Source organism: Ktedonobacter sp. SOSP1-52 (assembly GCF_016587395.1).
On record NZ_BNJH01000003.1, the window covers coordinates 692,060 to 749,730 of the forward strand.

Genomic DNA, 57,671 nt, shown 5'->3' on the forward strand with positions numbered 1-57,671 from the left:
TTATGCTCCTTGAGCAGGCGGATGAGTAGGGGGCGCTCGCGGCTGGCGTAGCCGTTCATGGTCGCGAGGATGGTCGCGCCTACGCCCAGGTAGCTGTTGAGTAACTCCTGGTCGTCTCCGATAAGCACATCAAGCACAATGCGCGCAATTTTGCGCAGGAAGGTGGTGTAGATGGCTGCTCCGATGCTGTCGGGAGAGAGGACATGGTTCCAGGTGCGTAGAATGTCCTGTGCGGCGCGCTCATGAGGTGTTCGTGGCTCGATCTGTAAGATGTAGGGTACAATCTCTTCCGCAGGAATAGAGTACCGATCGGCCTGGATGCCTGCCATGTCGCTGGGCGAGAGCTTGCCGCCGCTAGTGAGCAGGTCGCGAATACGCTGGGCGCGATAGCCATTGAGCCACTCATTGCTGATATAGTAAGGATAGTTGTCGTCGATGACGCGGTTGTTTGCCGTGGCGATAAAGTGCTGGTCGGGATTAAAGGTTTGTGGAAGCCCCTCGAAGGGAATGTAGCCTTGCCACTCATATTCGCCAGTCCATCCTGGTGAAGGCAAGAGCGCCTGCTGGTCTCCAGGACGAATAGGGATCGCGCCAGCCATGATATAGCCGATGTTGCCCTGGCGGTCGGCGTAGACAAAGTTTTGCGGCGGTACATCCCAATCGCGCAGGGCATCACGAAACTCATCCCAGTTGCTGGCGCGATTTATCTTTTGTACTGACCAGGCGATATTGCACTGCTCAAGGCCCGTCCAGCGAATGGCGATGGGAAGCTCACTTGCTTCACTCTTGCCTGAGTCGAGAGCCGGAAGATGGGTAATGATGGGGCCGTGACGGGTCACGCGGACATCTTCGACCACGGTGTCCGCGCCCTTGACTTTGATGACCTCGCGGTAGATCTTCGCCTCTTCCCATTTACCCTGGTATTCATACTGGTGCGGGTTACCGGGATTAAATTTCTCGACATAGAGGTCCTGCACGTCAGAGACGGCATTGGTGACGCCCCAGGCGATATCGCGGTTATGCCCGATGACCACTCCGGGCGCGCCGGGGAAGGTGGCGCCCACGACATCGATATCACCGGCGTTGAGGTGGCATTCAAACCAGATGGAGGGCGCGGCCTGCCCCAGGTGTGGGTCGTTACAGAGAATAGGCGAGCCAGTTGTTGTCATGGTGCCATCTACGACCCAGTTATTGCTACCACCCAGCATACCGAAGCCTGCGAGTTCCTTCAGGCGCTCATACTGGTCGAGGAGTCCCGCATTGATGCCCTGGTATGCCACGCCAGGTGGAATGATGAGTGGGTGTGAAGGATCATAGCCTGCTTCGAGCTTGGCCGCACGCTCGACGCCGATTTTCGCGATCAGGCGCGCACGGGTAAGCTCGGTTTCCCAGTTGCCGCTGAGGTTCCAACCAATCATCTTCCCCCATTGGAGTGAGTCGGCCTGGGTCCAGGGGGCGGGCTTGAAGCGTAGGATCGAAAACTCGACAGGCAGGCGATGCTGGTGGTTCTGGATGAAGGTATTGATGCCCAGTACATAGGCATCGAGTATGCGCTTCATATGGGGAGTGAGTTGCTGTACAGACTCGATTGCGGAGCGGTGCATGCCTAGCCGACGGCTAAAGCGGTCGGCTTCAAGCGCGATGGGACCAAAAATCTCAGCCAGGCGTCCCGAGCCGATGCGTCGATTTAGTTCCAACTGCCAGAGCCGCTCCTGGGCATGGATATAGCCCTGAGCGAAATACAGGTCATCCTCATTCTGAGCATAGATATGGGGAACACCGTAGTGATCGGTAATGATCTCAACCTGCTCATGCAGTTCTGAGAGGTGCAGGGTGCCTTGCTTCTGTGGAAGAGAGCGTCGTGAGAGGAGCCTGAAGGTGCCAGCGGCAAAGCCAGAGAGATCACCAGCGGTCTGTAGGGGTTTGCGCCACCAGGGTGCCATGTCGTGCCCTCCTTGTATGTTTAGCAGGTAGGTAGGCGCTACACATAAACCTGCGAAAAGCTTATGTGTAGCGCCTGCACAAATTTTGTATGATGCATAAAAATAGCAGCAGGGTACATATTTGTGCCCTTACTGCTATTCTACCTCATAGGGTGCTTGCCTGTCCTGCTTGAAGAGTAGAACGACGCTACTTGCGTACGCGTCTACTTCTGGAAGTAGACGCGTACGCAAGTAGCGTCACTCCCTAGGCCAGTTCGGTACCCCTGGGGGTATCGCGGACCTCGAAGCCCAGGGCCTTTAACTCATCGCGGAGTTGGTCGGAGCGCTTCCAGTTCTTGGAGGCCCGTGCTTCGTCGCGCTGGCGTACGATCTCCTTGACCTCGTCGCTGATCTCGAGTGGTTTCTTGGGCTCGACAGTATCAAGCCTCAGGCCAAGCACACGATCAAAATCGAGCACGAGATGGCGGCGTTCGGCTGGCTCTATCTTCGCGTTGCGCACGGTCTCACGCGTCAGCACCAAGGCGGTCGGCAGATCGAGATCGTTGTTGATCGCCTCGCGGAAGGCATCGCGAAGGCGCTGGGCCTCCTCTGACCAGTTCGCTGTTTGCTCGGTGATGGGCAGTTCGGCCAGGTCATCGCGCAGGTTGTTCAGCGCGTTCTGCGCGGCCTGAATCGAGTCATCAGTATAGTTAATCTTGGAGCGATAGTGGGCGGTCAGCATGAGGTAGCGGAAGGCCATGGGATCAATGCCCTCCTCTTTGAGCGTGCTGACAAGCAAGACATTGCCCCTGGAGCGCGACATCTTGATGCCATCATCGCCATTCTCGTTGCTGGCCTTCATCTTGCGGTTGCCAATGATGAGAAACTCACCATGAACCCAGTATTTGACCGGCTCTTTGCCGAAGGTACCCTGGCTCTGCGCGATCTCGTCCTCGTGGTGGGGGAACATCAGATCGAGTCCGCCCGTATGGATATCGAACTGCTCGCCCAGGTACCTGGTTGCCATAGCGGAGCACTCGATGTGCCAGCCGGGGAAACCAGAACCCCAGGGGCTATCCCAGTTCATCTGGCGGCCTTCGTCACCCTTCTTCCAGAGGGCGAAATCCTCGGGAGAGCGCTTATCCTCCGCAACCTCCATCTGTTCGCGACCATGGCCGCCGGCGCGCAGGTTCTCTACTGTGTTGCCGGAGAGCTTGCCGTACTCGGGAAACTGCGCCACATCGTAGTAGACATTACCGTCCGCGATATAGGCCAGGCCCTTCTCAACCAGTGCCTGCGTCATCTCCAGCATTTCGCCGATGTGGTCGGTCGCCTTGGGACTGAGGTGAGGTGGCAGGATATTGAGTTCAGCGGCATCACGCATATATTGCTCGGTGTAGTGCTGAGCGATATCATAGGCCGAGCGCCCAGTTGTGCGTGCCTCGTACTCAAGCTTATCCTCACCGCTCTCTACATCATCGTTTTGTAGATGCCCTACATCGGTGATGTTGCGCACCAGGTAGACATCGTAGCCATTGTATTCAAGCATGCGGCGCAGCCAGTCGGTCATCATAAAGGTGCGGAAGTTTCCGACGTGGATATCTTTATAGACGGTAGGGCCGCACGAGTAGATGCCCACGCGGGGTGGGTTGAGTGGCTGAAAGAGTTCACGTTTACGGGTCAGAGTGTTGTATATATACACTGGTTTGTCAGTAATGGTCGACATGAGCTTTATGGTCCTCCTCTTGCGTGTATGGGCGGTATATAGTTTACCAGACGCTTTGTCTCTCTGCTAGCGGGTCCTATAGCAGATTACTATTGCTGGCGAGCATATGCAAATGCGCATAAAAGATTGCGAAAACGGGAAGTGAGAGGAGTAGCTCAGGCGGGGACGTGCGGAGAGAAAGAAAGGCTCTAGAGAGTGTTCTTGCTGGTCAATGCATTACACAGAGAGGCAGCACGTCATTACGTCCACGGAGGGCTGAGCTACAGAATGAAGGGCGGCCTCCGTGAACGCAGCGACAGGCGCAAGAATGAATTTGTTGGCGCTGCTGCGTATATGCGTGCACGATGAAAAACTCCAGGTCGTGATGTTTCTATATGCGTGTAGTATATCATATCGGCACAGGACTGTATAGCATAAAGGGTGGCAGCTAGCGGCCTGTCTGCGCGCGCTGGCGCGCCAGCAGAAAGAACATGAGTGCGATAACCAGCGAGGCGATGCCAGTAATAATATGAGACACGTGATAGTCGAGGAGAAAGAGTACAAACCAGCCCAGCGCAACGATCGACCAGGCAAGGGAACTGATATACCAATTGTTAAGCCAGCGGGCGAGCCAGGACCTGGTACGAGACATGTGACAAATCTCCCTTCGTCGCTAACAAGAGCTGCTGATTTTGAAGCAACGTATGTGCGTATGATACTACAAACTTCATTATAAATGATAGGCACATAAACCGTCATTTGCCAGTGAATTTTGTGTACAGCGTATCTTTGAGGTTCTGGTAAGTAGGATAGTAGACCCTGGCAGTCGCAGGCTGCCAGGGTCTACTATCCTACTTACCAAGGCGAGCGCCGCAGGCGCGAGGGGTTATGTTAAGCCTGGGGATCAACCTCGTTGTCGGAGAGCACATTCAGGCTGGAGGCCTGTCGCTGACGCTGACCCTGAATAAGCTGTGCGATGAAGACCAGGGCTACAACAGCGATGGGCGCTCCACACCAGGCCCCCATGGAGCCAAAGTAGTAGAGCGAGAGAGCTGGCACGAGGAGTAGTGAGATGGCCAGGCCATAGCAATACATGCGGAACTGAGGAAAGATGAGCATAAGGAGCATTGCGAGATAGAGAAAAGCATAGGAAAGGATCGTTAGGAACTCCAGACTCAGGCCAAAAAAGCCCAGTGTGGTATTAGGACTTAGCAGGCTAGAGGTATGCATAGCGATAGCAAATGCATTTTGTCCAACAATGAATAGTAAGATGGGAACCAGGCCAACGCCAATACCAATTACCAGTTTAGGATTAATGCGCTGGCGTGCGTAGGTGAGCAGGTTCAGCATGGGGGAATGCTCCTTTCCTTGTCACTTTACTGGTTCTTGCTATTTCAGTATAAGCGCCACAAAAAGAGGAGGGCTGATCATAGGTACATTTCCTGTTAAGGAGTGTGATAAGCCCTGGCAGCCGCAGGCTGCCAGGGCTTATCACACTCCTTAACAGGGCGAGCGCTATAGGCGCGAGAGCGAGATCAGGCCAGGTGGGTATAGAACTGGCCGTGGAAGCCGTAGGGGATATGATGAGGGACCTCTGCGCGTGCGATCTCTTCAAAGGTATGCGCGTCCAGGACGAGTAAGAATGAATTACCCTTGTGGGCGTTGAGAACGACTGAGAGGATGACTCCATCGTCTTCGGCTCGCGCATCGGGAGTAGGTGTAAAGACAGGTTCGCCAGGATAACAACCGCTCTCCTCCCAGATGTGGGCTGTGCGCTCTTTGAGGTCGACACGTAGCAGGCGATTGGTAAAGACATCTGGCTGCTCTTTATTGATGCTTACTCCATAGGCCACGCCGTAGTCATGGGTATTGTACTGGCGATAGTTGATCGTAGGAAGCTCAAGTGGGTGTGGTGTCAGTACCTCGTAGCTGGCGCTCTCCCCGCGTAGAGGAAGGTGATAACGGCGCAGCTCGCCACTACCATTCTTATCGACTTCAGAGCCAAGCCCAAAGCTACGCAGATGATCGAGGTAGAGCGCGTTGATATTACCCGGATCGGGATAGGCTGAGAGATCGACGAGCACCTCATCACCCTGCTCAAAGGCATTCACATGATGGAAGGTGAAGAATGCCTCAGTATGATAGCGCCCCACAATGCTGCCGTCACGCTTGCTCATCACGATAAATTGTGTTCCCTCCTCGGGTCGCCACGTATAGTTCTCGATGAAGGGCTTACCACTGCTGAGCACCTCCAGCGGATTGACGCGATAGGGAAATTCCGCAATAACCACGTAATTCTCGGTCATGCCAAAGCTATGAATATAGGCCGGTTCCATAACGGGATAGGAGCCGATCTCGTAGCGCCTCTTCGAACCCCTGGGCAAGCCAAAGACACGGAACTGGCTGGGCATAAAGAATTCGGTCATATAGCTAATGGTGGCTTGCTGCGTGAAGTCGTAGTGAGGGTGAGCGCAGCCATGATGGCCCTTGAGATCATCTTCAAAGTAGATGACGCCCAGCGTATCAAGTGTTTCGGGGTTGAAGGCGATGGGGAGCGGCGTCTCGGTCAGGGCAGCAAACTCGCCCGCGATCTTGTTGATGCTGACATTGGCATTGACGGAGGCGGTCATTGAGCCTTTAAAGATTGATTTGCAGGGATCGGTGGCAAACATACTAAAGGTGATGCGCCCCTCCTCTATGGATGTCTTATAGACATCGCTTTGCAAGAACTTATTTGCGTAGGAGACCTTCCCATCCTGAAACGAGAAGCGATGCAGCATAGCGAAGCCGTCGAACCAGTGGCGGAATTGATCTTCCCCCACCTCGAATTTCGCTGGCCCGTTGCGCAAGAGGGTACCGCGGAGCCAAGAGGGGAGGCGTCCCCGAACCGGAAGCTGATCGAGAACGGTCTCTTCATTGAGGGACTGATAACCAAGGCGAAATGTATGTTCCATACGCTGATCAACATCCTTTCTTGTCGCGAGGAGAGCGGCAGCCTGAGAGACATGTAGATGGGTCTCTCTATCTATGCTAATCCCCGGGGCGAAATGAGTGTTTTTGCAGGTATGTGTTCAACTCAGCTTCGAAGGTATAGCGCTGTGGTCGAACCGGGTCGATGCGCACAGAGATGAAGTCATTCTCCTGGTAGGGCGCGGGGGGCTGGTCGAGAGGATGGCTGCGGAAGACATAGGTCTTCTCGGTCAGAGGATCGGTCCACTCCGCGACGATGATCTGGCGCATGCTGGGAGCAGGTGGAGCATCGCTAGCGAGCGTCTCTGGAACATCCGGTGATTCGGGTGCACTGCTCAACTCCTCCGCCTCATTTTGTGCTCTCTGCGGTGCGGTGGGTTGTAGGGGGTAAAGGGCGTGTATGTGTGCCTGAACAAGGGTGCCGTTCTGTGAGAGCCAGTACATCTCCTGGCGCTCGATATACGAGAGCCCAGAGAGGACGAGGATGGCGATAACGATGAGTAAGACGACGACAATAATCAGGATAAATAGCCAGGGCATGAGTAATTGGCCTCTTCTCTTTCTGCAAGATAAATACAGGCGGATAGTTTTTTCAACCATAAATTATAGGTGATAGGCGAGTTTTTTGCACGCGTGCCGGGGAAGCATACGGCGCTGTTGTCCGACACTGCTCAAGCACGCGTTTCCATATAATGTGTTCATTGGGGTGGATGTTGGCCAGAAGGATAGGAGGTATAGGTGCTCATGGATGTTGGGGCTCCGGGCTGGACGGATTGATTAGAGGCGACGGGATAGGTGGTTTGTGCCTGATACTGGTTATACGGATCAGGGTGTGGTGTCTGGCCAGGAGTGGGAGGTACCTGTCCAGGCTGAACGACGATGCGTAATGGCGCGTCAGGGGTCTGTGTGCCGCGCCGAGTGAAGAGGCTAGTGAGTAGCAAGATGATGCCAAGCATGGCCAGGCCACTACCAAGGAACCAGTCGTTTTCATAACGTCCCCGTGGTTTTTGCAGGAAAGTATTGGTCAGGATATTCACTGGCTGATTGCTGCTATCATAGCCGATGATTTCTACCACCTTGTAACCAGTCCCAATGAGCGTGTAATTGGAAGAGTAGGTTGCCGTATCCTTTCCGGTGACGTTGATAGGTTGGGCTGTATCGGAATCGTAACGAAAGGTATAGTAGTGTGCAGAGAGCGCGTTGAGCTTATTGGCATTAGCGATATCGGCCACATTCACGACATAAATTTTGGGGTCATTGCTTAACTGAAGGTATTCAGTGCCTGAGCTGCTACTGTTGGGAGTAGTGGGATCGCTCTGATAAATAGCGTGCTGAAGTGTTCCTTGTTCGCTGGACTGATAGCCCAGGTCGTGAGAACGTGTGCCATAAATCAGGCCACCTATAGCCAGAATGAGTCCAGATAGGATAAGGAGAAGCGAGAACTGCGAGCGACGCATAGAATAAACCTCGTTTCTAAATTGCAAATATAAATGGTCAATTTTAATGCACTTGATGTAGGCCGCTCATATTGTATGCTAATCGAGCATAAAAAAATAGGGTGTAGTTCACAAAATTTTGTGACACTACACCCTATCAACTTGTTTTGAGGGGATTTCTGTGGGTTAGACCAGCGCGGCCTCGTTGGCGCGTACCGAGAAGTAGGACGACTGCTGGTGATGTACGATGATCGCCGCGGTCGACTGCTCGGGTACGAGCTGATGGGCCTCTGTAAGGTTGATGCCGATGCTCTCAGTGACGGGTAGCACTTTGAAGAGCTTCTCATGATCTACCAGGTCGGGGATGGCGGGATAGCCCCAGCTGTAGCGTCGGCCCCGATCCTCTTCCAGTCCCAGTTCATGGCGCACCAGGCGATTGGTGTACTCGGCCAGGCCCTCCGCCATCTCGACGGCGAGACCATGCACGAAGTAGCCCTCCGAATAGTTGCCTGCCTGCTGCAGCTGATCGATATACTCAGAGGCGGCGCGGCCCATGGTCACGACCTGGAGTGGTACAACGTCAACCTTGCCACTCTCTACTGAGGCGAAGTAGTCGGCCAGGCAGAGGCGCTCGCGCTCGCGCTGGCGTGGGAAGCTAAAGCGCGTGAGCTCCCGCCACTGCGAGAGAGGCTTGCCACTCTCAACCTCGCCAGGCTCATAGACGATCAGATCATTGCCGCTGGATTGGCAGGGATAATAGCCGTAGACCACGCGAGGTTGCAGGTAGCGCAGGCGGCGCGCCTCTTGGAGCATGCGCTCCAGGCGTGGCTTGAAGTCCTGCTCAACGAGGCGCTCAAATTCCTCGCCATGCGTCTTGCCGCCCCAGTGCAGGCGGTAGAGTGTCTTGAAGTCCATACATTCAGCGACATCTTCTAATCCGATGCGATCAAGCACGCGTGGCCCCCAGAAGGGCGGTGTGGGCAGGGAGCGCGCTGGCTGAATGCTCGTCGATGGCCTGGTATCCACTTGAGGCTGGCTGTTGGCTGTTTCTCCCTGGCCCCCAGCTTTACGCTGGCGTTCGTTCAGGGCCTCCTGCTGGATTTTCTCCACGAAGGTGGAGCGTTGTTCTGGCACGCTGGTCAGGCGATCCATGATGTCGAGTCCCTCGAAGGCATCGCGGGCGTAGAAGACGCCGGGTGCGTAGGGCAGGGGTGCCGCCTCCGCGTTTTGCTCATCGACGAAGAGGATACGCCGCCCAAATGAGCGGTTGATGGCGGCCCCGCCAATGATGACGGGGAAGCTATGACCGCGCTTATGCAGTTCTTTTACGCACAGTGGCATCTGCTTGGAGGTACTGACCAGGAGCGCCGAGAGACCGATGGCGTCGGCGTTGACCTCGATGGCCTTATCGATAATCGTATTGAGCGGGACCTGCTTGCCCAGGTCGTATACCGTGTAACCGTTGTTGGTCAGAATCGTATTGACCAGGTTCTTGCCGATATCGTGTACATCGCCAAAGACGGTTGCCAGCACGACCTTACCCTTGGTATAGCCTTCCTTTTTCTCCAGGTAGTTCTCCAGGTGTGCCACAGACTTTTTCATAACCTCGGCTGACTGAAGCACGAAGGGAAGAATCAACTCGCCCGCGCCGAAGCGGTCGCCAACATCCTTCATTGCGGGTAGGAGCACCGTATTCAGCACTTCTACGGCCGCCTCGCTGGTTGGAGTATCACTGGCCTCGGTGCGTTCCTGAATGATTGCGTCGATAAGCGGCTCGATACCTTCTTTACGCCGGTGCAGGATCTGCCAGTGAATACGTTCGGCAGTGTTCATACCCTCGGTCGGATCGACCTTGGTCTCGCCCTCGTTCTTCTGTGGGCCGTGCGACTCAAAGTATTCAATAAAGTGTGGCAGGGCTTCAGTGCGATTGAAGATCAGGTCCTCGGCGAGTTGGCGTTGCTCCGTGTCGATCTCGGCGTATGGCTTGATATGGGTCGGATTGACGATAGCCATATCCAGGCCCGCCTTAATCGCGTGATAGAGGAAGACGCTATTGAGCACGGCGCGTGCATGAGGCTTGAGGCCAAAGGAGACGTTACTTACGCCTAGCACGGTCATGACGCCGGGCAGTTCGGATTTGATACGGCGAATGCCCTCCAGGGTGTCGATGCCCGCAGTCTGAAGTTCTTCCTGGCCTGTCGTAATCGTAAAGGTCAGGGGATCAAAGATCAGAGCATTGGGTGAGAGGTCATACTCGTTAACGCAGATGTCATAGATCTTGTGCGCGATCTCGATCTTGCGCTCAATGCTTTTGGCCATGCCCTCTTCATCGATGGTCAACGCTACGAGCGCGGACCCGTGCTCAAGCGCGAGGGGGACCACTTTCTCGATGCGCTGGCGCCCATTCTCCATATTGATAGAGTTGATGATGGCGCGCCCGGGATAGATCTCAAGCGCGGCCTGGATGACATCGGCCTCGGTTGAGTCGATGACCAGGGGAGCTTCGATACCCATTGAGAGCTTCTTGACAGTTTTGTGCATCTGCTCAGGCTCATCGGTGCGCTCCGTCACTGCCACCTGGACGTCGAGAACGTGCGCGCCCCCCTCGACCTGCTCGCGACCAATCCCTAGCAGCGTGTCATAGTCGTCCTTGAGCAAAGCTTGCTTGGCCTTCTTGCTGCCCTGGGCATTGACGCGTTCGCCGATCAGTAGCGGAGCGGGGTCCTGCTGCATCTCAACGGAGCGGATGGCGCTGGAGACGAGCGGGGGCATAATCTGTTTGAAGTCTTTGTGCTCGATATTCTGATCGGCCTGGGGGCGTGGCTTGCGTGTCACTGGTCGGCAAGCGCGTACGATGGCTTGCAGGTGTTCATGACTGCTGCCACAACAGCCGCCGACGATGTTGACGCCAAACTCCTCGATAAACTCGCGCATCGCCTGGGCCATAGGTTCTGGCTCCAGGGGATAGACGGCCTGCCCATTGACGTTGAGCGGGATGCCCGCGTTAGGGATAGTCGAGATTGGCAGACGACAGTTCTCGGAGAGATAGCGCACCGGTTCGCGCATATGCTCTGGACCGGTGGAACAGTTGAGGCCAATGATATCCACGCGCATGGCGGTGAGAGTCGTGGTCACGGCGGCGATATCGGTTCCCAGCAGCATACGCCCACTGGTATCAAGCGAGACCTGGGCCTGGATGGGTACGCGGCGACCTACCTCTTGCATGGCGCGGCGCAGCCCCGTAATCGCGGCCCGTACTTCGAGGATATCCTGGCTGGTCTCGATGAGTAACACATCGACGCCACCCTTGAGCAGGGGAATGGCCTGCTCGTGAAAGATCGCGGCCAGTTGCTGATAGGTAATATTGCTGAGCATGGGGTCGTCTGAGGAGGGGAGCATACCGGTAGGCCCTATGGAACCAGCCACAAAACGTGGCTGGCTGGCGGTGCTATAGCGATCAGCCAGGCGACGAGCGAGACGTGCAGCTTCAAAATTGACCTCGTAGGTAAGATGCCCAATCTGGTACTCATCGAGCTTGAGTCGGCTGGCGGTAAACGAATCGGTCTCGATGACATCGCAGCCAGCTTCAAAGAAGCCAGTGTGAATCTCTTCAATGACCTGGGGTTTGGTCAGGACCAGATATTCATTGCAGCCCTCTGTCTGCTGACCACCATAATCCTCGGCTGTCAGCTGATAGCGCTGGATATTTGAACCCATGGCGCCGTCAAAGATAAGCGGACGACGTGCCAGGGCAGAGAGAAATTGACTCATGGGCAAAACCTGCTTTCAAAGAGATAGGTTAGGTAGGTCACAAATTATTTTTAATGAAGAGCTGATACATCATTGTAGCAGGCAATCATGCAGGTGGGAAACATCATTTTGCCCTCCATTATACCATGCTCAGCTGATGCTGAGTAACGAAAAAGGAAAGGTTTTAGTGTAGAATAAATGTGAGTACGTTTTCTGGCTGAGTAGCGCGTGTTTCGTAAAGAGGAAAAGAGCGACACGGATCTGTCATGTCAGGCGGAGGGTGGTTGGAGAGGCAGGGCACATTGATAGGTTTTACGCTTGTGCAGTGCACAGTCATGCAATGCAGGATCCAGTGGCGGATCAAGACGTAACCCATACTCCTGAGAGGTGCCAGGCGGCTTCGGCTCCCCTTCGCGGAAAGAGCAGGATGCATGAAAACCAGAGAGGCTGCATGTTTTACGCTAGGTGTAGAAGAAGAGTTTCAGCTAGTAGACACGCATACGGGAGAGCTACGATCATGTGCGCCCGCGATTTTAGCGCGCGGCTATGAGCAGTTTGGGGAGCAGATTACCTCAGAGGTCTTGCAGGCGACGTTAGAGCTTACCTCAGATGTATTTCCCACGATTGAGGTGGCGCGTCAGGCGCTGAGTGTCTCAAGGGCGAGATTAGCGAAACTGGTGGCGCAAGAAGGCGTAGCATTAATGAGTGCCGGTACACATCCTAGCTCCTCCTGGAAGGTGCAGAAGCGTAGCGAGGGCGAGCGCTATGATGAGCTTGTCGCTGAATATCAGGATGTGGTGCTCTCGGACCAGATCTTTGGTTTGCATGTACATGTGGGCATTGGCGAGAGCCCACATGATCGTGAGATAGGCATGAAAGTATTCAGCCAAGCACGCACCTGGCTGCCACATTTGCTAGCCTTATCCACCAACGCACCCTTCTGGGAGAGGCGCTATACAGGCCTCAAATCGTACCGCGCCGTCCAGCGACGACGCTTCCCGCGCACCGGTATACCAGATGCCTTCGCCTCCTGGAGCGATTATGAGCGTTATGTGCAGCGCCTGGTCGCGATGGGCGCGATTGATAATGGCAAGAAAATCTGGTGGGATATGCGTCCCCATGTCTTTTTCCCCACGCTGGAGTTCCGCATCTGCGATATGCCCGCGACCTTAGAAGACACCCTGGCGATTGCGGCTCTCTGCCAGGCGCTAGTGGCTAAATTGACCTGGCTGAATGAGCGTGGCCGCGAAGTCCCAGTCTTGTCGAGCCGACTCATAGAAGAGAATGAATGGCGAGCGATGCGTTACGGCCTGGATGCCAGGTGGCTCGATTTTACACAGGGGCGTGATATAAGTATGCGGGCGGCTCTCGCGGAGTTGCTTGATTTTGTGGATGAGGTCGTTGCTGAGTTGGGGAGTCGTAGGGAGATAAACTATCTGCGCGCATTGCTCGAAGATAAGCGTGGAACGGGAGCCGACCAGCAGATTGCCGTCTACGAAGAGAGTGGTGACCTGCGCCGTGTAGTGAGTTTCTTGCGCGAACAGACGATGCAGGGCATTCAGTCTACTGAAGGCTAGCCCTACCTACCTATAAAAACGCATTGGTTCGGCTAGGAGTACCTGTTACATTAAAATTGACGCTGTTTACAGCTGAGAAACGTGTCTCTCTCATGAGGTGGTGATATGTGGAGAAAGAACACGTTTATGAAGAAAGAGGTAGAGCTGCACCGATGCGTTGTTTTTTCTGGAAAAGGAATCAGCATTGTGGTGATGGGCTCTCTCTCCTCGTGTAGGAGAATGAATGGATGAGTGAGTCAGAAAAAGCGGTGCCGTTTTCGCTTGGGATAGAGGAAGAATACCAGCTTGTACGCCAGGAGAATGGAGCGCTCAGCTCAAGCGCGCCGTTTGTGCTGGAAAAGGGAGCGCCGTATTTTCAGGAGCAGATTAAGCCTGAAATGCTGCAATCTACCATAGAGTTTATTTCAAGTGTGCTTCCCAACCTGGAGGCGGCGCGAAAAGAGCTCTATACGGCGCGAGCACTGCTTTACCGGCTAACCAAGGGCGATGGCCTCTCGCTTGTAAGTGCCGGTACCCATCCCAGCGCGGCCTGGCGTGAAGAGCGGCGAACCGAGAAAGAGCGTTATAAAGAGCTTGAGGAAGAGTACCAGGATGTCGGGCGCGCCATTCTGATTTTTGGCCTGCATGTGCATGTTGGCATGCCAGATAAAGAGATGGCGATTCGCATCATGAACCAGGTACGTACCTGGTTGCCGCACATCCTGGCCTTCTCCGCCAATTCTCCCTTCTGGCAGGGACGCTATACAGGCTTAAAATCATATCGTACGGTAGTCTGGAAGCGTTTCCCACGTGGTGGCTTGCCTGACGTGATTCCCTCGCGTGCGCATTTTGATCGCTTTGTCCAGGACCTGGTAGATATGAAGTGTATTGATAATGGCAAGAAGATCTGGTGGGATATCCGCCCACACGCCTTCTTCGATACTCTGGAGTTCCGCATTTGTGATATGCCCGCGACCTTAGAAGATACGCTGGCGATTGCGGCGCTCTGCCAGGCGCTGGTGGCTAAACTTGCGCGCCTCAATGAGCGAGGCGAGGGACCCCCAGCTAGTCCCCGCGATTATATCGAGGAGAACAAGTGGCGTGCCATGCGTTATGGTCTCGATGCCGAGGCTATCGATTTTCAGCGGCATCGTAAGTTGCCGATGCGTGACGCGCTTCGCGAACTGCTTGACTATGTTGACGAAGTCGTTGATGAGCTTGGGAGTCGACGCGAGATCGATTACCTGCGTCAGGTCCTTGATGAACCCCAGGGCAACGGAGCAGACCGGCAGATCGCCGTCTATAAAGAGAGCGGAGGCGATATCGAGGCCGTGCAGCGTTTCCTCATCGAACAGACGATGCGCGACGTGGAGCTAACAGAACTCGACTCCCAGGCGCCATTTATGCGCTTCATGATGCACTCGCGTATCAGTTAGCATGTATAGCACAAAGTGTCATGTAGGGCTGTGTGGAGTAGTAGCTACTACTCCACACAGCCCTTTAATTCTTCTTGATGGCAGAGAGTCTGCTCTGTCCCAGCGTCATAAATCAAGGCCAGGTTGTTAACATGGAGATCCCAGGCAAAGTCGCGTGAACTGAGATAGGGAACGATTTGGGAGAGTTTGCGGGCATCGATATCGCCAAAGCCAATCGTAATATGCGGGAGCCACTGATTGGGGTGATAGAGTTCTGATCCTCCACTAACAATTCCTGAAAGTTGCAAGGCGCGCCAGAGGGCGCAGTGGAACTTACTCAAGCTGTGATTGCGCACGAGGGGGATATAGAGCACGGGGCGCTCCCCAGTAAAGAGAGCCAGTCCAGTGGTACGCACGTAGAAACAAGAATACTGCGCGGCAAAATCATGCAGGAACGCTTTAAGAGCGGGCAGCTGGTAGTCCTGGGCAATATGATACGAGAAATGGGGATAGGGCGTCACATAGACGCCTTGAACGCCGAACTCTCCTCGTAGCTCGGCCCAGAGTTCCTCAATGACCCGGTAATACGTCTCATCAAGTAAAGAAACGATGCCGTGCATGGTCGTATTCCTCTGCAATTGTGGAAAGGTCTTCATGATACGGGACGGGTCTATGTATTACTACATAGCATACTCCTGCTGGCAATATGTAGAACGCGCTATCATTAGAGTGCAAAGCAGCCAATATAAGTATATAACATGCTTTATAAGCAACGGGAGTGTTATAGTGGAGATATCTTAGACATTTCCGCTATAACACTCTCATTGCTTATCCTTGCCTATCCTCTAAAACGCGGTTTCAGCCATGCGATCAATATGCTTACAGAAGCGCTCGATCTCTTCTTCAGTGTTATAATAGTGCAGGGAGGCGCGGACCATCGTGTTCAGGTGGCGGCTCTCCATATCCAGGAGCGTTGAGTTATAATCGGAGATAGAGACGTTGATCTTCTCCGCGGCTAGCTGGCGCTTGATCTCTTCAGGGGTGATCCCCTCAATCGTAAAGGTCACGATGCCACACTGGTTGACGCCCCGATCATGCACAACGACGCCGGGTATCGGGCTAAGTTGGGTGCGGAGCTGGTATGCCAGGGCCTTGAGGCGGCGCCAGATGTTCTCTAGACCCCAGTTGAGCGCATAGTCAACGGCGACCCCCAGACCGATACGACCCGCGACATTCCCCTCCCAGTTCTCGAAACGCCGCGCGTCCGGGCGCATCTCATAGCTATCCTGCGTCGTCCAGGTGGCGGCGTGCAGGTCAAGCATGGGCGGCTCTAGCTGTTCCAGGAAGGCGCGCCGTACATAGAGAAAACCAGTTCCACGCGGCCCACGTAGATACTTGCGTCCCGTGGCCGAGAGCATATCACAGCCAATTTGCTCGACATCGATAGGCATCTGCCCGACGGACTGGCAGGCATCGACGAGAAAAGGAATGTGATGTTGGCGTGCTAGCTTGCCAATAGCCTGTACTGGATTGACAAGGCCGCCATTGGTGGGGACATGCGTCACCGAGATAAGTTTGACGCGCTCATCGAGCATAGACTGAAGCGCCTCTATATCGACCTGCCCATATTTGTCATTAGGGATAGGCTCTACCACGGCTCCTGTCTTACGTGCCACCTGTAAATAGGCGATATAGTTGCTCGCATATTCCGCGATGGAGGTCAGAATACGATCCCCGGCCTGGAAGCGCATGCCATAGAAGGCCATATCCCAGGCGCGGGTTGCATTCTCTATGAGCGCCACCTCGTCGCGCGAACAGTGAAGCAGGGTCGCAATGGCATCATAGGTATGTTCTGATTGCTCCTGGGCGTGATCGGCGGCCTCGTAGCCCCCAATCTGAGCTTCGAGGCGCAGGTGATCCAGCGTGGCTGAGAGAACTGGCTCGGGGAGAAGAGAGGCGCCAGCATTATTGAAGTGCAGCACATTAGCACAGCCTGGCGTCTCCTCCCTGGCGCGTTGTACATCGAAAACGAAAGGCATATCACAGCTTCCTTCTGCTGAAAAGGAAAAGTGGGGAGTGCAGAGGGGCGCCAGCCTCTCTGCGTCCCTTTCCCCTACCGCCGCAGGCGGTATGAATTCTTTCAAACGAAATTGAACAGAGTACTAGAAATAGACGTAGTGCTTTCTTATCTTACCATTCAGGACCGTTCCATGCGAGTAGGCATGAAGAGGAGAATAGTGGTAGCTGTCAGAGAATAGAATGTGGCTTAATGATTAACAAATACATTCCAAAATTTGGCCTGGAGGGCTGCCAGGAGTACTAAAACATGGAAAATTTTGAGATTATAGACAAAATTCTTTACGATTAATATAGTGACTGACGAAAGTTCCTATTGATCTTGCGGTGAGGGGTTGTCAGAGGCAAAGGGTGGGGAAGTCTATGTTTCAGGCTTCACACATAACGATGTCTATTCCCACCTGATTTTAGGAATGGTACGAGGAGGTACGTTAGCGATATGCATACAAAAGAGCGAAAAACAGAGATCAAGACCTATAATCTCTGTATTTTAGGCTTTGGCAACGTCGGTCGAGCTTTAGCGCGGCACCTATTAGCCAAGCGCGAAGATCTGCGGAATGAATATGGTATCGAGTGGCGTGTAACCGGTGTGGCGACCCGTCGTATGGGCTGGATCGCTGATCCTCAGGGGATCGACCTTGAGGCCCTCCTGGCCGGGAATGTGCCACCTACGCAGACAGAGCCGCGTGATGTGCAGGAGTGGCTCCAGGCTGCTCAGGCGGATGTGCTCTTTGAGCTTACCTCGACGAATCCTCAGACGGGCCAGCCCGCGATTGACTACATGCGCACAGCTCTGGAACTGGGGGCCCATGTCGTAACCGCGAATAAGGGACCAGTGGTCCATGCCTATGTGGAACTGGAGGAACTGGCGCAGCGCAAAGGGAAACGTTTCCTCTTTGAAGCCACAGTCATGGCAGGCGCACCCATCTTCTCCCTCTATCAAAACTCGCTTCCAGCGACCAAACTCATGCGTTTTCGCGGCCTGCTTAACGCCACCTCAAATGTCATTATTAACGAGATGGAGCAGGGCAAAAATTTTGCCGAGGCAGTCAAACGAGCGCAGGAATTGGGTATCGCTGAGACCGACCCCAGTCTGGATGTAGACGGCTGGGATGCGACGGTCAAGCTCTGTGCTATTGCTAATGTCTTGATGGACGTTCCGCTCAAGCTCGAAGAGGTCCAGCGTGAGGGCATCCGCGAACTCCAGCCCGCCGAGTTGCAGCGTGCACGTGCCGCAGGCACGCCCTACAAGCAGGTAGCGACGCTTGAACGCGTGGGGCAAGACGTCGTGGCACGCGTCCAAACAGAGCAGGTAGAGGCAGGCGATCCCCTGGCGGCGGTTAGCCCGGCCTCCATGCTAGCCCACATGGAGATGGATATCGTACCAGGAGGTCTGACAGTCACGCTTCATCTGCCCGAAGATGAGACTGCGGGACCCGACGCGACCGCCTATGATGTCATGGCAGACTTCATTCGTGCCGTCTCAGCATAAAGGAAAAAAAGGTGTGATGGATCCTGGCAGCTGCAGCTGCCAGGATCCATCACACCTTTTTTTCCTGAGTAGCTAAACTGGCTCGTCGATGGGAGGCAGGCCGATAAGGGTGTAGTCGCGTGGGTGTTCCACCAGGAAGCGATACTCTACTTTGTACTCGCCACTTGGAGGGAGCGTGAACTGCCAGGTATACAGCGAGAGCTTGGTCTGCTCGGTTGGCGCTGGTTGCACATGAAGTGTCTTAATTTTGACGCGTTCATGTTGAGGAACAGGCAGGTGATCACGCAACACGATCTGGCGTGGGAAGGACGTGAAGTTGGAAATGGTGATACGATAGCCATAGGTCAGGCGGCGCAGGTCATTTTGTAGCAGAACCCCCTTATCGACGGCGCGCTCCGTCAGCTTGCGCTCAACCTTGATGCTGTCGTCGATTCCGAGAAAGATTTTGAAGCGCTCGGAGTGAGCGGTTTGTTTGACCTGGGAGGTACCAACATATTCGCCTTTCAGGAAGATATGAGTTGTACCGGGTAGAATGACGCGCTCAGTGGTATTGGTAATGGTGGCGCGCAGATGCACGTTCTCCTCCAGAGAGGGAGCCGAGACATAGTCAAAGGTGCAAGGAAGGCGATCAAGCGCGATAGTTGTTTTATGCGGCGAGCCATTCGAGGGAATATCGACGGAACGCGCGACGCGGAAGACATAAGCGGTGCCTGTATTCTCCACGGATGCCGTAGCCATTTGTGCGGGCTGGGGCATGGCTGCCGCTGGTGCTGCGGCGGCTGCCGGTGGTGGCATATCCATATCCTCCATGTGCGCACTCATTCCTGCGGCTGGCATGGCCTGGCTTTTTAGGGTGCGCGCATAGACCGGGGCAGGAGTGAAGGTGTTGATATACCAGGGTTTGAGCTCAGGCAAGACCGAGGCCAGGCTGGGGCGGGCGGTAGAGAGTGAGAGCTGAACATTGCTCCAATCTTCATCGGTGCGTTGTGTGACCACACCCAGATAAGTTAGTTCAACCTCGCCACGATTGCCGTCCTCGTTGAGTTGGACACGAACATCGTACTGTGGCTGCCACGAGGCCCCCATAATCATGTAGGAGATTTCTAGCGTTATGTCGCCTTCTTGCGGCATCTCAAGCGCGACCACAGCTGCCAGGCGGTCAGTTGTGCCCGTATTTTGCTTCTGTGTATACTCGCGGCGGCGCGCATGAATCTCTTTCTGAAGGCGTTGAACCTGTACATCCAGCTCCAGGGACTCTTCAGCATCCTGCTGGGCCTGTTGCGCGGCGAAGCGAAAGAAGTCGGCACAGTCCTGGGGCTTCATCTGACCACGGGCCAGGCCACGCGCAAAATCGGTTGCCTGCTCGCCAAGGGAACGAAGCCACTTGCGTCGATCCTGTAACGCCTCCTGGCGTGCTTTCAGCAGCTTGGCTTGCTGCTCCAGGTGCTCGATTTCTACCTCTAGCTTCAGTAGATCATCGCGTGTCGTAAAGCTATGATAGGCGGTGGTAATATCAACATTAAGAATGCGCATGCCCTGCGGACCCTGGCCGGAGGCTCGGAGTGATTCACGAAGAAAGGGCGGCAGATCATTGATGCGCACATCATGTTCGCCTTGGGCCAGGTGAATGGTGCCTGCGCGTGTGACGAGGGCGCGGTCATTATAAACAGTTACCTCGGTAATGGGAGCCTGTATATCAGTTGCGGGCATGGGAGTCTCCTTCTATATTGCGTTCTTCGTCTTATGTACGTGCGAGCGCCAGCGCTGGTTGGCAGTAGCCTGGATGTAGAGAATAGCACATTGCGCTGTTTTTTACCAGATATTTCTATACATTTCGTGAATTATTTAAAGGAGTAGGAAGAGTGGATATCGGAGAGCGCGATGATATCCTGCTTTTGACAATGAAATGAGAATAGAGTAATGTACGGATGTTCAAGATTAACATTCAGGAATTGATGGAGTAGAGGGGACATCGCTGATGACGACGCCCGCACGCAAACAATATTTACGCATCAAGAGCCAATATCCTGACACCCTTCTCATGTACCAGGTGGGGGACTTTTTTGAAACCTTCGATGAGGACGCACGGATCGCCGCGCGTGAGCTACAGATCGTGCTCACCAGTCGCATGTATGGCAATGAAGCGATACCCCTGGCTGGTATCCCTCTACATGCCTTAAATAACTATATTGGCAAGCTGATTACCGCGGGCTATAAAGTCGCTGTCTGCGAGCAGGTGGGAGAGGTGGGTAGGGGTGTGGTAGACCGGGCCGTGACACGAATTTTAACGGCGGGTACGCTCTCAGAGCCAAATCTCCTGCCAGCACGCCAGAATAACTACCTGGTGGCTATCGCTATGGGACGTGTGCAGACCGCACTGGCGGCTGTGGATGTCAGTACCGGCGAGTTTCTCGTGACTTGGTTTCGCTCCGAGGAGCTGCCAGTCGCGCTGGATGCCGAGCTTCAGCGCCTCAACCCGGTTGAATGTTTGCTTGCTGAAGGGAGTAACCGTGAGGCGTATCACTTTCCTACGCAGACGGTGACGGTAACCTCCTGCCCTGGACACTTCTTCAATTCCGAGATGGCGCAGGATCGACTCTGTAAGCTGTTTGGCGTGCAATCACTGGAAGCATATGGATGCGCGCATATTCCCCAGGCTGTGGCCGCCGCGGGCGCGATAGTCGCCTACCTGGAAAAGATGAACAATGGCCTGCTCGCCCTCCTGACGGGCCTAAAATCCTATCGCACTAGCAGCTATATGGTGCTGGATGCCCATACCCAGCGCAACCTGGAACTCCTTCAGGGCACGCGCAGTGGCAGTGTGCAGGGAAGCCTACTGGGCGTGCTCGACCGTACCATTACCCCGATGGGTGCGCGTGAGATGCGCAAGACCATTACGCAGCCCCTGCTCGACCTCAATGAACTGGATGCGCGGCTGGGAAGCGTCGAGGAGCTCTTTGAGAGTCCAGCATTACGTAGCCGCTTTACCATAAGTTTGCAGGTCTTTAGCGATATGGAGCGTATCGCCGGGCGTATTCGCCAGGGGACCGCCGTGCGCAACGAGGTTCTGGGCTTACGCGACAATCTTGAGCATGTCCCCGAGTTGCGTGAACTCTTGCGTGGCTGCGAGGCGCTACTCCTGCGCGAACTGGCCGAGGAGATGCAGGATTGTCAGGAGGTCATCGACCTGGTGGACCGAGCCTTGATGCGCTCGGGCGAGGAGGATGAGCATGGCGATGATGGGCGCTTGATTCGCCAGGGTTATGATCCAGAACTGGATGAACTCTTTGCCTCTATTCGCGACTCACGCCGCTGGATGGTCTCTCTGGAGGGGCGTGAGCGCGAACGAACAAGCATCAAATCTCTAAAAGTTGGCTTTAACAAGGTCTTTGGCTACTATATCGAAGTAAGCAATGCCAACCTGAAACTGGTGCCTGGCGACTATATGCGCAAGCAAACGCTAGTCAACGCCGAGCGCTTTATCACGCCTGAGCTGAAAGAGCATGAGGCGCGTATCCTGAGCGCTGTCGAGCGCATCGAAGAGATGGAGAAGGGGCTCTACGGGGAGGTCCTGCGGCAGATTAGCGTCTACTATGCGCAGCTAGCGCACACAGCCAGGCTCGTGGCCCAGGTTGATGTCCTGTTGAGCTTCGCCGTGGTCGCGGTTCACCAGGGCTATACGCGTCCCCAGTTGGAGCAGGGACATGGCATTGATATTCGCGATGGACGGCACCCGGTCGTTGAATATGCCCTGGATGGCGACGCCTTCATTCCCAATGATACACAGATGGAGGCCGACGAGGGGAGGCGTATTATGTTGCTGACGGGCCCCAACATGGCAGGCAAGTCGACCTACTTGCGCCAGGTAGCACTGATTACGCTCATGGCGCAAATTGGTAGTTTTGTGCCAGCCAGGCAGGCGCGGATAGGGGTTGTCGACCGGATCTTCACGCGTGTTGGGGCCGAGGATGATATCGCGGCCGGCAAGAGCACATTTATGGTTGAGATGGAGGAGACGGGAACCATCCTGCATCATGCTACGCCCCATAGTCTGCTCATCCTCGACGAGATCGGACGTGGGACCAGTACCTATGATGGGCTGGCCATCGCCCGCGCCGTGGTGGAGCACCTGCATAGCCGCTTAAAAGCGCGCACGCTGTTTGCGACCCATTATCATGAATTGGCGGCTCTCGCGGAAGAGCTACCTCATCTCTGTGTCCATGCTATGGCGATCAGTGATGAGGATGAGCATGCTAGCATTGTGTTTCTGCACAAAGTCGTCGAGGGGAGCGCGGGCAAGAGCTACGGCGTACATGTCGCGCGCCTGGCGGGGATGCCCATGAGTATTGTGGAGCGCGCCGAAGAGATTTTATACCAGCTAGAGGAGGGGCAGCAGGCCAGCGATAGCCGTTTAATCCTTCTCCCGGAGCGCGAGGAGCATATGGATGTGGAGAGCAATGGGCGAGTCGAGGAGTCGCAGGCGAGCTATCATTGGCAGAGTGAGGAGGCTCGACAGATCGCGCAGCGCCTGGAGGCTGGCGAGGGGAGCGCGGATGATCTAGAGCTCATCAATCTGTATGCCATTACGCCCCTGGATGCCCTGAACTTATTGTCATTGTTGCAGAACTGTCAGAAGAAACGCACTGGAAGGCGAGCATGAGTCAGTTGTACGAGCGAGCAGAAAACAAGCTGGAGCAGCGTCCAGCCCGCAGACCAATCGTGGTCTTACCCGACGAGGTCGCCGAGCGCATAGCGGCGGGCGAGGTCATTGAGCGCCCGATATCTGTTATCAAAGAACTGGTTGAGAACGCTTTAGACGCCCAGGCCCGTGCGATACGGATTGAGGTACGTGGCGGCGGGTTGCGTCTTATGCGTGTCAGCGACGATGGCATTGGCATTCCTGAGGACGAGTTGGAGCGGGCCTGTTTGCGGCATAGTACCAGCAAGCTCTCGACCATTGAGGATCTGGAACGTTTGGGAACACTTGGCTTTCGTGGTGAGGCCCTGGCGAGCATTGCCACCATTGCCGAGATGACCCTTGAGAGCCGCGCCAGCGAGACCGGAGATGCAAGCGAAGAACGTCCTGCCCAGTTCGTGACCCTGCGTGGGGGCGAGGTGGTTGAGCGTGGGCGTAAGGCCAGAGTCCCTGGTACCACAGTGACGGTGCGAGATCTCTTCTTTAACGTGCCCGCGCGTCTGAAATTTATCCGTGGAGCTCGTACCGAGAATGGGCATATCCTCCACTATATACGACGTTACGCCCTGGGCTATCCAGGGGTGCGCTTTACGCTGGTGCTTGATGAGCATATCGCCTTACAGACAAGCGGCTCGGGTGAGCTAAAAACCGCGCTGACTGAAATCTATTCCCTGCCGCTCAATGAGATGCTCTACGAGGTGGAGCGAGGCGCTGGTGAGCAGTATCGCATCCATGGCTACATCGGAAATCGGGTGCTGGCGCAGAACAATCGCCAGTACGTGATGCTTTTTGTGAATGGGCGCTGGGTGCAGTCGCGGGCGCTCTATGACGCCGTGGAGAAGGGCTATCGTGGCCTGTTAGCCAAGGGAAAGCATCCTCTACTTGTACTCTTTATCGAGGTCGCCCCCAACGAGGTCGATGTGAATGTACACCCGGCCAAGACCGAGGTGCGCCTGCTCCGCGAGCGGGAGGTGCTTGATCTCCTGACGGAGTCGGTCCAGGCTGTGCTGGAGCGTAGTCCTGTCCTGCCGGAGGAGGTCAAATTCCCCGGGCCGGTTCTGGTGACCCAACGCAGGCTGCCTGGTGCACGTCGCAGAGGGTTACATATGAGCGAGACCGCCGAGGAGTACCTGGCAGAGGCGGCGCCACCTGCCTCGGCGGAGGCGATTGCTCAGTTGCGCCCCCTGGCCCAGTTGCAGCGTGCGGTGATTCTGGCTGAGGCTCCCGATGGCAGCCTCTACCTCGTTGATCAACACCGGGCGCATGAGCGCGTGATTTATGAGCACCTGCGCCAGCGTTACGCTCATGGCATCGATTCGGCAGAGGACGAGGAGGGCGAGGCCGTTAATGGGTATCTCCTGTTGGAGCCAGTGATTGTTGAGCTGAAGCGCCACGAGGCGGAGCTGCTTGAAGAGCGTCTCCCCATGTTGCGAGGTCTGGGCCTGGAGTGTGAGCGCTTCGGTGGGCGCAGTTTCCTTGTACGCTCGATTCCAGGTGGAGAAGGGCATGAGCAGCTTGCAGGCCAGGTCGAGGACCTGGTACAGATCGCCGCCGAAGATAATGAGGATTGGGAGCACAGCCTCTTGATTGGCCTGTCCTGTCGCTCGGCCCTGCGGCGGGGCCGCGAACTTAGCCAGGGTGAGCAACAGTCACTTCTGACATCGCTGGCACGCGCCTCCGTACCGGCAGTCTGCCCGCATGGTAGCCCGATCCTACTCCATTATAGCCGCAGCTTTCTCATCGAGAAATTTGACTGGTAGCTTTTGTCAGGATGTGACCAGGAAGTCACGCATCGTGTTTAAGATGTGCTTGTAATCGATGGCGGCGAAGTCACTGGTGTCAAGCTCGTAGAGTGTGCAGTCGAGTTGCAGCGGTTCCAGGCGACCATTGCTCCGGGTGCGCCACTCGTTATAGGCCAGGTGATCCTGATGCCCTGGATGCCGCTCTCTGGATTCAGAGCGCAGTTGGAAGCGCTCAAAGAGTATCTGTCCATCAGCGTAGCAGAGAAGCTGGAAGATGCGCAGAGGAAAGTTTTGCTGGCGGGTGCGAAATTCTTCTGTGGCAAAGGCTGGGTCGAAATTAGCCTCGGCGATACAGGGCTGTCCCGCGCGTAGCTGGGCTGTGAGGAAGTGATAGAGCAGGGCGAAAGTGGTTGGTGCCAGGCGACGACTGGCCTCGCGATCCGACCAGCCAAGGGACTCAAAAAGCTGCTCTTTGATACCATCTTTATTGATAAAGGGAAGCTTCAGATCAGCCGCCAGGCGCTGCCCAAGCGTTGTCTTGCCTGTACAAGGATGGCCGGTGATAAGAATAAGCGGCGTGGTTTTGTCCGTGGACATCAGTGGCGCACCCCTCTCGCGGTCAGCTCGGCGATGATCAGAAAGAGCAGGTCGAGCACGATCAGGACGACCAGGGCGAAATCGATGCGTGAGGCCATAAATGTGCTCAGAGAGAGCACGCGTGCCAGGTGATTGGTGTACCAGAGCAGACCGAGAGCCAGCAAGAGACAGGTACAGAGGCCGACCATAAACCAGCGCGCTCCCGTCCAGTCCTGGCGGCTGGGCCAGAGTTCTGAGGTGACCGTCAGGATCAGGTAGGGCGCGAAGATGAGCGTCCACCATGGCCAGTCTGGGCGGAGCAACTGCCAGTTCTGGTGCGCGTCGAGGGGAATGTCCCAGAGATTATAGCCGGTCGCGATCCAATAGAGGAAAGCGAACATGGCGGTGCCCCCAAAGAGTGGCGCAATGCCGCTGAGTCCATCCCCCACATAGCTGATAAGCTTTCCCTGGGGACGAACGTATTGTACCTCGCCCAGTTGCAGCGATTGGCGTCCCCCGCTCCGCACGACGCGTCCATATCGGTCGCGTGCCGTAGTTGGTTGTACACGGAAGAGCGTGATACTGGTGATGCGAAAGCCGAAGGGTGTGAAGAGCAGGACGACTGCCGCGTGACTGAGTTCATGCAGCATTACACCAGGGGCATTGATCCAGAACCAGATGAGCCGGCCACGCTCGCCTAGCAGCCAGTACCCGATCTCGTCTACCCGCCGGCGCAAGGCCCTGCGCGTGGCACGTAGAAGTAGGAAAAGCACCAGGACACCGCACAGGGTGAGCCAGGGCTGATAGGGTGCGATTTGTTCTATAATTTGCGTCTGGGTATCCATGCGCTCTCCTGGTTGCTATGCTAAACAACGACCTCATCGATGCGGCTGTGGTTTAGACTGGATCAGTCTGCTATGTATTGTAGATGCTGAACCTGTATAGCGTCAACAAATATGTTCGACTACACCCTCTCTTCCTGTTCCTGGGGTATGATCACATGTTCCAGTGGTGTGACCACGGGCACTGCCTGTTGGCGATCCGTGAGCTTATATTTGCGCTCAAAGTAGATACACCAGAGGCCAAAGGCCAGGTGAAAGCCAGCCAGTAGGTAGAGGACCCGGTCAATGCCAAAGAGGTCGGAGGCGGCCCCTAGAAAGAGTAGGACCGGGATAGAGCAGGCGCTATAGAGCACGATTTGCAGCGAGAGCACGCGTCCCTTGAGCTTATCAGGCGTCAGTTCCTGAATGGCGGTCTGCGAGGGAATATTGATAAAGTCCAGCGCGATGCCAGCCGCGAACATCAAGACGGCGACCATGATCATCAACCAGGGATTGTCACGCCAGCTTTGCGGCGCAAGCAGGCGCACAACCAGGGTGAGCAGGGGAATGATCGCTGTGGCAAGTGTCAGGCCCAGCGCACCGAAGTGGATGGTGCGATATTGTCCCAGGCGTTTGACCAGTTGCGGCATCAGCAGCGAACCGGCGATCAGGCCGATACCGGCAGGCGCAAAGACAATCGGCATCGTATTGGCTGGAAGGCTCAGCAGATCTTTCACCATTGGGGTCGCGATTTCACTGATGACAAAGATAATCACACCCGCGAAGGAGAGCTGTACGACCGCCAGGAAGAGTGGCTTATTGGTGCGCACAAAGTTCCATCCCTGAGCCATTTCTTGCCAGATATGTCCCATCGCCCCAATGGTTTGCGCGGTCAGGTCGTTATCCTTGGGTGCCTGTATATGAGGGGCAAAGCTCTTGTTTGGAATGAGGAGAATAAGTCCGGAGCAGACGAGATAGAGCAGCGCCGTCGCCGCGTAGATCTGCACAAAAGGGTCGAGCGTCAGGCCAAAGAGATGAAAGGTCGGCAGGAATAGCAAGGCGAGCGGTGTGAGGACCACAAAGCCCAGGGCCTGCGAAATCATGATTGTAATATTGAAGAGGGAGAGCGCGGGCATCAACTCCTCGTTATTGACGAGCATCGGAATGGTAGCGGACTCTGCGGGCGCGAAGAACTGGCAAATCGTAGAAACAATAAATGAGAGCGCGTAAACGGGTAGCAGGGCATTGTGATTAAAGAGTAGCGAGAGCACGAAAATAAGGCTGACGATGCCGCGTAAACAGTTGCTGCTCCAGAGCACCTTGCGCTTCGACATCCGATCAACAAGAACCCCGGCGGGCGCGCCAAAGAGCACCGCAGGCAGGCTGAAGCTGATAATGGCCAGCCCCAACTGTGTCGTCGATTGGGTGATTGCTTCAATGAGGAGCATGATGGCACAGTTGGAGGCATTAAAAATTGTTTGTGAGATGAGTTGGGCCAGCCAGAGGCGCAAAAAATCTGGCTTGCGGAGAAGGGTGAGAAAGCCTCCTCCAGGTTTGGCTACTGCCATTCAGATGTTCTCCTTTATGAGCATATGCTCGTGGGCGTCGAGGGAAAACTCACCCGGATCTGTGAAGAGGTGCGGGTGAGGATGTTAGAGGGCGATTGCAGATTTAGAGCTCATATGGATCAAAGTCGTCTTCTGGCTTGGGTAGGCGGGGTAAACGCTGTTTCATGCGACGCTCAACCTCGGAGCGTGGAAGGAGAATGTGGCGACCGCAGGTCTCGCAGCGCAAGCCGATGTCCGCCCCCAGGCGATAGACCTCCCAGTCAAAACCACCGCAGGGATGCTTCTTACGCAGGCGCAGGCGATCGCCGATCTCAAACTGTACTGGCTCCATAATATGTATGTCCTCTACTCTCTATTGTTGGTAGAGATGATGTTCGTGAATGTATTCTGTCACAGCATCAGGCATTTGATAACGTATGGGACGTCCCTGGGCGACACGCTGGCGTAGATCAGTTGAAGAGATCTCCAGCATGGGAGCCTGCACGAGACGCAGACGTTGTGTGATACCAGGCAAACGCTCCTCTAGCTTTGTATTATACTCCGTGTTGTCCAGATTATCCTGATCGAAGGGGTTCCCAAGCGCCCCAGACGCTGAATAGCCGGGGCGGCCCACCGCTACGAGCGCGGTCAACTGCGCAAGAATGCCCTCGGGATCATGCCATTTGTGTAGATCAAGCAGGCTATCCCAGCCAATAATAAAATAGAGGCAGGCCCGGGAACCGAGCTGCTTGCGCAGGCGTTTCAGGGTATCAGTGGTGTAAGATGGGCCAGACCAATCCACCTCGATGCGCGAGCAGGCAAAAAAAGGATTCGAGGCAATGGCGCGCTCGACCATGGCGAGGCGATGCTGGGATGGAGTGAGGTGATGCGTACGTTTATGTGGGGGCTGCCCGGTCGGAATAAAAAGAATATATGAGAGATTCAGCGCGACGCGAACCTCCTCTGCAACCGCCAGGTGGGCATTATGAATAGGATCAAAGGTGCCTCCCATAATACCAATATGCTCAACCGACTGCGTGTGCTGTGATCTCTGCTGCTCTTCCAACGGTATCTCTTCCTCTTATTTTTTCAGTTTTCTGGTAGGTGGTGAGGTCTGGCTGCCTCGGGCAGTCAGACCTCACCACCTACCAGAATTAGGAGTTTGCTTGCTTATATATTGCCAGCTAGTTCGGTTACCGTCAACTCAGCATCAGGCAGCGCGTGATAGAGCGCAAACATCACATCGGTAATCGTATCTGTCTGCTCAACGCTGATCCAGAAACGTAGGGTCAGCGTGACTTTTTGCGCGGCAAAGCTCGTAAAGTGCACGCCTGGTTCGGGTTTGGGAATCACAGCCGGAATTTCTTTAAGCTCGCGGAGAATGATGGCGGCCGTCTCGTCCTTCACAAACTTGTCTTGCGGCAAGGTAATCGTGATGGCGGCGCGACGCTCACCATAGTATGAGCTATTGACGACCACGTTATTGAAGAGATAGGCATTGGGGATCATGATCTCCTCACCGGAGAGCTGACGAACCTTCGTCGCGCGCAACTGAATATCCTCTACGCGCCCAGTGTAGTTGATGCCAACGCTATTGGTCGTGATGATATTGCCAATGTAGAAGGGGCGCTCAACCAGGAGGTAGAAGCCGGAGAAGAGATTTTTGACGATATCCTGAATTGAGACCGTGATCGCAACCGTCAGGGCACCCAGAATCGTCAAGGGAGCCGTGATGGGGATATTCCAGATTGAGAGCAGGACAAAGAGCACGATAATTAGCGTGACAAGATAGAAGATGCGCCCGATAAGCGTGCGAATGTTGATATCGATGCGATTCTCGCCCAGCGAGCGAACAATGAGGTCACGAACGGTACGCGCTGCGCCCAGGCCCAGGGCAATGACCAGAATTGTCCAGAAGAAGGTCCAGAAGAGATGCCAGAGTGTGTTAGGGAGATTGCCTGAGTCAATTTTGAGAGTGGTACCAATGCCATCTATCCAATCCTTAAAGTGATTGAATCCCCAATCGTAGATAATAGGCGCAATCAGCAGAACAATAATCACGGGCGGAAGAATGATGAGTATTCCAAGCGTCTCGATAATCCAGGTGTCGAGCACCGTTTTCTTCAAGCGCGCCCTGAGCCTACGGCGGAACTGCAAGCCTAGAAAGATCGCTATCAATGTAGCGGCAACGAGGATAATGATGCGAAATACCGGCTGTATCATACTCTTTAACCAGATATAATTAATAAGATCCTGTGCCAAAATCATCCGAACTACGAGAACCCTTCTAGTGCGCTAACCAGATGAAGACGCCAGATAACACACATCCTGTATTTTGCCTTGATTGGTAGGCGCAAGTTTATGTTTACGCGCCTCTCATGGCAAAATCTCAGGATGATGAAATGTCTGTGATTTTTGTGTGACTTGTTTATTCTGTGCGCATTATACCATATCGATGCTGAGAGAAGACCGCGAGGAGCTGGTGAGGGGTGAGAAGAGTACCATTCGGCAGGAGGCTACAACTTGTCGCAAGCTGCCCGATGATGTGTTGTGGTGTCTGTCCCGCTGCGCGCAGGGGAGCCAGGCCCGTGCTACCATCTCGCTTGGAGAGGCGTTTGCCTGTGGCATCTAGAATCAAGGGAACATGGGCAAAGGTGGGGATGGGGAAGCCAAGGAGCTGAAAGAGCAGAATCTGACGCGCAGTCGAGGAGAGCAGGTCCGCGCCACGCACGACCTGGTTGATCTGCATCAGGGCGTCATCGACAACTACGGCGAACTGGTAGGCGAAGATACCATCCGAACGCCGGATGATAAAGTCGCCAACTGCCTGCTGAACATGTTGCGTCATTGGCCCCTTCACAAGATCGGTGAAGGCGACCTGGCTCTCATCCGGCACGCGCAGACGAAGCGAGGGGCGGCGCATTCGCTCACGCTGGCTACGTTCGCGTGTCGTCAGATAGCGACAGGTGCCGGGATAGCGTGGTCCATCCTTTGCTCCCTGCTGAGGCGCGCTCGCCGCGTGCATGATCTCGGCCCGGCTACAATAGCAGGGATAGACTAGGTCTGCATCCTGAAGGCGTTTCAGATAGGTCTCGTAGATCTCCAGGCGCTTGCTCTGGGTGTATGGCGCATAGGGGCCGCCCACGCCAGGACCCTCATCCCAATCCAGCCCGAGCCAGCGGAGATCGTTCAGCATGCTTTGTGTGGCGCCCGCGCGTACACGGGGCTGATCGAGATCCTCGACGCGTAGCACAAATTGTCCCTGTTCGCGGCGAGCGAAGAGCCAGGCCAGCAGGGCGGTGCGCAGATTGCCCAGGTGCAGGTCCCCCGTTGGGCTGGGGGCGTAGCGCCCCCGTACCACAACTTCTTCTGTCTGCCTTGCCATTGCTGCTGAAGATGACTTAAGCATGTAATTAGACGTGGGTGGCCTCGTTCTTAAGCAAGCGCGTGGACCAGGGGCAGCAGGGGCAGGCTGGATCTGCGACATGTGGTGCCAGCGGCTGAACATCAAAGCGTGCAAGCAGCCCAGTTAGCGTGCCGAGTGGCAGGCCAACGACGTTCAAATAGCAGCCATCAATACGCTCGGTCGGTTGAAAATCGGGATTCTGGATACCGTAGGCGCCAGCTTTATCCATAGGATCACCGCTGGCGATATAGGCGTCGATCTCGGCATCGCTATAGGGGCGCATGAGCACAGGTGTAGCCTGGCTGGCGCCAAACATCGTGATTTGACCATTTTTGAGCGCACACACGATAACGCCTGTGACTACGCGGTGCCAGCGTCCACGCAGGGAGCGCAGGAGTTGGCGCGCGTGCTCTTCGTCGCGCGGCTTGCCCAGGACCTGGTCGTCTAGGAGGACGGTGGTATCCGCCGCCACCACGAGTGCGCCTTGAGACTCGGGCATAGTAAGGGCGCCCAGGGCTTTATGCGCGGCGGTCCATTGCGCCAAGCCGTCCGCAAGCCCGCGATAGAGTGCCTGGACTGCCTCTTCATCGGTTGGCGACACGCCAATGGTGTAAGGCAGGCCAAGGGAGGTAATAATCTGCCTGCGCCTGGGAGAAGCGGAGGCAAGCAGCAAATGCGTATGATGATTTAACATAGAGTCAATTACCTGGTGAGAAGCTTTGTACGTAACTATATATTTTCATGCTTATTGCGTTCCAGGACGGCTACACATTCAATATGCGCGGTCTGTGGAAACATATCGAGCGGCTGCACAGAGACTAGTTGGTAGGTCTCGTCGCCATGACAGAGGATATCCAGGTCGCGTGCCAGGGTCGATGGTTCGCAAGAGACATACACCACGCGTTCAACGGGATAGCGCAGCAGCGTCTCCAGAACGACGGGTTGGCAGCCTGCGCGTGGCGGATCGATGACAAAGCCATCTACCTGGGCGCTTAGCCCGGGTAGCACGTCCTCAACCTTCCCTTTAAGAATCTCAATGTTATTGGTATCGCGTGCGTTCCAATGGGCATCGCGGATGGCGCTGGGCGACTCCTCAATGGCGATAATGCGACCAAAGTGGTGTGCCATCAGCAGGGCAAAGGTGCCAACGCCGCAGTATGCGTCGACGATGGTCAACTGTGCAGGATCCTTCTTGGCGGGTCGATGCGCGAGGAGTCCATCAAGCACCATGCGAACCATCTTTTCAGCCTGTGGCGTGTTGGTCTGGAAGAACGAGCTAGGGCGGATACGGAAGGTCTTGCCACCCAGCTTCTCCTCCATGGTCTCGTCACAAATGGTCAGTCCTGCTTCTTGCAATTGTTGCTGCACCTCTTCGGGTTGTTGAGGCTGTAGGAGCATCTGTCCTGTGCCGACACCATAGCGCACAATGACCTGTGGGCGCGGATTCTCAAACTGGCTTAGTACGGTAAGCGCGCGGTTGATGCGTTCATGTGCGATGGGGCAGGAGACAAGCGGTAGAACCCGGCGCGTGTCGCGTGCGGTCAGCCCTGGTTGCCCCTCACGATTGATGGAGAAGCGCATTTGATTGCGATAGTTCCAGGGGATTTCGCAAGCCATGGTCTCCAGCAATGGAGGCTGTTCAAAGTGACCAATCTCGCGTAGCAGTTCTTCCACCATTTCACGTTTCCAGGTGAGCTGGCGTTCATATTGCAAATGCTGCAACTGGCAGCCACCACAAGTGCCAAAGACAGGGCAGGGAGCAACCACGCGCTCCGGCGAAGATTCATGAATCTCGGTGATCCAGACGCGAGGTGGGCGCGGCTTCCAGCGGCGGCTCCGACGCCCGGGACGTGGTTTTGGAGGATCCTCGACCGCGATAGTGACGCGTTCGCCCGGCAATCCCGCGGGTACGAGGAGCTGGAGGAGCTTTGGCTCCTCCGCCTCCTTCTCGATCGTCACTTCAGCCGTGGCGTGTCCCTGGCGTGTCAGGGGTCCAAGCGTTACTGTATGATAATGAATCATACGTTCTTGCAACTGTTCGTTGAAATCTGTCATCATTTCTTGTGCTTTTTCGCTTTGTTCTGAGATTGGTTCGCTTTGCGCTGTTCGCCACGAGATTTCATGGCACGTCGTTTCTCTGCGCGTGCCTGATCTAAGTTGGCACGTAGTTCCTGGACGAAAGCCGAATCAGGCGAGATTTCCTCCGCGGCCTCAAGGTACTGCTCGGCCTCTTTCAGCTCGCCTTTCTGAATGTAGACCTCAGTCAGCTTGCCTAGAATGCCGATATCGTCCTCATTGATTTCTAGCCCTTGCTGCAGGATATCTTCGGCGCCATCAATATCCTCGCGTACCTGGACATAGAGATCCGCCAGGTGTACGTATGCCTCTGTGTTGGTGGGATCATGGTCAACGCTCTGCAAGAAACTCTTTTCGGCCTCGTCGTACTGCTCCATGTTTAACTGGAGATAGCCAATATTGTTCCAGAGATTGGGGAAGTCTGGAGCGATGGTGGTGGCGCGCTGATAATGCTCGATAGCCTGCGGAATATGATTACGGTATTCCTCGATCATGCCCTGGTTGACAGCGATCATCAATGCCTCGTTAGCATTGGGCGAGAGCTGTTCAGCCTCGTGAAGCAGTTTCTCGGCCTCATCAAATTTGGCGTATTCATGCGAGAGCTGTTGGGCCAGTAAGATCAGGCCCAGGGCGGAACGCTCCTTCTCCAGGCTGGTGTGGAGGTTCTGTTCGGCGAGCTTGAAGAAACGCGTGGAGCGCTCCTCATCCTGCTCCGCCGCCTGAGCCAGGCGCTGCTGAGCATTTGCCAGGCTGATTAAGGCCTTTGGTGCAAGTTCAGGGAAGCGATCCGCGATGGCTTGCAGGTAATACGCGGCGCGTTCCAGGTCCTGAGATGCCTCCGCCTGGCTAGCTGCTTGCTGATACTGCTCGGACTTCTCGTCTGGGTGATGCGCGATCAAGGCATCGAGATGGTGCAGGTACTTACTGGTGATAGTGATGCCTTTTTGAAGACCGGCTAGCGTCTGGGTGAAGACCAACTCTTCATTCTCCTCGTCCTCGCTCTCCTCTCGGACGATGCGATTGCCCTCTTCATCGATGCCCAGTTTCTCCATTAGTTGTTCGTAACGCTGGATAAGCTCATCGGAGCGGGTCTCGAGCTCCTCGTCAGAGAGGCTCTGGAGCTGTGTCCCCTCATCGACATGAGAGACTAGGCGTGGCTCGCCACCTTCATCGATGACAGTAAAGCTGGACCAGAACCAGTGGCGCCCAGTCACATCATAGACAGCAGTTGCCCTGGGCAGTTCGGGAAGGCGCTCTGAGAGTGGCGTCTGCCGCATCTCCAGTGACCAGCACACATCGACGATCCCCTCTTCGGCTTCGATATCTAGCTCGTCTTCATCCTCTTCCTCCTCTAGCTCGTCTTCGTCGTCTTCCTCTTCCTCCTCTAGCTCGTCGTCTTCCTCTTCCTCGTCAAGGAAATCCTCTTCCTCCTCATCCTCCAGTCGCTCTTCCAGGCCTAGAATGCGGAAGTTCACTGGCTGGGCCTCGGCGCGCCATTGCTCACGCAACTGGACCCAGGCTTCACGCTCGAGTCCCTGGCGAAGCGGGCTGTCGTGTGCGAGCAGGTCGTAGGCTTCTCCATAGTTGCCCTCACTCCAGGCATCGAAGAACTCTTCAACCGTCTGGTCGAAAAGGTCGCCTGCGGCAAAGAAGTTTTCGAAAAAATTTTGCATCTCCTGAGCCATATCAAAGGGACCGAGCTCGTTCTCTTTCGGCATTATCTCTTCATCCTCATTTTCTATCTCTGTGTCTGGTGAGCTCAGGATAAGCTCATCGACAATATGTTGGTAGCGAACGAAATCTATTGGGGCGCGCGCTCCATGTTCTTCCAGAACGTCCAGGGCGTCTTCCATCAAGTGACGAGCCTCTGGCAGAGTGCACGGAAGGAAGCGTGCTCCTGAAAACTGCTGTGTGCGTATATACTCCAGGCGTTTCTCGGCCTGGCGTTTGCTCAAATGTGCTTCATAGAAGAAGTCTTCAATACCGTGGAGGCGATAGTCCAGCGTCATACCCATTATGCGTGCCTCTTTATAGCCATCACCCTCTTCCCAGAGGAGGATGACCTCTGCCGCCTCTTCTTCGGCAAGCGTATCGGTATAAAAGCCTTTCCAGAAGCGAGGTGGAGTGCTGGCCTGGGGTGTGATGAGTTGCGCAGGTACCTGCTCCTCGGCTGGCAAGTGCCAGCGTGGCGTAATTTTAGCATTCTCAAGGCGTAGGAGGGAGCGGCGCGCCTCTTTGCGTAACTCTTTGGTTGATGCCAGTTCGTGTAGCGCTTGCAAGAGGTCGGCGGCCTCCTGAGTAATCTGTTTGCCCAGGCCCTGTATCAGGGCTTGTTGCACAGGTTCGGATTGAGCCAGCAGGGGTGAGAGTGCCTCCTGGACCTGGCGCGCATGCGTCGCGGCCTGGAGCGCTTGCGTATAGCCCGGATAGTCGGTAAGCTGTTGTTGTACCCAGGCCTGCTCTTCAGGGTTCAGGCCTGGGGAGGTATGCGCCCTTTTTGAGTTCGCGTTTGAGTTTGCTCCTGCCTTCTGTTTCTGTGACACAATCCATCTTTCCCTTCCATATATTATTCACTACGAACAGTGAGCATGGGGCGCGTAAAGCCCGCTATTTTCTCTTCTTCTCCAATTCGAGTTGCTGGCGTGTGGCCTGGACGATCTCCAGGGTTGGATCGAGTCGTTCCGCCTGCTCAAGTTGGCGCTGCGCGGTCCGCTCTTCGCCTAGTACATGTAAGACCGAGGCATGCAGCGCGAGCAGATGAGCCGAGTCAGGATTGGCGGCAAGTCCGGCTTCAACGACCCGGCGTGCCTCCTGCTGGTCCTGCTGATTCATATTAATGGCTGTAAGCTCAGAGTAGGGGCGGATATCCTGTGGCTCCAGTTCAATGGCGTGTTTATAGTGTGACGCCGCTGTCTCCATATGTCCCAGCAGGCGATGGACGAAGCCTAGATTGAACCAGATGCCTGGATGATTGGGTACCAGCTTTGAGGCGCGCTCAAAATGGGCTAACGCTGTGGCCATCTGTTCGCGGCGCATGGCTAGTGCACCCAGGTTGGCCTCGATACTGCCTTGCTCGTCAGTGGTAGGATTGAGCGCTTCTGCCTGGTGTAGCTCTTCTTCGGCCTCTTCGTTGCGTTCCTGGCTACTGTAAAGCTCAGCCAGGAGAAGATGATTCAGCGCATCATTATGTAGTTCTAGCAGGTCGCGAAGCGTTGCTTCAGCAAGCTCCAGGAAATGCTCACGTCGTCCGGGTATATTGGCCGCAGCCTCGTTAAAGGCATAGGTGGCGTATGTCCCTGCGAGACTACGCATATTTAACTCGAGTCGCTCAGGGAAGCGCTCGACCAACCGCTGAAGATAAACCATAGCTCGCTCGGGATTGCCCAGGGCCATAGCACGGCCAGTGGCCGCTTCGCATGGCTGTCTATCAAGTGAAACCAGGGCAATCAGAGCATCATAGTAGTGTAAGATCTGGTAGAAGCCGCGTGTCAGCTCATCAAGCAGGCTTTGCATATCCTCCGCTGGCTGCTTGGCTTTGGCCTCGACCTCCTCTTCCCGGCGCGTAATCTGCTGCTGAATCTCCGTAATGGGAAGTCCTTGCAGGCGTGCCCCCTCATCATGGAAGCGCTGAACGCGCCATTCATTATTTTCGCGCGCCATGGTGTATTTGCTCCAGAACCAGTGCCGGCCCGTTTCCTTGTTGATCGCCGTTCCTAGCGGCATTTCGGCCAATGCACCACTAAGCATGGTCTCGCTGAGTTCAAGCGACCAGCCAATTTCGACCTCTACACGCTTCGCCTGGCTGCTGGTCGCACTGGAGGGAAGCCAGAGTGTGCTTTGCGGTGCCTCGTGCTCCTGTACAAACGTCAGCATAAGGCGGGCGGGGTGGGCTTCATCGGACCAGCGGTGATGTTGTTCAATCCACTCAGCGCGTGTTATATCTTTTAATAGCGTGCTATCCCGGCTGAGGAGATCATAGGTCAGGCCATAATCGCCTATTGACCAGGCGCCCACGAAGTTAATAGCCGTCTCCTGGGCATCCATCTCGGGATACATGAAGGTCAGACCCCGGTCGCGCTCAACATCCTGGGCCTGGAAGATCAGAGTATTGAGGGTGTTGCTATGATGGCGGTATTCGGCTGCGGGCTGGTTCCCACGCCAGGTATTGGTCGCGAGAGCCTCTTCGATCAAGCGTCTGCCCTCTGCCAGGGTACACTCAACAAAGGCATGACTGGTGGTAACCTGGCGCTCCTCTATGCTCTCAAGTACGCGACGTTTGCTGAGCGTTTCCAGGATGAACTCACGGACGCCATCGCGCCAGAAGTCAAGAACGAAGGTAAGGCTTCGCACCTCGGTATAGTCATAGCCCTGTTCCCAGTAGAGCGAGAGGAGTACTTCTCCCTGTTCGCGTGTCTGTGAGACCTGTCCTCGCCAGAAGCGTGGTGGGTTTGCCGTCTTGATCTCCACAACTGAGGTGCGTGCCTGAGGAGCCTGCCACTGTGGTTTGATCGAGGCATTCTCTAAGCGCAGGAGCGCACGTCTCGCCTCCTTGCGTACCTCTTTGTTGGGGCTGACGCTATGGAGCGCGAGCAGGATATCGGCAGCATCACTGTGCTGTTCCTTGCTGAGCTCTTTAGCAATTGTTTGCTGAAGCTCTGGTGTATATTGCAAAATCTCTTGCAACACGTGCTCGATTGAGGAGGCATCCGTGCTTTCTCGCAGGCTTTCTGCCAGAGTATGATAGTGTGTAAGCAGATGTTGTTGCTGCTGTTGTTCTTCGTCAGTCAGGCTAAATGCTGGCTCTTTTTTCCGTACCATAAATCGCGCTCACCTCACAACTTATTATCGTGTGGATTGTACCACGAAGTAGGGGAAGAGTCGAGCGGAACAACAAAAAGAAGAGTGCTTTTGCCAGGAGCACTCTTCTTGTCTCTGATGGAAAACCTGTGCGTTTGTCTTCTCCTTTACATAGAAAGGGGCGCGTTCAATGACGAGGCCATGCCGACCTTGTTGCGCTGAACCATCGTAGAGAAGGCTGATGCCAGGGCTTGACCAGATAGCGGCGTCAACCGCGAGCTGATCAAGACGAACATGGGCAGGGCTGCACAATAGAAGTAGGATGGCAGGCTGCGCCAGGCGAAGAACAGCGGAATAATCGCTAGCAGGAATGCGGCCTCGGGGCGCTTGCGGCAGATACGCCAGTAGACGTAGAGCATGGCGAGCATTGCCACGCCCTCCAACAGAGTATACACGCTGGTTGGCAAGAACGGTAGCAGGTGCGTCACACTTAAGCCAACGAGGCCAACTCCCATGGGGAACATGGGATCTGCCATGGGCGCGAGGACACCCGCGAGCCAGGCATGAGGGTTCCAGAGAATAAATGGCATATTGATGAGAAGCATGAACATACTCGCCAGCATGCAGCGATAGACAGCCTCTTTAAAGCCATAGAGACGCCAGAGCATGACAAAGTAGAAGGGCGCGATAAACCAGGCAGTTTGCTTGCTTGCCAGGGCCAAGCCAAAGAAGAGCGCTGTACTCCAGCGTCGCTCGCGTAGCAGCCAGGCAATCACGACGAAGAGCGTACAAAGGACATCGAGATTGCCTCCGACCGTGGAGCTCCACATGGGCACATTGGCAATGCTCAGCAGGAGGACCCATGGGCGAATCTCTGGACGTGATGCCTTCCAGGCGATGGCGACCAGGAAAAGATAGCTTGCCAGGTAGAGTGGCAGGACATTATAGTTTTTAAACAGGGCGAAGGGCAGCAGGGTCAGGAAGGAGAGGGCGGGATAGCTGACCTTAGATTCGAACTCGGGAGCCTCGCCAGCCTTGAGCGCAGTATCGAGGGCGCTACGAAATTCGGCGATGGAGGGATAGTCATAGCGGTTGGCGAACTGTCCCTGGCGCAAGGGCGTGGTCCAGTTGGGTTCAAGCGTAAAGTTCTGGTTGCGATAAATATCCAGCATATTGGAGTTGGTATAGGGATTGCGCCCCTCCAGCAGCAGCATCGCAGCATTGGTATCAAGCGAAGTGCCATCATTGGAGAATTGAGGCGGCAGGACGCTCATGATCAGGCCCCGTCCAAGCTCAACCGCGCCTATTACTGTGAGAATGAGTAGGGCGAGAAGCATAAGCTTTTGCCAGCGCGTTGGAGGTCGCTTGATAGCGGACTTTGGGCGTGGCTGTGAAGCGGGCCGAAGCGCCATCCACATCGCGACAAAGCTCCCAAGGATAAGCACGAAGGGAATAAGCGAACCCACTGGCATCAGATAGGGGATATACCAGTCGTGGTCGATTTCATTGAGTGTTTGTAAGAAAATGGCGACCCCGATCCAGAGGGCGCGTCGTTGCAGATCGAAAAGGTGATAATTCTCCGGCGTGATCTCCGCCACAAAGAAGGTTTGCAGCAGGTGCCCGACCTTATCGTGGAGTAATTGTTGAAATGTCTTCTCGACCGGTTGAGTAGTCTGTGCAAAAACAGCTCGTTGTGACATATAAGCGGGCTTTATCCGTTGGCTGAGGGGGAGACAGGACCTCCTTTGGCAAAGGAGAAAAACGATAGCATCGTTGTCATCCCAAAAGGATAAAGCGTCTAGCACCTCCATCAGAGTAACCGAGGCTCAACACAGGGTATGTGCTGGTTAGGAGGAATGCTGGTCTGTGGTGAGACAGCTTTGCATGGTTCCTTTCTCGGTCCATGTCTTACAACGAAGTGAAATGCGAATATGTCACAACTGGTCAGGCAAATGAACAAAAAAGTACGCTGACATAGGTTGATCGAGGCTCTCTACAGGTGTAACCGATAGTAGAGTTCGCGATGTTGCAGGCTAAAGCCAAGCTCCTCATAGAGCTGAATGGCGGGAACGTTATTCTCCCACACCAGCAGATCAATGGCGGTGAGGTGGCGTTCTTCGTGTGCATAGTCAATCAGGTAGCGCATGAGCGGTTTGGAGATGCCGCGACCGCGATAGTCGGGATGGACAATGACGCGCTTGACATAGCCAATCTGCTGAGGCGCTTCAGTGGGAGGAAGCATCAGCTCTGCCTTCCCGCAGACATTACCAGCGATTTCGGCCAGGAAGATCAGGGTGTATTCATGCGTTGAGGGGTCAACAGAACCAAAGTACTTCTCGACCTCGCGATGAATCGAGCGCGTGGGCGAGGCGCTAAAACTGTCGAGGTGATCAATCTGTTCAATATCCGCGGGCGTCGCGAGGCGAATAGCGATGGGCGTAGTGCTAATCCGTTCATCGATCATCGGCAGATCCTACATTCTTTTCTAATCTGGATTGGGCGAGAGGTAAGCGAAGTGCCAGAAGGGCCATTATCCCTAAAAAAGGAGACCCCTGCCAGAAGGATGCCCTGAGGTATCCTGGCATGCTGGTTAGTATTTCACTATCGACAGAAAACCGTGCGAAGTCAGTAGCTATGTAAGGTTAGCGCATTTTCTTCCGTGGAAGTAAGAGCAGGGAGATCAAGGCGTACCCGGCGCAGACAAGCAGAAGGATCGAATACACGATATATTCGCCATCCATCTTCGGTGAGTTAATGGTTGAGATTAGCAGCGATATGCCCCAGTACATGAAGCCAATAAATACGGCGAAGAGCAACAAAGTGCTCATGAATTTCTTACTCATCAGACAGGTCCTTAGTGTGGTAGGGGTGGATAGATGAATGTAGCTGTGTATCTACACGCGCCCAGGGTATGTTATTGTTACCCCGTTTATTTGTCAGTGCCTATTATAGCATAGCCTGTCGAGATTGTCCTTGCTCCAGGAGTACTATGTGGCTTGTGCTCACTTGCTTGCTCTGGTATTACTCTGGCTTTGTAGCTTGTCCCACACGACGCGATGGACGACGGCGCGGAAGCGTCCCCACTCGCTCCAGTTGCCCAGGTTCTGATGGGGGCGTTGCTCGGTATGGGTCAGGTGCTCCAGGTGCTCTGCCAGTTGAGGAAGCTCTGCGGGTTGAATCTCGCGGAAGGACTCAACTGCCTCGTCTTCATCGATGGCGCCCAGGGTCCCGTTAACCTCATCCAGAAGGAAGGCGAAGGTATAGAATGAGGGAGTCTTTCTGGCGTTCTCCGTCTGGTAGGCAACAATGGCCAGGAACTGTGTAATAGTTACTTCGAGACCCGTTTCCTCATGGGTCTCGCGTACTAGTGCATCGTAGATCGACTCCCCATGATGAATGCCACCAGTGAGCAGACGGAAGGTTGCTGGTGGATAGAAGGCTTTCTTCATCGTCAACAGGCGACCGCTTTGTTTTCGGCGAACGACCATACAGACCTCGCCATAGCGATCTGGCTTATTAAGTGGTTCATAATCGTCGCCAGTATAGAGGGCCGCATTATGTAGTGCTGGTGTGCCGTAACGCTCAGCCAAGCGTGCGATTTCATCCTGCTGCTCGCGGGGGAGAGAAGAAAGCATGTAAAAACTCCTAGACGATGGGTTGATTATAGTGATTAGCTGGGTTATGATTATGGCGGCTCTGACGCAGGTTGCGCTTCCAGTTCTCTTTCCAGAGATCGGAGCGTGCCAGCATCTCCTCCGCGCTTTTTAACGAGAACTCTGTCACATTGCCGCCCATAATATGCGAAATCTCGCGCATACGTTGTTCTGGGCGTAGCTCATTCACGATGGTCATGGTTCGATTGTCGATAATCTGTTTATTGACGTTATAATGGGTATCGGCGAAGGCCGCGATCTGGGGCAGGTGCGTGATGCAGATAACCTGGTGATTGAGGGTCAACTGCCAGAGCTTCTCGCCCACGACCTGGCCGCTACGTCCACTGATACCAGAGTCGATCTCGTCGAAAATAAGCGTAGGAGTTGCATCGGCGCCTGCAAGAATGGTTTTGAGCGCGAGCATCAAGCGCGAAGTTTCACCGCCCGAGGCAATTTTGGTGAGGGGTTTGAATGGTTCACCAGGGTTGGGGGCGATCAAGAACTGTACGTGGTCAATGCCAGTGTTATCGCAGGCGTAGTGTTGAAGTGGTTCCCCATTGACTGTTGAGGGAATGCCATTTTCATCGGGCGCCTGGAGAATCTCGACCTGGAAGCGCGCGCGACGCATGTTCAGGTCGTTTAATTGCTCTTCCATAGCGGTTGCCAGGTGAGTCGCGGCCTCTCGTCTGCGACGCGAGAGGGTATCGGCAATTTCGCCAATCGCCTTGCGAAAGACGCTATCTTGCTGCTGGAGTTTCTGAATCATCTCGTCGCGATTGACGATGGTATCCAGCTCCGCCCGGTCATCGGAGGCGCGCTGTAGAATCTCTTCAATACTGGCGCCATATTTGCGCTTTAGTTTGGCGATCAGATCGAGCCGCTCCTCAATCTCGACCAGGCGTGAGGGGTTATCCTCGATATCTGACTGGTAGCTGCTGACCGAGGTCGCGACATCTTCAAGCTGATAAATGGCCTCGGCCAGGGACTCATTCAGCTCATCCATGCTTGAATCCAGGCGGCTTAACTCGCTCAGGTCGCGTTGCGCGCCACGCAGGAGGTCGAGGGCGGGGCTATAACCACTGTCTCCCAGATCCGAACCCTGCAATGCTTCGTAGATGAGCGAGCACAGTTCGCGCAGGCGCTCGGCATTGCTCAAGACTTTACGTTCTTCTTCGAGTTCCTCAATTTCGCCGACGCGTAGCTCTGCCCTGTCGATCTCCTCGATCTCAAAACGCAGGAACTCGGCCCGGCGCTCCTGGTCGCGCTCATTCTGCTGTAGGGATTGCAGCGTTTTGCGCGCGTTGCGCCATTCCGCGACCTTACTGCTGAGTTGATCACGGAGGGGAAGCAATTCGGCGTAGCGATCCAGGAAGTTGATGTGTTGCTCTGGGCGCAGCAGTGTCATATGCTCGCTCTGCCCATGGATATCGACCAGCCAGCTGGCAACCTGTTGCAGGACATGCTGTGAGAGCGCGCGGCCATTAATACGGGCCACAGTGCGCCCTGAGCGGAAAATATCGCGTGAGAGGATTAGTTGCCCATCTTCAGGATCGATATCAAACTCGTGTAAGAGAGAGGCCAAGGCGACCTGGGCATCAGCGCTTTCGGTATCGGCGGCGCGCTGTTTACGGCGACTCTCGGCTTCCTCAATAGCCTCCAACAAGTTAGCGGGTGTATCCGCCCCCACGGGAGCAAGGACCTCGATGCCCTCAACCACGACAGGAGGAAGCGCATCGATAGAGAAGATGCCTTCAACCGTTGCCCGGTCGCAACCCGCGCGCACAAACTCGGCACCGATTTTGCCGCCCAGCAGAGCGTTTACGGCGTCGATAATGATAGATTTACCCGCGCCCGTTTCGCCAGTAAAAACGTTAAATTGGCGGTTGAGGCGTAAGTGTAAGCTGTCGATAATCGCGAAATCTTTAATGTTTAGCTCAAGTAGCATGATGATGTTCTACTGCTTCTTCCTTGCCAGAATGCTCAATTTCTTGCGTACTATCATTTTTCAGCTTATCGTTGATGATCTGATAGAAAGAGGTCGGTGGCCGCCGACGCAGGAACCTGGTTATGCGTGGACTCTTCTTGACGGTAACAATCGCGCCATCCTTCACCTCCCGGTTGCGTTGACCATCAGCCGAGAAGACACCATCCTGAGTCCCGGTAGCGATGCGTAGTTTAACGTGGGCCTCTGGTTGTAAGATGAGCGAGCGATTCGAGTTCAGGTGTGGTGCGATTGGCGAGAGCACCGTACTCTGCACCTGTGGATGCAAGAGCGGACCTCCAACAGCCATATTATAGGCGGTTGAGCCAGTGGCTGTGCAGAGAATCATCCCATCAGCGGTTGTGGTGTTATAGTAGTTATCGTCGACCCAGACCTGGACGCGAACGACGCGTGGCCAGGTCCCACGAGCGATAACGATATCGTTTAGCGCGAGAAATTCCTCGCTTTGTCCATCTTGCGTGAGCACTGCCTGGAGCATTGTGCGTTCATCTACCCAGACTGATGAGTCGCGCTCAAGATAATAGTGTAAATGTGTGGGAAGCTCGTCGGGTTCAAGTTCACTCAAAAAGCCAACGCGTCCGAAGTTGATACCAACAATGGGTAAGTCGGCAAAAGAGCAAATACGGGCAGCATGGACAAGCGTGCCATCGCCACCTAAAACGAGCGCGAGATCACACCCTTCCAGTTTTGAGTCGGGCTGCTCATCCCCCTCCGTGCGAATATCGATGGAGCGGACTTCATAACCTTGCTGGCGTAAGTTTGGTACAAGTTGGGAAGCAAAGCTTCTGGTATCCTGCTTGCGTCCCTGGTATAAAATCGCAATAGTCTTCAAAACCATCTCCAAGCGGCAAGAGAGGGCGAACACAAGGTGCCGCCCTGACTATGAAAAGCCACTGTAGTGCTACCTAATGGTACGCCATGAAGGGCGTTTTGTCAATGCGAGAAGGGGGGGAAAAGCACATGGATAGTAAAAATGTTCTATCTCCCTTTCCAAAAGAAAGCTTCTCCAATGAGCGATTGAACGGGTGGGTTTTACCAAAAGCATAAACGCTGAGATACACGCATGACCAAATGGATGTGGTCTGTTACAATGCCTTCTCGCCGGGCGTTTTACCATTGAAAAAAAACAAGCAGACTTGAATGCTTCGATACAATAATCTAAAGAACTCGGCTAACCCCCTCTATACGGGCGAATTCAGACGAAGGTGCGCATTCAGGTGCTGCGCTATACTTCTCGAGAGAAGGAAAAAGAAATATTGGCAGAGCATGCAGAGAGTACTGAGAAACGTGATGTCGTAAAAAAGGGGGAATCAGGCAGCAAGGAACAGGGGTGGCGCAAGTGGGGCAAGGCTACGCTGGCCGTTTTTCCTCTCTACCTGGGAATACACGTGGCCTTTTTTATTATTTCCTGTCTGGCGATGTTGTTTCGGATTGATGATTTTGCCTGGACCAACATGCCTCTATCGACGCTCTGGCGGGAATGGCGCCACTGGGATGTTGGGAACTATATCGGCCTGGCGCAAGATGGCTATACATCGGCCTGGCATACCGCCTTTTTCCCTTTGCAGCCTATGCTCATTGCAGCGCTTACGCCGCTCACCCATGACCCTTTGATCGCCTCGATGTGTATCTCGAATATTGCCTTCCTGGTATTGCTGGTGGTCTTTTATCAGTTAGTGAAAGAGGACTTTGACCAGGAGCGAGCCGAGCGAGCAATATTGTATCTGGCGGTATTCCCAACGGCCTTCTTCCTGGCTGCTGGCTATACCGATGCGCTCTTTCTCGCTTTAGCGCTTTCCTGTTTTTATAATATGCGGCGAGGTCACTGGTGGCTGGCAGGACTTTTTGGCTTCTTTGCTAGCTTGACGCGCTCCGCAGGAGTCTTTCTGCTTGTTCCCTTCGCCTATGAATATGCGCGTCAGCGCCAGTTCGCGCTTAAGCGCCTTCTCCAGCCAGCGGTGTTGAGTATGGGACTGGTTCCGCTGGGAACAGGACTTTTTGCCGCCTATTGCTATCTACGCTTTGGCGATCCGCTGGCCTTCTCGCATGCTCAAGCCCATTGGAATCGTCAGCTCACGTTTCCGTGGATGGGTCTTCTTGACTCGGCCCTGGCGGTGAAACGAAGCAGTGGTTTCTTGAGTTTCCAATCGTTGCGCAACCTGATCGACCTGGGCTGTGACCTGTTGATCTTGGGCCTGTTAATATTATGTTTCGTTGGCCCCTGGCGTTTGCCGCGCGCTTATCTCTCTTATGTTCTCTATGGGCTGGTACTCTGGCTCTTTTTCCACCTGGTGACAAAAACAGATGAGCGCTATGCGCTTGAGTCAATGTCTCGTTATGTCATTGAACTCTTTCCAGCTTTTGTGCTTCTGGCAACTCTAGGGCGAAACAAGTATGTGAACTACCTGTATCTGATGGGGTCAGGGGCAGTGCTCTTCTTCCTGCTTACCCAGTTTTTAACTGGCCACTGGGTCCTCTAGATTCCGCGAGGAGCAGATGCTAAATCATTAAGGAGAGGCGTAGGATCCAAGCTTGCTTGGACTCTTTCGCTGTAGGAAGCAATTAGCTGGTGAGCAGAAGTCCAAGCAAGCTTGGACCCTACAATTTGCCTACTCCATACCCCCATTTTTGAGTTCCTGTAATTTCTCGCTGGCAAACCAGAGTGCATCCTGCCTGGAACGGACGATGCCGTCAGTCTGGGCCTCGGCCAGGGCCTCAAGGAGTTTACCGATGATGGGGCCTGGTTTCAGATCCAGGCGGCGCATCAGTTCATCGGCTTGTAGCATGCGCGGAGGAAGAATACTCTCGCGTTGACGGATATAGCGTTCGCAGAGCAAGCGCACAGCCGCCAGGTGCTGGCGCCAGGCCTCGGTGAGCGGAAGAGGCCCGCGCATTGCCAGGTGGTCTGCCAGGGCGACGAGTGCAACCTGGATGCCGATTGGTCCCAGATCTACAAAGTAGCGGCGAATGGCGCGAGGCGTTACGTCGCTATGGCTGAGCTGCCCCGGACGCATATGGTGAGCGGCGACAAGCTGAACCAGGCGACGGTCAGCGGTACTGCCATCCAGGCGCTGCATGATATTTTGTGTTAGTGGCACACCCGCCTGGGGATGATGATAGAAGTGGATATTGCCGTGTTCATCAACGGTATAGGTGACAGTTTTTCCCACGTCATGAAGTAACGCGGCGAGCCTGGTGACAGGCTGCGAAAGGCTTGCCAGTTGGAAGACGCCCTGTTGCTCTGCCTCCTGGAGCAGGACTTGTAGCTCAACCAGGTCATCATGCCCATCAAAGGTGAGGGGTGAGGCGCGTAGTTCGGTCGGGCTGGCATGTAAGAGCTCATCAAGCAGTTGTAGGTAGCGTGGTGTCTCCAGAGAATGCTCAAACACATCCCAGTGGTGGAGGGATGGCTGGGGCATGCCACGCGCCTGGATAAACTCAGGAAAGAGCATGGTGAAGAGTCCGTACTGATCCAGTAAACGCAGGTGATCGGTCGTGTTGGGAAAGCGTAAAAGTGCGTAGAATTCTTCGTGAACGCGCGCTCTAGCAACCTGGGGCAGGAGCGAGGCATCCCGCTTAAGCAGGGTTGCGGTATAGGGATCAAGAAGCAGTTGATAGTGAATGAGGAAACGCATCGCGCGTAGCATGCGCAAGGGGTCCTGGCGGAAGCTCTGCTCACTCGCCACACGTAGCGTCCTGTTTTGGAGATCTATATGCCCATAGAGTGGGTCGACCAACTCTAGTTGGGTCCCAGACTCAAGCGAGGCGAGCAGCCCGGGGAGAGCGAGCGCCATGGCGTTGATAGTAAAGTCGCGGGCGTGAAGGTCCTCCTCAATCGTCTCTCCACGCCAGGGTGAGAGGTCAAAAACGATGTCTGGCCCGGTAGGCGAAGGGATCGTAATCCGGCATGCCTTATCGTTCATGTGGGCGAAGGCTCCACCCAGCGTATTTGCTAGCTGACGCGCAATGGTGACTGTATCGCCTGGGAGCGCTATATCCCAATCATGACACGGTTGAGCGAGGAGAAGATCACGAACGGATCCTCCCACGAGATAAGCAGGAATATTCCTCTCCAGAAAAAAAGTTGTTGTGCGTTGTAGATATGTTTGTGCCTGCGCGTCCAAATTCGATTCTCTTCTGCTTTCATCTTTTAGTAGCAGTTCTCTCTGCGTGCTCATTGTCGAACGATCCAGTATCGTTGTCAAGAGGTATGCTCTTTTCTTCATGCCTTTGCAGTGGTCTGCTCCTGACATACGCTTTCGCGCCTGCGGCGCTCAAGAGTAATGGGTGTGAGTCTGGAAAACGGCTCTGCCGTTTTCCAGACTCACACCCATTACTCCCGAGACGAGAGCTGGAGGCGCCCTGGTTGAAGATGTGATACAGTTACTGTCCCACTGAAAGCTGGTATAATAGAGTTCAATAGAACCACTAAAGTACGAAAATTTTAAGGATAGATGGCATAGTGTTGGGAACCAGAAACGTAGCATGAAAGAGACCTATGGCGTGCTGCGTGTTGTGCGTGTGCAATTGCCCGCCAATGCGGCATTTGAAGATGCTGAGCTGACGCCGACTGAATGGCTGGCAGGTGAGCGATTCGTCTATGTATTGACGAATCGAGAGACCTCCATCGGGCGAGCGCTGAGCAATGATATTTTATTGATGGATCCGACTGTCTCGAGGGAGCATGCTCGGTTAGTAGTGACTGAACAGGGCTGGCGTATTTTTAACCTGACGATGCGTAACACAGTATGCGTCAACGGGCGAGCAGTGCCAGCTGGAGGGAGTCTATCCTTGCAGTCGCAAGATATGCTTATCCTGGGGCATACAACGCTGCAATTAATTGCGCCGCAAAAAGTTTCTGACCCCGCTGATGAGATCCCCACAACACAACTCTCATCGCTACATCAAGATCTCCTGGCTTCACAACAGAAGGAGCGCCAACTGAAGTTGACGGGCGAGAGCGCCGTGACGCCGCTTCCAGATGCTATGTTCAATGACATACTCTCTGCTCCCACGCCATTGATAACGGCACCTGAGTCGACCTCGTACATGCTGGCACCTTCGCCAACAAAGCTGCCTGGTAGCGGAGCACAGAGTATGGGCATGCCAGCGTCTCCAGCGGGGAGCGTGCCCCTGGAGGTGGAGGAGAACCTGACGACTGAATGGGAGGAGCAGGAGTCTCTCTTTGGTGGTGTGACGATGCAATTCGCCTTCGGTGGTCGGCGGGGCAACAAACTGCGTTGGCTCCTGGGAACAGTGGGTATCTCCCTACTCGCCATGGGCGCGGTAATTATCCTGCTTTTTAATACCTTCTTTGGCGTGACCGTGCTTCAGCATGGCATCTCCAGCCTCCTACTAACCCTGTTTATCCCCTTAATTCCTGCGGGTATCGTGATCTGGCTGGTCAATGTAATTGATCGCTATGAGCGCGAACCCTGGTTCTTACGCCTGGCGGCCTTTCTCTGGGGAGGGATTATTGCCATTCCCCTGGCACAACTGAGCGAAGGCCTGGTGGATGCCTGGATTAGTAGCCTGGGGCCGCAAACGAGCACGCTGCTACGCTCGCTTTTACAGGGACTCAATCCCGGTATTACTGAGGAAGCCTTAAAAGGTCTGGGCCTGGTCCTGCTCTTTTATATGCTGCGGGACGAGTTTGATAATGTGACCGATGGCTTTGTCTACGGGGCCTTGATCGGGGCGGGCTTCGCCCTGACTGAGAACTTTCTCTACTTTGCCACCAATGTTTCCAAGGGATCGCTGCCCTACCTGATCGTGGCGCGCATTGTCCTGGGCTGGCTAACGCATCCCACCTTTACGGTGTGCATAGGTGTCGCGCTAGGCTATATGCGGCATACACGCGTGCGCTGGCAGCAGTGGCTGGTGCCAGCCGGAGGCTTCCTGCTCGCGGTGTTGTTGCATAGCGTCTATGACTTCGTGATTTTCTACGCGGGCGCGCTGGTAACCAATTTGCCCAATAACGCGATCGCTTTAACGGTCTGGTGGGTCGCCATCCTGGGCAACTATATCCCTCCCTTTGTGACGCAACTGACCCTGCTCTATATCCTGGTAAAATCATTGGCACATGAAGCGACCGTCGTGCGTGAATTCCTGGCGTCCGAGGTCAGTAGTGGTGTCATACGTGTAGATGAGTATGCTCTGCTTCAGAGTTCGTTTCAGCGGGCGAAGGCGGAGCGCAAAGTCTTAAGAAAACGTGGATTGAAGCAGTGGTTGCGTGTAAGAGCGCTCTACCAAACGGAGATCGGCCTGGCCTTTCGTAAGTGGCATGTGAGCATGGGAGATGAACCTAAGCCAGGGGATGTACAGCCCGAAGATGTCTATCGCCAGCGTATACATCGCCTGCGCCAGGAATTGGAGCAGACTGGTACATAGTCTCCTAAATCTCCTCTAGGATCTACCTCGGCTTGTTAGGCGAGCCACTAGAGTAAGAGGGTATACGTCAAAAACGGCTTTGCCGTTTTTGACGTATACCCTCTTACTCTGAGCGCCGCAGGCGCGAAAACTCCTCTGCCTTCGCCAATAGAGCAGGGTTTGGGGTACCATATAAATGATCCCTTGACTTTATCAAGTCGGCACGCGAAAATACAGTGAACCTGATAGTTTCAGGCTGTCAGCCCAACTAGAGGAGTTAAAACATGCATGAAACGCAGCAGGCTAATGTTGACCTGCTTCAGATCTTTTATCTCATGCGCCTGACGCGCGCGATGGAAGAGCGCACCCGCACTCTGTTCTTGCAGGGGCGTGTTGTGGGTGGTGTCTACACCGCGCAGGGGCATGAGGCGACAACTGTCGGGGCAGCGATGACGCTGCGCGATGGCGACTGCATTGTTCCGCAGCACCGAGATCTGGGGATGCATCTAGTTCGAGGTACCTCTCCACGCGCGGTCATGTGCCAGTGGTTAGCGCGTGGCAACTCTCCATCGCTGGGACGCGATGGGCAGCTGCATATTGGGGATATGCATCATGGCATTGTGCCGATGATCAGTATGCTTGGCGAGTCGCTTCCCGTGGCGTGTGGCGTGGCGTTGACGATGAAGATGCGTAAGCGTGAGAGCATCGTCCTGGCCTCATGTGGAGATGGCGCGACCAATACAGGTCCATTTCACGAAGCGCTCAATATGGCCTCGGTGCAGAAGTTACCCCTGGTGCTGGTCATTGAGAATAATGGCTATGCCTACTCGACCCCTGGTTACAAGCAATTTAATGTGCAGCAGCTCTCCGAGCGCGCCAAAGCGTATAATATTCCGGGCGAGACCGTGGATGGAAATGATGTCCTGGCAGTCATCGAAGCCGTCTCGCGTGCGGGCGAGCATGCGCGTGCGGGTAACGGCCCTGCTATTGTAGAGTGCAAGACCTTCCGCGTGCGCGGGCATTCAGAGGCGGATAAAGCCGACTATGTACCGAAAGAACTGCGCGAGGAGTGGCTCAAAAAAGACCCTATTACCCGCTTTGAGGCCTATCTGGAGCAAGAAAGACTCTTGACGGCCAGGAAGAAAGCCCAGATGGAGGCCCGCATCCGCGAGATATGTGATGATGCGGTTCACTATGCGGAGCAGAGTCCCGAGCCAGACGTAGCGACGGTCACAGACTATGTGTTTGCGCCCGATGGTCCTATTGCGATTGTGGGTGAGCCAGGGGCGGACAATCCTCGCTATATCAACGCCCTGGATCGGCGTACAGGTGAGTCCTTTACTACGGTAAGCCAGGAAGAGGAGGCCATTGGTCGACGATGAGCGCGAAGAAAATAACCTATCTGGAAGCCATTGGCGAGGCAATGCGCGAAGAAATGCGGCGAGATGAGGCCGTTTTCTTGCTAGGCGAGGACGTGGGTACCTACGGTGGTGCCTTCAAGGTCAGCGCGGGCTTGCAAGAAGAGTTTGGCGCGGAGCGGGTGATCGATACACCTATGGCGGAGTCTGCTATTATTGGATCGGCTGTGGGAGCATCACTGATGGGTATGCGTCCCATCGCCGAGATGCAGTTCATTGACTTTATTACCTGTGGTTTTGACCAGATCGTCAATATGGCGAGCAAGATGTATTGGCGCACGGGCGTGCCGACGCCGATGGTTATTCGTGGCCCGGCTGGTGGTGGCACCAGGGGTGGCCCATTTCATTCCTCGACCCCCGAGGCCTGGTTCTTTCATACGCCGGGCATCAAGGTGGTCTATCCCTCAACAACCTATGATGCGAAGGGCCTGCTCAAGGCGGCCATTCGTGACAATAATCCCGTGCTCTACCTGGAGCATAAGCTTCTCTATCGCCTACCCGATTTGCGCGACGAGGTGCCGGAAGAGGATTATATCGTGCCGCTTGGAGAGGCCATTGTGCGTCGCCAGGGCGCGGATATGACCATCCTGACGTACGGCGCCATGGTACATCAATGCTTACAGGCGGCCCAGGTACTGGAGCAGGAAGATGACCTTGAGGTGGAAGTGGTGGATCTGCGCAGCCTGGTCCCGCTGGACCGCGAGACCATCAAGGCTTCGGTGAAGCGTACCAATAAGGTGCTGATTGTGCATGAGGATATGCTCTCGGGTGGTATTGGGGCTGAACTGGCGGCTATGCTGGCGGAAGAGTTGTTTGAGTATCTCGATGGTCCGATTACGCGGGTAGCGGCTCCCGACGTGCCTTTCCCCTATGCTCCTCCACTGGAGAGCGCATATCTACCCAATGCCGAGAAGATTCTCGCGGCAGCACGCAAGCTGGCCGCATACTAATTGACGATGACATGCTGCTACTTAGACCCTGGGCCTGGATGGTCGAAGTCTGAGTAGGAGATATATAAGGAGTACAAGACTATGGCAACGCCAGTTAAGATGCCTCGCCTGGGCGAATCAGTGGCTGAGGGGACGATTGGAGCCTGGCTCAAGAATATCGGCGACTATGTTGAGCGCGACGAGTCTATCGCCGAGGTGGTTACCGATAAGATCAATGCGGAGCTGCCTTCACCCGTCGCGGGCAAGATCGTCAAACTCCTGGTGCAGGTCGATGAGACGGTGCCCGTTGGAACTGATATTGTCTTGATTGAAGAGAGCGCAGATATACCTGCAGAAACGTCTCCCCAGGCTCCCTCTGCCGCTCCAGGTCCCGATGCCGCTCCTGTGCAGAGGCGCGAACAACTGGAAACTCCGGTTATGGAGCAGCGCGAGGCGCGCACCGCTGGCACCCAGGCCGTGGCCTCGGTCCCCGTCACTGAGAAGAATGGCGAGGAAGAGCGCCAGCGCATTTCGCCCCTGGCTCGTCGCCTGGCGCGTGAGCATGGCCTTGATCTCAATGCCATTCAGGGTACGGGTATCAATGGACGCGTGCGCAAAGAGGATATCCTGGCTTACCTGGAACAGCGCTCGACTGCTCAGCCCATTGCAACAGCTACAAGTGCTGTCGCTCAGCAGACTGTGGCTGTCACCAGGTCTCCCGAGCCTCAGCCTGCCTCTACCGCTGTCACCTCAGCACCAATCGAAATCCCAGCAGGCGACGATGTACAGGTAATTACGCCCAGCCGCATTCGCCTGGCAACCGCTGAGCACATGGTGCGGAGCAAGCGTACCTCGCCTCATGCCACGGCTATGGTCGAGGTTGATATGACCGGGATCGCGAAGTGGCTGGAGAAGAACAAAGAGGACTTCAAGCGCCGCGAGGGCTATGCCATGAGCTATGTTCCCTTCGTGATCAAGGCGGTCTGCGAGGGCATCCGGAAGTACCCGGTCATGAACTCCTCCTGGTCCGAGGACAACAAGATCCTCATCAAGAGGCGCATCAATATGGGTGTGGCGGTCGGAACCGAGACCGGCCTGGTTGTCCCCACCATTTATGACGCGGACCAGTACACGCTGGCAGGCCTGGCGAAGCAGGTAAATGCCCTGGCCCAACGCGCGCGCAATAACAAGCTGACGTTGCAGGATATGCAAGGAAGTACCTTTGTCGTCAACAATACGGGCGTCTTTGGCACGGTCATCTCTATTCCGATCATTAACCAGCCGCATGCCGGCATTCTGGCCATGAATGCTGTGGTGAAGCGCCCGGTGGTGACGGAAGATGACGCCATCGCCATTCGCTACATGATGTATCTCTGCCTCTCCTTTGATCATCGCCTGCTCGATGGCCTGGAGTCTGGTGGCTTCTTGAAGACAGTCAAGACGCGTCTTGAGAGCTATGGCCGCGAGATAGACGTCTACTAGAATAATTGACGTACACTGTGCAGGGTGTGCTAGTATTAGTATGTGTTTTGTTAGCTAACGCCATGTACACGTTCTGGGCTGGACCCCTCGCGCCTGCGGCGCTCGCCCAGCCAGGTGATGTAGTGCAGTAGCCACGTACGCAAGTAGCGGCTACTGCACTACATCACCTATCCAGAACCCGAAAAATAAGGAATAACTAGGCATGACAACAATAATCCCTCAGCGGCGTCCCGAGTGGTTGCGGGTGCGTCCCCCCAGTGGCAAAAATTACGATGAGTTGAAGGACTTGATGCGTGGGCAGTCGCTGCACACGGTCTGTGAGGAGGCGCGCTGCCCCAATATCGGTGAGTGTTGGGGGCATAAGACCGCCACGTTTATGATTCTCGGTCGGGTCTGTACCCGGAGCTGTGGTTTCTGTGCCGTCGAGACAGGCCGTCCGATGGGGATGGACTGGGAAGAGCCTAAACGTGTCGCTGAGGCTGCGCAGCACATGGGGCTGCGGCATGCCGTCGTCACATCGGTGAACCGTGATGAGCTGAAAGACGGGGGGGCGGGAGTCTTCGCGGCCACGATCCGCTGGATTCGTCGCCTAAATCCCGAGTGTAAAGTAGAGGTCTTGACACCCGACTTTAAGGGAATATATGATGCACTAAAGGTGGTTATAGACGCGAAGCCAGATGTGTTTAACCATAATGTAGAAACTATTCCAAGGTTGTACAAGCGTGTACGCCCGCAGGCCGTGTACGAGCGCTCTCTACAGGTGCTGAAATGGGCCAAAGAGATGAACCCTGCCGCTCCTACCAAGTCTGGCTTTATGCTTGGGCTGGGCGAGACCACAGACGAGATTTTGCAGGTAATGCGCGATATGCGTGAGCACGACGTCGATATCCTGACCATTGGTCAGTATCTACGCCCATCGTTCCAGCATCTGCCGATCCAGCGCTATGTCCCGCTTGAGGAGTTTGCAGCGCTCAAGGCCGAGGGGAAGAAGATGGGCTTCAGACATGTGGAGTCTGGTCCCTTTGTGCGTAGCTCATACCATGCTCATGAGCAGGCGGAGGGCGCGACAAAAGAGGAGTAAACCTGGATGAAAGTAAGGATACGCAATGCCGAGATCGCCTATGATGACCATGGCATTGGTTATCCCATCATCTTCCTGCACGCCTTTCCCCTCAATCGGCGGATGTGGGAGGGGCAGATGCTGGCCTTGCTGGGTGAGCAACGCTTCCGCCTTGTAGCGCTGGATTGGCGTGGCCTGGGCGAGAGCGAGAGCCAGGGGCGCGAGGCCGTGACGATGGAAGACCTCGCCGATGATGTCGCTAGTTTGATGGACGCACTGGGGATGCAAGAAGCAATTCTGTGTGGTCTCTCGCTTGGCGGCTATGTGGCATTCGCATTCTTACGCAAGTATCCTCAGCGGGTCAAGGGCCTGATTCTGGCCGACACGCGCCCCGGGGCTGATACTGAGGAGGGGAGAGCCAACCGCGAACGTATGGCGCAGTTGGCTCTGACCGAGGGGGTGGAGGCGATTGCAGATCTCCAGCTTCCCAACCTGCTGGCAGCTACGACGCGGCAGCACGCACCCGAAGTGGAGGCGCGTGTACGCCAGATGATTCTGGCCGCGACCCCCGTAGGTATCGCCGCGATCTCACGTGGCATGGCGAAGCGTGAAGATGCGACCATGTTACTTGGCGCGATCCATTGCCCAACTCTGGTCTTGGTGGGGGCACAGGACCGCCTCACCCCGCCAGAGGTCGCTCGCGAGTATGCGGCGCGTATTCCAGGCGCGCGCCTGGTTGTGATTGAAGATGCAGGTCATCTCTCTAACCTCGAACAGCCTGAGACCTTCTTGCAGGAGCTTCGACATTTCCTGCTCACAACGTTTCCCACAACGGAGTAGCACGTTTGTCTTGAAAAGCAAACAGGCGTGCTTAGCAGTCTCGTAGATAGGGACAAGCCATGATGCAGCCACAACAGCATGAACAGGGATGTCAGCCGCTGGTTCTGGTGGTCGATGATAACCCTGCTATTCGAGATATGGTCTCCTGGGCGCTGGAAATGGATGGCTACGAACCAGCCGAGGCTGCCGAAGGCCAGGAGGCGCTCAACTGGATACAGTGCATCTCGCGTGAGGGGCGCTATCCAGCGGTCATTTTGCTGGACCTCGCGATGCCGGGGATGGATGGGCAGGCCTTCCTTGCCTGCTTACGCCAACAGTGGGAGAGTCCTCAACCACTCCCAGGCGTCATCGTGATTACTGCGGCCAGGCAGAGTCCCGAGGCCTCCAGCCTGGGCGTGGAACGCGTCATCGTCAAACCGTTTCATGTCCGCGATCTCCTGGACGCCGTGCGATTGCTTATAGTGTAAAGAGGGTGGTGATGGCGGTCTGGCTTTGTCAGGCTGCCATCACCACCCTCTTTACACTATAAATAACACTATGCGAAGCGCCGCAGACGCTGACGAATCCAGGCCTTGCGTCCCAGAAGGAGAGGGACTATCCAGGCCCAGATGGAGCGCAGGAAGGCGACGCGGAAGCCTGGCAGGAAGGGCAGAAAGGTTGTCACTGCCGGCCAGGCAAAGAAGCAGTAGGTGCTAGCCATCGTAATCCCCAGGATATGGACCGCCATCGGGACATTAATCGCAGGCAAGAATGGGATGCGCGTGGCGAGTTCCTGCCACTCTTTGGCGCTTGTCGCGCTCTCGACCAGTGCGAAGAGGCCGAAGAAGGTAATCGCGTACCAGGGCCAGTACCAGGGAGATCCCAGTCCCATGTAGAGCAACCAGGCAAGAGCCATCCAACGTATGAGGGCGAGCGGCGTTCTAGGCGCGGTTGCCGAACGCAGGGCGTGCCAGCAGATAAAGGCGAAGCTCAGAAAGAAGAGCAGCAGGCTGAGATCGCGCATGATGAACTCGGTCAACGAGCCATTTTCTGGCACCGAGGGAAGAAAGAGGCTATTAATGATGTGTGTCAGGAGTTCGGGTAGGGTATTGATGGCGCGGTAGGTCCCAGGATTGACTTTGAGAAGGGTGAGGATCTGGCCATTATCCCAGAAGGGGGCGTAGAGCAGCACCATTGGCAGTGCAGTGCCCAGGAGCACGAGGAGGGGCTGGCGTAGGCGTTGCCAGAGCGTTCTCTCTGGTGTGCAGGCCAGGAGGTAGCATAGATAGCCGGGCAGCAAGATGCCCACATTTACCTTGATACAGGTGGCCAGGGAGAGGTTGAGCGCGACCAGGAGATTGGTGCGCCATGTTGGCTGGCCTGTACGCACGAGAAACCAGAGTGCCAGCAAAATAAAGAAAAGTACCAAGGTATCGTTGTGGGCATTGACGCAGGCTTCAAAGAGCAGGAGCGGATTCCAGGCAAAGGCCAGCGTCGCCAGCATTCTTTGCCGTGGCGATTGCTTGCTTCCTTGCAAGTAGCCTCCGATGGACCAGATGAGCCAGATGGAGCCCAGGTGCGTGGCGAGATCGAGTAGACGCAACGCCAGCACCATAACCGCCACATTTTGCGTCCCAAAGAGCATTCCACAGAGCCATTGGAGCGCATAGGTCAGACCCGTGTAGACCGGACCATACACCGAGGGTTGATCGGTCCAGTAGATATTGATGTATACAGGATCATGCCAGATCGCGTGCGGCGTCTGTATCAGCGGATTGAGATGATAGATAACGCCCATGCGCGCATAGGCAATGTAAGAGAAGAGGTCGGCCGAGGTCACAATGGGCATAAAGGCCCAGATCAGACCCAGGAGGAGAGCCCCGACAAACACAACCCGCAAACGCGTCCTTTGTGGAAGGATGCGCAGGGCTAGCAGGTAGAGTCCCCCGATCAGGA

At 55.1% G+C, this 57,671-nt stretch carries 43 protein-coding genes (2 of these 43 running past the window's edge); 13 read left to right on the forward strand and 30 right to left on the reverse strand.

Features of this window, described 5'->3' with window-relative positions:
- The 8 genes from JMJ16_RS28615 to metH all read right to left on the reverse strand — a co-directional run.
- Positions 1-1,943 carry the 5' portion of a penicillin acylase family protein gene (locus tag JMJ16_RS28615; protein WP_201387156.1) on the reverse strand. It extends 499 nt beyond the left edge of the window, so only the first 1,943 of its 2,442 coding nucleotides appear in the window; it begins with the start codon at positions 1,941-1,943; its stop codon lies off the left edge, out of view.
- Between the two features lie 244 nt (positions 1,944-2,187).
- Positions 2,188-3,648, reverse strand: coding sequence for a cysteine--tRNA ligase (gene cysS, locus JMJ16_RS28620; RefSeq protein ID WP_201387158.1), 1,461 nt, complete (start codon positions 3,646-3,648; stop codon positions 2,188-2,190).
- A 427-nt stretch (positions 3,649-4,075) separates the two neighbouring features.
- The gene (locus JMJ16_RS28625) at positions 4,076-4,279 is read right to left on the reverse strand and encodes a hypothetical protein (protein ID WP_201387160.1); all 204 of its coding nucleotides are present in this window, start codon (positions 4,277-4,279) and stop codon (positions 4,076-4,078) included.
- Between the two features lie 239 nt (positions 4,280-4,518).
- On the reverse strand, positions 4,519-4,977 hold the full coding sequence (locus JMJ16_RS28630) for a hypothetical protein (protein WP_201387162.1): 459 nt from the start codon (positions 4,975-4,977) through the stop codon (positions 4,519-4,521).
- Positions 4,978-5,162: 185 nt separating this feature from the next.
- Positions 5,163-6,581, reverse strand: a complete 1,419-nt coding sequence (locus tag JMJ16_RS28635) for a carotenoid oxygenase family protein (protein WP_201387164.1) — start codon at positions 6,579-6,581, stop codon at positions 5,163-5,165.
- Positions 6,582-6,657: 76 nt separating this feature from the next.
- Positions 6,658-7,137, reverse strand: a complete 480-nt coding sequence (locus tag JMJ16_RS28640; protein WP_201387166.1) for a hypothetical protein — start codon at positions 7,135-7,137, stop codon at positions 6,658-6,660.
- 158 nt (positions 7,138-7,295) lie between these two features.
- The gene (locus JMJ16_RS28645) at positions 7,296-8,054 is read right to left on the reverse strand and encodes a hypothetical protein (protein ID WP_201387168.1); all 759 of its coding nucleotides are present in this window, start codon (positions 8,052-8,054) and stop codon (positions 7,296-7,298) included.
- A gap of 165 nt (positions 8,055-8,219) precedes the next feature.
- Positions 8,220-11,804 carry a methionine synthase gene (gene metH, locus JMJ16_RS28650; RefSeq protein ID WP_201387170.1) on the reverse strand — a complete coding sequence of 1,195 codons (3,585 nt, stop codon included), beginning with the start codon at positions 11,802-11,804 and terminating at the stop codon, positions 8,220-8,222.
- 410 nt (positions 11,805-12,214) lie between these two features.
- Between metH and JMJ16_RS28655 the strand changes: the two genes are divergently transcribed.
- The gene (locus tag JMJ16_RS28655; RefSeq protein WP_201387172.1) at positions 12,215-13,360 is read left to right on the forward strand and encodes a carboxylate-amine ligase; all 1,146 of its coding nucleotides are present in this window, start codon (positions 12,215-12,217) and stop codon (positions 13,358-13,360) included.
- A 227-nt stretch (positions 13,361-13,587) separates the two neighbouring features.
- The gene (locus JMJ16_RS28660) at positions 13,588-14,775 is read left to right on the forward strand and encodes a carboxylate-amine ligase (protein ID WP_201379745.1); all 1,188 of its coding nucleotides are present in this window, start codon (positions 13,588-13,590) and stop codon (positions 14,773-14,775) included.
- Between the two features lie 47 nt (positions 14,776-14,822).
- Here JMJ16_RS28660 and JMJ16_RS28665 read toward each other — a convergent pair whose 3' ends face one another.
- Positions 14,823-15,374, reverse strand: coding sequence for a 2'-5' RNA ligase family protein (locus tag JMJ16_RS28665; RefSeq protein ID WP_201387174.1), 552 nt, complete (start codon positions 15,372-15,374; stop codon positions 14,823-14,825).
- Positions 15,375-15,599: 225 nt separating this feature from the next.
- Positions 15,600-16,793, reverse strand: a complete 1,194-nt coding sequence (locus tag JMJ16_RS28670) for an aminotransferase class V-fold PLP-dependent enzyme (protein WP_201387176.1) — start codon at positions 16,791-16,793, stop codon at positions 15,600-15,602.
- Between the two features lie 476 nt (positions 16,794-17,269).
- Here JMJ16_RS28670 and JMJ16_RS28675 point away from each other — a divergent pair, with 476 nt between their 5' ends.
- Positions 17,270-18,322 (forward strand): hypothetical protein, encoded by a 1,053-nt coding sequence (locus JMJ16_RS28675; protein ID WP_201387178.1) that lies wholly within the window; start codon positions 17,270-17,272, stop codon positions 18,320-18,322.
- A 72-nt stretch (positions 18,323-18,394) separates the two neighbouring features.
- Here JMJ16_RS28675 and JMJ16_RS28680 read toward each other — a convergent pair whose 3' ends face one another.
- On the reverse strand, positions 18,395-20,032 hold the full coding sequence (locus JMJ16_RS28680; protein ID WP_201387181.1) for a mucoidy inhibitor MuiA family protein: 1,638 nt from the start codon (positions 20,030-20,032) through the stop codon (positions 18,395-18,397).
- 268 nt (positions 20,033-20,300) lie between these two features.
- Between JMJ16_RS28680 and mutS the strand changes: the two genes are divergently transcribed.
- Positions 20,301-22,982, forward strand: coding sequence for a DNA mismatch repair protein MutS (gene mutS, locus JMJ16_RS28685; RefSeq protein ID WP_201387183.1), 2,682 nt, complete (start codon positions 20,301-20,303; stop codon positions 22,980-22,982).
- Positions 22,979-24,778 carry a DNA mismatch repair endonuclease MutL gene (gene mutL, locus JMJ16_RS28690; protein WP_201387184.1) on the forward strand — a complete coding sequence of 600 codons (1,800 nt, stop codon included), beginning with the start codon at positions 22,979-22,981 and terminating at the stop codon, positions 24,776-24,778. The genes mutS and mutL overlap by 4 nt, the downstream gene beginning before the upstream one ends.
- A 6-nt stretch (positions 24,779-24,784) precedes the next feature.
- On the opposite strand, the gene JMJ16_RS28695 is transcribed toward mutL, so the two are convergent.
- From JMJ16_RS28695 to JMJ16_RS28775, 17 genes are all read right to left on the reverse strand, one after another.
- A complete protein-coding gene (locus JMJ16_RS28695) occupies positions 24,785-25,357 on the reverse strand; it encodes an AAA family ATPase (protein WP_201387186.1) in 573 nt (190 codons plus the stop codon).
- On the reverse strand, positions 25,357-26,181 hold the full coding sequence (locus JMJ16_RS28700; protein ID WP_201379730.1) for a hypothetical protein: 825 nt from the start codon (positions 26,179-26,181) through the stop codon (positions 25,357-25,359). The genes JMJ16_RS28695 and JMJ16_RS28700 overlap by 1 nt, the downstream gene beginning before the upstream one ends.
- 119 nt (positions 26,182-26,300) lie before the next feature.
- On the reverse strand, positions 26,301-27,725 hold the full coding sequence (locus JMJ16_RS28705) for an MFS transporter (RefSeq protein ID WP_201387188.1): 1,425 nt from the start codon (positions 27,723-27,725) through the stop codon (positions 26,301-26,303).
- A 103-nt stretch (positions 27,726-27,828) separates the two neighbouring features.
- Positions 27,829-28,056 carry a DUF951 domain-containing protein gene (locus JMJ16_RS28710; RefSeq protein WP_007906355.1) on the reverse strand — a complete coding sequence of 76 codons (228 nt, stop codon included), beginning with the start codon at positions 28,054-28,056 and terminating at the stop codon, positions 27,829-27,831.
- A 21-nt stretch (positions 28,057-28,077) separates the two neighbouring features.
- Entirely contained in the window at positions 28,078-28,770 is a 693-nt protein-coding gene (gene nadD, locus JMJ16_RS28715; RefSeq protein ID WP_201387190.1) for a nicotinate-nucleotide adenylyltransferase, read from the reverse strand.
- A gap of 104 nt (positions 28,771-28,874) precedes the next feature.
- Positions 28,875-29,927, reverse strand: coding sequence for a mechanosensitive ion channel family protein (locus tag JMJ16_RS28720; protein WP_201387192.1), 1,053 nt, complete (start codon positions 29,925-29,927; stop codon positions 28,875-28,877).
- A gap of 205 nt (positions 29,928-30,132) precedes the next feature.
- Positions 30,133-31,089 (reverse strand): tRNA glutamyl-Q(34) synthetase GluQRS, encoded by a 957-nt coding sequence (gene gluQRS / locus JMJ16_RS28725; RefSeq protein WP_201387194.1) that lies wholly within the window; start codon positions 31,087-31,089, stop codon positions 30,133-30,135.
- 28 nt (positions 31,090-31,117) lie between these two features.
- Complete coding sequence (locus JMJ16_RS28730) at positions 31,118-31,804, reverse strand: nucleoside triphosphate pyrophosphatase (protein ID WP_201387196.1); 687 nt, start codon at positions 31,802-31,804, stop codon at positions 31,118-31,120.
- Positions 31,805-31,839: 35 nt separating this feature from the next.
- Positions 31,840-33,168, reverse strand: coding sequence for a class I SAM-dependent RNA methyltransferase (locus tag JMJ16_RS28735; protein WP_201387198.1), 1,329 nt, complete (start codon positions 33,166-33,168; stop codon positions 31,840-31,842).
- On the reverse strand, positions 33,165-35,729 hold the full coding sequence (locus JMJ16_RS28740) for a lipopolysaccharide assembly protein LapB (protein WP_201387200.1): 2,565 nt from the start codon (positions 35,727-35,729) through the stop codon (positions 33,165-33,167). Before JMJ16_RS28740 ends, JMJ16_RS28735 begins: the two co-directional genes overlap by 4 nt.
- Before the next feature lie 64 nt (positions 35,730-35,793).
- Positions 35,794-38,004 (reverse strand): tetratricopeptide repeat protein, encoded by a 2,211-nt coding sequence (locus JMJ16_RS28745; RefSeq protein ID WP_201387202.1) that lies wholly within the window; start codon positions 38,002-38,004, stop codon positions 35,794-35,796.
- Positions 38,005-38,150: 146 nt separating this feature from the next.
- Positions 38,151-39,683 carry a hypothetical protein gene (locus JMJ16_RS28750; protein ID WP_201387204.1) on the reverse strand — a complete coding sequence of 511 codons (1,533 nt, stop codon included), beginning with the start codon at positions 39,681-39,683 and terminating at the stop codon, positions 38,151-38,153.
- A 293-nt stretch (positions 39,684-39,976) separates the two neighbouring features.
- On the reverse strand, positions 39,977-40,447 hold the full coding sequence (locus tag JMJ16_RS28755) for a GNAT family N-acetyltransferase (protein ID WP_201387206.1): 471 nt from the start codon (positions 40,445-40,447) through the stop codon (positions 39,977-39,979).
- A 178-nt stretch (positions 40,448-40,625) separates the two neighbouring features.
- Positions 40,626-40,826 (reverse strand): hypothetical protein, encoded by a 201-nt coding sequence (locus tag JMJ16_RS28760; protein ID WP_201387208.1) that lies wholly within the window; start codon positions 40,824-40,826, stop codon positions 40,626-40,628.
- 159 nt (positions 40,827-40,985) lie between these two features.
- A complete protein-coding gene (locus JMJ16_RS28765; RefSeq protein ID WP_201387210.1) occupies positions 40,986-41,618 on the reverse strand; it encodes an NUDIX hydrolase in 633 nt (210 codons plus the stop codon).
- 10 nt (positions 41,619-41,628) lie between these two features.
- Positions 41,629-43,581, reverse strand: coding sequence for a DNA repair protein RecN (gene recN / locus JMJ16_RS28770; protein ID WP_201387213.1), 1,953 nt, complete (start codon positions 43,579-43,581; stop codon positions 41,629-41,631).
- Complete coding sequence (locus JMJ16_RS28775; RefSeq protein WP_201387215.1) at positions 43,571-44,470, reverse strand: NAD(+)/NADH kinase; 900 nt, start codon at positions 44,468-44,470, stop codon at positions 43,571-43,573. The genes recN and JMJ16_RS28775 overlap by 11 nt, the downstream gene beginning before the upstream one ends.
- 424 nt (positions 44,471-44,894) lie before the next feature.
- On the opposite strand from JMJ16_RS28775, the gene JMJ16_RS28780 reads away from it, so the two are divergent.
- On the forward strand, positions 44,895-46,118 hold the full coding sequence (locus tag JMJ16_RS28780; protein WP_201387216.1) for a mannosyltransferase family protein: 1,224 nt from the start codon (positions 44,895-44,897) through the stop codon (positions 46,116-46,118).
- Positions 46,119-46,247: 129 nt separating this feature from the next.
- On the opposite strand, the gene JMJ16_RS28785 is transcribed toward JMJ16_RS28780, so the two are convergent.
- Positions 46,248-47,843, reverse strand: a complete 1,596-nt coding sequence (locus JMJ16_RS28785) for an HD domain-containing protein (RefSeq protein ID WP_201387218.1) — start codon at positions 47,841-47,843, stop codon at positions 46,248-46,250.
- 280 nt (positions 47,844-48,123) lie between these two features.
- Between JMJ16_RS28785 and JMJ16_RS28790 the strand changes: the two genes are divergently transcribed.
- The 7 genes from JMJ16_RS28790 (at position 48,124) to JMJ16_RS28820 (ending at position 56,203) form a co-directional block, all read left to right on the forward strand.
- Complete coding sequence (locus JMJ16_RS28790; RefSeq protein WP_201387220.1) at positions 48,124-50,028, forward strand: PrsW family glutamic-type intramembrane protease; 1,905 nt, start codon at positions 48,124-48,126, stop codon at positions 50,026-50,028.
- Between the two features lie 263 nt (positions 50,029-50,291).
- Positions 50,292-51,389, forward strand: coding sequence for a thiamine pyrophosphate-dependent dehydrogenase E1 component subunit alpha (locus JMJ16_RS28795; RefSeq protein WP_201387222.1), 1,098 nt, complete (start codon positions 50,292-50,294; stop codon positions 51,387-51,389).
- On the forward strand, positions 51,386-52,375 hold the full coding sequence (locus tag JMJ16_RS28800) for an alpha-ketoacid dehydrogenase subunit beta (RefSeq protein ID WP_007906331.1): 990 nt from the start codon (positions 51,386-51,388) through the stop codon (positions 52,373-52,375). The genes JMJ16_RS28795 and JMJ16_RS28800 overlap by 4 nt, the downstream gene beginning before the upstream one ends.
- Positions 52,376-52,456: 81 nt before the next feature.
- A complete protein-coding gene (locus JMJ16_RS28805; protein ID WP_201387224.1) occupies positions 52,457-53,836 on the forward strand; it encodes a dihydrolipoamide acetyltransferase family protein in 1,380 nt (459 codons plus the stop codon).
- Positions 53,837-54,038: 202 nt separating this feature from the next.
- Complete coding sequence (lipA, locus tag JMJ16_RS28810) at positions 54,039-54,917, forward strand: lipoyl synthase (RefSeq protein ID WP_201371406.1); 879 nt, start codon at positions 54,039-54,041, stop codon at positions 54,915-54,917.
- Between the two features lie 6 nt (positions 54,918-54,923).
- Positions 54,924-55,736: an alpha/beta fold hydrolase gene (locus JMJ16_RS28815; protein ID WP_201387225.1), complete on the forward strand. Its 813-nt coding sequence runs from the start codon at positions 54,924-54,926 to the stop codon at positions 55,734-55,736.
- Between the two features lie 59 nt (positions 55,737-55,795).
- Positions 55,796-56,203, forward strand: coding sequence for a response regulator transcription factor (locus tag JMJ16_RS28820; protein WP_201379692.1), 408 nt, complete (start codon positions 55,796-55,798; stop codon positions 56,201-56,203).
- Between the two features lie 68 nt (positions 56,204-56,271).
- On the opposite strand, the gene JMJ16_RS28825 is transcribed toward JMJ16_RS28820, so the two are convergent.
- Positions 56,272-57,671, reverse strand: the 3' portion of a protein-coding gene (locus tag JMJ16_RS28825) for a glycosyltransferase family 39 protein (RefSeq protein WP_201387226.1). The gene runs 352 nt beyond the window's last position; only the last 1,400 of its 1,752 coding nucleotides appear in the window; its start codon lies beyond the right edge, outside the window — the gene reads right to left on this strand; its stop codon occupies positions 56,272-56,274.

Coding starts and splice junctions, on each gene's coding strand:
- cysS (WP_201387158.1), bottom strand. CDS start 3,648: ATGTCGACCATTACTGACAAACCAGTGTATATATACAACACTCTGACC.
- JMJ16_RS28625 (WP_201387160.1), bottom strand. CDS start 4,279: ATGTCTCGTACCAGGTCCTGGCTCGCCCGCTGGCTTAACAATTGGTAT.
- JMJ16_RS28630 (WP_201387162.1), bottom strand. CDS start 4,977: ATGCTGAACCTGCTCACCTACGCACGCCAGCGCATTAATCCTAAACTG.
- JMJ16_RS28635 (WP_201387164.1), bottom strand. CDS start 6,581: ATGGAACATACATTTCGCCTTGGTTATCAGTCCCTCAATGAAGAGACC.
- JMJ16_RS28640 (WP_201387166.1), bottom strand. CDS start 7,137: ATGCCCTGGCTATTTATCCTGATTATTGTCGTCGTCTTACTCATCGTT.
- JMJ16_RS28645 (WP_201387168.1), bottom strand. CDS start 8,054: ATGCGTCGCTCGCAGTTCTCGCTTCTCCTTATCCTATCTGGACTCATT.
- metH (WP_201387170.1), bottom strand. CDS start 11,804: ATGAGTCAATTTCTCTCTGCCCTGGCACGTCGTCCGCTTATCTTTGAC.
- JMJ16_RS28655 (WP_201387172.1), top strand. CDS start 12,215: ATGAAAACCAGAGAGGCTGCATGTTTTACGCTAGGTGTAGAAGAAGAG.
- JMJ16_RS28660 (WP_201379745.1), top strand. CDS start 13,588: ATGAGTGAGTCAGAAAAAGCGGTGCCGTTTTCGCTTGGGATAGAGGAA.
- JMJ16_RS28665 (WP_201387174.1), bottom strand. CDS start 15,374: ATGCACGGCATCGTTTCTTTACTTGATGAGACGTATTACCGGGTCATT.
- JMJ16_RS28670 (WP_201387176.1), bottom strand. CDS start 16,793: ATGCCTTTCGTTTTCGATGTACAACGCGCCAGGGAGGAGACGCCAGGC.
- JMJ16_RS28675 (WP_201387178.1), top strand. CDS start 17,270: ATGCATACAAAAGAGCGAAAAACAGAGATCAAGACCTATAATCTCTGT.
- JMJ16_RS28680 (WP_201387181.1), bottom strand. CDS start 20,032: ATGCCCGCAACTGATATACAGGCTCCCATTACCGAGGTAACTGTTTAT.
- mutS (WP_201387183.1), top strand. CDS start 20,301: ATGACGACGCCCGCACGCAAACAATATTTACGCATCAAGAGCCAATAT.
- mutL (WP_201387184.1), top strand. CDS start 22,979: ATGAGTCAGTTGTACGAGCGAGCAGAAAACAAGCTGGAGCAGCGTCCA.
- JMJ16_RS28695 (WP_201387186.1), bottom strand. CDS start 25,357: ATGTCCACGGACAAAACCACGCCGCTTATTCTTATCACCGGCCATCCT.
- JMJ16_RS28700 (WP_201379730.1), bottom strand. CDS start 26,181: ATGGATACCCAGACGCAAATTATAGAACAAATCGCACCCTATCAGCCC.
- JMJ16_RS28705 (WP_201387188.1), bottom strand. CDS start 27,725: ATGGCAGTAGCCAAACCTGGAGGAGGCTTTCTCACCCTTCTCCGCAAG.
- JMJ16_RS28710 (WP_007906355.1), bottom strand. CDS start 28,056: ATGGAGCCAGTACAGTTTGAGATCGGCGATCGCCTGCGCCTGCGTAAG.
- JMJ16_RS28720 (WP_201387192.1), bottom strand. CDS start 29,927: ATGATACAGCCGGTATTTCGCATCATTATCCTCGTTGCCGCTACATTG.
- gluQRS (WP_201387194.1), bottom strand. CDS start 31,089: ATGGCAAGGCAGACAGAAGAAGTTGTGGTACGGGGGCGCTACGCCCCC.
- JMJ16_RS28730 (WP_201387196.1), bottom strand. CDS start 31,804: ATGTTAAATCATCATACGCATTTGCTGCTTGCCTCCGCTTCTCCCAGG.
- JMJ16_RS28735 (WP_201387198.1), bottom strand. CDS start 33,168: ATGATGACAGATTTCAACGAACAGTTGCAAGAACGTATGATTCATTAT.
- JMJ16_RS28745 (WP_201387202.1), bottom strand. CDS start 38,004: ATGGTACGGAAAAAAGAGCCAGCATTTAGCCTGACTGACGAAGAACAA.
- JMJ16_RS28750 (WP_201387204.1), bottom strand. CDS start 39,683: ATGTCACAACGAGCTGTTTTTGCACAGACTACTCAACCGGTCGAGAAG.
- JMJ16_RS28755 (WP_201387206.1), bottom strand. CDS start 40,447: ATGATCGATGAACGGATTAGCACTACGCCCATCGCTATTCGCCTCGCG.
- JMJ16_RS28760 (WP_201387208.1), bottom strand. CDS start 40,826: ATGAGTAAGAAATTCATGAGCACTTTGTTGCTCTTCGCCGTATTTATT.
- JMJ16_RS28765 (WP_201387210.1), bottom strand. CDS start 41,618: ATGCTTTCTTCTCTCCCCCGCGAGCAGCAGGATGAAATCGCACGCTTG.
- recN (WP_201387213.1), bottom strand. CDS start 43,581: ATGCTACTTGAGCTAAACATTAAAGATTTCGCGATTATCGACAGCTTA.
- JMJ16_RS28790 (WP_201387220.1), top strand. CDS start 48,124: ATGAAAGAGACCTATGGCGTGCTGCGTGTTGTGCGTGTGCAATTGCCC.
- JMJ16_RS28795 (WP_201387222.1), top strand. CDS start 50,292: ATGCATGAAACGCAGCAGGCTAATGTTGACCTGCTTCAGATCTTTTAT.
- JMJ16_RS28800 (WP_007906331.1), top strand. CDS start 51,386: ATGAGCGCGAAGAAAATAACCTATCTGGAAGCCATTGGCGAGGCAATG.
- JMJ16_RS28805 (WP_201387224.1), top strand. CDS start 52,457: ATGGCAACGCCAGTTAAGATGCCTCGCCTGGGCGAATCAGTGGCTGAG.
- lipA (WP_201371406.1), top strand. CDS start 54,039: ATGACAACAATAATCCCTCAGCGGCGTCCCGAGTGGTTGCGGGTGCGT.
- JMJ16_RS28815 (WP_201387225.1), top strand. CDS start 54,924: ATGAAAGTAAGGATACGCAATGCCGAGATCGCCTATGATGACCATGGC.
- JMJ16_RS28820 (WP_201379692.1), top strand. CDS start 55,796: ATGATGCAGCCACAACAGCATGAACAGGGATGTCAGCCGCTGGTTCTG.